This is a genomic window from Candidatus Saccharimonadaceae bacterium ML1 (assembly GCA_030253535.1).
GTDB lineage: Bacteria > Patescibacteriota > Saccharimonadia > Saccharimonadales > Saccharimonadaceae > Saccharimonas > Saccharimonas epibionticum.
Genome location: CP124550.1, coordinates 1 through 57,671 on the forward strand (window position 1 = coordinate 1; position 57,671 = coordinate 57,671).

51 protein-coding genes and 2 tRNA genes (1 of these 53 running past the window's edge) are annotated in these 57,671 nt (G+C 47.4%); 20 read left to right on the top strand and 33 right to left on the bottom strand.

The window, feature by feature from the left end; genetic code table 11:
• The 3 genes from dnaA to recF all read left to right on the top strand — a co-directional run bounded on the left by dnaA (position 1) and on the right by recF (position 3,741).
• Complete coding sequence (gene dnaA / locus SEML1_RS00005; RefSeq protein WP_376754022.1) at positions 1-1,368, top strand: chromosomal replication initiator protein DnaA; 1,368 nt, start codon at positions 1-3, stop codon at positions 1,366-1,368.
• Between the two features lie 266 nt (positions 1,369-1,634).
• Positions 1,635-2,735, top strand: a complete 1,101-nt coding sequence (gene dnaN / locus SEML1_RS00010) for a DNA polymerase III subunit beta (RefSeq protein WP_376754023.1) — start codon at positions 1,635-1,637, stop codon at positions 2,733-2,735.
• Between the two features lies 1 nt (position 2,736).
• A complete protein-coding gene (gene recF, locus SEML1_RS00015; protein WP_376754024.1) occupies positions 2,737-3,741 on the top strand; it encodes a DNA replication/repair protein RecF in 1,005 nt (334 codons plus the stop codon).
• Here the strand turns inward: recF and SEML1_RS00020 are convergent.
• From SEML1_RS00020 to SEML1_RS00065, 10 genes are all read right to left on the bottom strand, one after another.
• On the bottom strand, positions 3,738-4,487 hold the full coding sequence (locus tag SEML1_RS00020; protein WP_376754025.1) for a hypothetical protein: 750 nt from the start codon (positions 4,485-4,487) through the stop codon (positions 3,738-3,740). The genes recF and SEML1_RS00020 overlap by 4 nt on opposite strands.
• Positions 4,487-5,122, bottom strand: coding sequence for a hypothetical protein (locus SEML1_RS00025; RefSeq protein WP_376754026.1), 636 nt, complete (start codon positions 5,120-5,122; stop codon positions 4,487-4,489). Before SEML1_RS00025 ends, SEML1_RS00020 begins: the two co-directional genes overlap by 1 nt.
• Positions 5,123-5,127: 5 nt before the next feature.
• Positions 5,128-7,059, bottom strand: coding sequence for a phage tail tip lysozyme (locus SEML1_RS00030; protein WP_376754027.1), 1,932 nt, complete (start codon positions 7,057-7,059; stop codon positions 5,128-5,130).
• A complete protein-coding gene (locus tag SEML1_RS00035; protein ID WP_376754028.1) occupies positions 7,053-10,394 on the bottom strand; it encodes a hypothetical protein in 3,342 nt (1,113 codons plus the stop codon). Before SEML1_RS00035 ends, SEML1_RS00030 begins: the two co-directional genes overlap by 7 nt.
• Before the next feature lie 39 nt (positions 10,395-10,433).
• Positions 10,434-12,272 carry a VirB4-like conjugal transfer ATPase, CD1110 family gene (locus SEML1_RS00040; RefSeq protein ID WP_376754029.1) on the bottom strand — a complete coding sequence of 613 codons (1,839 nt, stop codon included), beginning with the start codon at positions 12,270-12,272 and terminating at the stop codon, positions 10,434-10,436.
• Positions 12,272-13,153, bottom strand: coding sequence for a hypothetical protein (locus SEML1_RS00045; protein WP_376754030.1), 882 nt, complete (start codon positions 13,151-13,153; stop codon positions 12,272-12,274). The genes SEML1_RS00040 and SEML1_RS00045 overlap by 1 nt, the downstream gene beginning before the upstream one ends.
• A gap of 19 nt (positions 13,154-13,172) precedes the next feature.
• Positions 13,173-14,075: a PrgI family protein gene (locus SEML1_RS00050; protein ID WP_376754031.1), complete on the bottom strand. Its 903-nt coding sequence runs from the start codon at positions 14,073-14,075 to the stop codon at positions 13,173-13,175.
• A 3-nt stretch (positions 14,076-14,078) separates the two neighbouring features.
• A complete protein-coding gene (locus SEML1_RS00055; protein ID WP_376754032.1) occupies positions 14,079-17,075 on the bottom strand; it encodes a hypothetical protein in 2,997 nt (998 codons plus the stop codon).
• A 78-nt stretch (positions 17,076-17,153) separates the two neighbouring features.
• Entirely contained in the window at positions 17,154-17,990 is an 837-nt protein-coding gene (locus SEML1_RS00060) for a hypothetical protein (RefSeq protein WP_376754033.1), read from the bottom strand.
• A gap of 167 nt (positions 17,991-18,157) precedes the next feature.
• On the bottom strand, positions 18,158-21,349 hold the full coding sequence (locus tag SEML1_RS00065) for a hypothetical protein (protein ID WP_376754034.1): 3,192 nt from the start codon (positions 21,347-21,349) through the stop codon (positions 18,158-18,160).
• 201 nt (positions 21,350-21,550) lie between these two features.
• Here SEML1_RS00065 and SEML1_RS00070 point away from each other — a divergent pair, with 201 nt between their 5' ends.
• From SEML1_RS00070 to SEML1_RS00095, 6 genes are all read left to right on the top strand, one after another.
• The gene (locus SEML1_RS00070) at positions 21,551-21,949 is read left to right on the top strand and encodes a hypothetical protein (RefSeq protein WP_376754035.1); all 399 of its coding nucleotides are present in this window, start codon (positions 21,551-21,553) and stop codon (positions 21,947-21,949) included.
• A gap of 26 nt (positions 21,950-21,975) precedes the next feature.
• Positions 21,976-22,533, top strand: coding sequence for a pilin (locus tag SEML1_RS00075; RefSeq protein ID WP_376754036.1), 558 nt, complete (start codon positions 21,976-21,978; stop codon positions 22,531-22,533).
• Positions 22,530-22,841: a hypothetical protein gene (locus SEML1_RS00080; protein WP_376754037.1), complete on the top strand. Its 312-nt coding sequence runs from the start codon at positions 22,530-22,532 to the stop codon at positions 22,839-22,841. Before SEML1_RS00075 ends, SEML1_RS00080 begins: the two co-directional genes overlap by 4 nt.
• A 5-nt stretch (positions 22,842-22,846) precedes the next feature.
• Positions 22,847-23,227: a hypothetical protein gene (locus SEML1_RS00085; RefSeq protein ID WP_376754038.1), complete on the top strand. Its 381-nt coding sequence runs from the start codon at positions 22,847-22,849 to the stop codon at positions 23,225-23,227.
• A 20-nt stretch (positions 23,228-23,247) separates the two neighbouring features.
• A complete protein-coding gene (locus tag SEML1_RS00090; RefSeq protein WP_376754039.1) occupies positions 23,248-23,631 on the top strand; it encodes a hypothetical protein in 384 nt (127 codons plus the stop codon).
• 83 nt (positions 23,632-23,714) lie between these two features.
• Positions 23,715-24,131 carry an Mbov_0395 family pilin-like conjugal transfer protein gene (locus tag SEML1_RS00095; RefSeq protein ID WP_376754040.1) on the top strand — a complete coding sequence of 139 codons (417 nt, stop codon included), beginning with the start codon at positions 23,715-23,717 and terminating at the stop codon, positions 24,129-24,131.
• 183 nt (positions 24,132-24,314) lie between these two features.
• Here the strand turns inward: SEML1_RS00095 and SEML1_RS00100 are convergent, their stop codons facing one another.
• Positions 24,315-24,815 (bottom strand): Hsp20/alpha crystallin family protein, encoded by a 501-nt coding sequence (locus SEML1_RS00100; RefSeq protein ID WP_376754041.1) that lies wholly within the window; start codon positions 24,813-24,815, stop codon positions 24,315-24,317.
• A gap of 116 nt (positions 24,816-24,931) precedes the next feature.
• Here SEML1_RS00100 and SEML1_RS00105 point away from each other — a divergent pair, with 116 nt between their 5' ends.
• From SEML1_RS00105 to SEML1_RS00115, 3 genes are all read left to right on the top strand, one after another.
• Entirely contained in the window at positions 24,932-25,606 is a 675-nt protein-coding gene (locus SEML1_RS00105; RefSeq protein WP_376754042.1) for a ComF family protein, read from the top strand.
• Positions 25,607-25,622: 16 nt separating this feature from the next.
• Positions 25,623-25,713 (top strand) — tRNA-Ser (locus SEML1_RS00110).
• Positions 25,714-25,776: 63 nt separating this feature from the next.
• Entirely contained in the window at positions 25,777-27,150 is a 1,374-nt protein-coding gene (locus SEML1_RS00115; protein ID WP_376754043.1) for a hypothetical protein, read from the top strand.
• On the opposite strand, the gene SEML1_RS00120 is transcribed toward SEML1_RS00115, so the two are convergent.
• The 11 genes from SEML1_RS00120 to SEML1_RS00170 all read right to left on the bottom strand — a co-directional run bounded on the left by SEML1_RS00120 (position 27,140) and on the right by SEML1_RS00170 (position 37,959).
• Positions 27,140-27,574, bottom strand: coding sequence for a hypothetical protein (locus tag SEML1_RS00120; protein ID WP_376754044.1), 435 nt, complete (start codon positions 27,572-27,574; stop codon positions 27,140-27,142). The genes SEML1_RS00115 and SEML1_RS00120 overlap by 11 nt on opposite strands.
• A gap of 264 nt (positions 27,575-27,838) precedes the next feature.
• Positions 27,839-28,105: a 30S ribosomal protein S15 gene (gene rpsO, locus SEML1_RS00125; protein WP_146424696.1), complete on the bottom strand. Its 267-nt coding sequence runs from the start codon at positions 28,103-28,105 to the stop codon at positions 27,839-27,841.
• Between the two features lie 71 nt (positions 28,106-28,176).
• Positions 28,177-28,587, bottom strand: a complete 411-nt coding sequence (locus SEML1_RS00130) for an MscL family protein (protein ID WP_376754045.1) — start codon at positions 28,585-28,587, stop codon at positions 28,177-28,179.
• A 53-nt stretch (positions 28,588-28,640) separates the two neighbouring features.
• Complete coding sequence (argS, locus tag SEML1_RS00135; RefSeq protein WP_376754046.1) at positions 28,641-30,281, bottom strand: arginine--tRNA ligase; 1,641 nt, start codon at positions 30,279-30,281, stop codon at positions 28,641-28,643.
• Between the two features lie 69 nt (positions 30,282-30,350).
• The gene (locus tag SEML1_RS00140; protein WP_376754047.1) at positions 30,351-30,518 is read right to left on the bottom strand and encodes a hypothetical protein; all 168 of its coding nucleotides are present in this window, start codon (positions 30,516-30,518) and stop codon (positions 30,351-30,353) included.
• A gap of 21 nt (positions 30,519-30,539) precedes the next feature.
• The gene (locus SEML1_RS00145) at positions 30,540-32,126 is read right to left on the bottom strand and encodes a CTP synthase (protein WP_376754048.1); all 1,587 of its coding nucleotides are present in this window, start codon (positions 32,124-32,126) and stop codon (positions 30,540-30,542) included.
• Positions 32,127-32,284: 158 nt separating this feature from the next.
• A complete protein-coding gene (locus tag SEML1_RS00150; RefSeq protein WP_376754049.1) occupies positions 32,285-32,479 on the bottom strand; it encodes a hypothetical protein in 195 nt (64 codons plus the stop codon).
• 34 nt (positions 32,480-32,513) lie between these two features.
• Positions 32,514-32,906, bottom strand: coding sequence for a pyridoxamine 5'-phosphate oxidase family protein (locus SEML1_RS00155; protein ID WP_376754050.1), 393 nt, complete (start codon positions 32,904-32,906; stop codon positions 32,514-32,516).
• 9 nt (positions 32,907-32,915) lie between these two features.
• Entirely contained in the window at positions 32,916-33,914 is a 999-nt protein-coding gene (locus SEML1_RS00160; protein WP_376754051.1) for a ribonucleotide-diphosphate reductase subunit beta, read from the bottom strand.
• A gap of 11 nt (positions 33,915-33,925) precedes the next feature.
• Positions 33,926-36,325 carry a ribonucleoside-diphosphate reductase subunit alpha gene (locus SEML1_RS00165; RefSeq protein WP_376754052.1) on the bottom strand — a complete coding sequence of 800 codons (2,400 nt, stop codon included), beginning with the start codon at positions 36,323-36,325 and terminating at the stop codon, positions 33,926-33,928.
• Positions 36,326-36,525: 200 nt separating this feature from the next.
• On the bottom strand, positions 36,526-37,959 hold the full coding sequence (locus SEML1_RS00170) for a spermidine synthase (RefSeq protein WP_376754053.1): 1,434 nt from the start codon (positions 37,957-37,959) through the stop codon (positions 36,526-36,528).
• A 67-nt stretch (positions 37,960-38,026) separates the two neighbouring features.
• Here SEML1_RS00170 and SEML1_RS00175 point away from each other — a divergent pair, with 67 nt between their 5' ends.
• Complete coding sequence (locus tag SEML1_RS00175; protein ID WP_376754054.1) at positions 38,027-38,779, top strand: ABC transporter ATP-binding protein; 753 nt, start codon at positions 38,027-38,029, stop codon at positions 38,777-38,779.
• A complete protein-coding gene (locus SEML1_RS00180) occupies positions 38,772-39,977 on the top strand; it encodes an ABC transporter permease (protein ID WP_376754055.1) in 1,206 nt (401 codons plus the stop codon). Before SEML1_RS00175 ends, SEML1_RS00180 begins: the two co-directional genes overlap by 8 nt.
• A 56-nt stretch (positions 39,978-40,033) precedes the next feature.
• Here SEML1_RS00180 and SEML1_RS00185 read toward each other — a convergent pair.
• A tRNA-Ser gene (locus SEML1_RS00185) sits at positions 40,034-40,121 on the bottom strand.
• A gap of 45 nt (positions 40,122-40,166) precedes the next feature.
• On the opposite strand from SEML1_RS00185, the gene SEML1_RS00190 reads away from it, so the two are divergent.
• Together SEML1_RS00190 and SEML1_RS00195 are read left to right on the top strand one after the other, a co-directional pair.
• Complete coding sequence (locus SEML1_RS00190; protein ID WP_376754056.1) at positions 40,167-40,565, top strand: HIT family protein; 399 nt, start codon at positions 40,167-40,169, stop codon at positions 40,563-40,565.
• Positions 40,558-41,013: a 23S rRNA (pseudouridine(1915)-N(3))-methyltransferase RlmH gene (locus SEML1_RS00195; protein WP_376754057.1), complete on the top strand. Its 456-nt coding sequence runs from the start codon at positions 40,558-40,560 to the stop codon at positions 41,011-41,013. Before SEML1_RS00190 ends, SEML1_RS00195 begins: the two co-directional genes overlap by 8 nt.
• 182 nt (positions 41,014-41,195) lie before the next feature.
• Here the strand turns inward: SEML1_RS00195 and SEML1_RS00200 are convergent, their stop codons facing one another.
• From SEML1_RS00200 to SEML1_RS00210, 3 genes are all read right to left on the bottom strand, one after another.
• Positions 41,196-42,179 (bottom strand): S66 family peptidase, encoded by a 984-nt coding sequence (locus SEML1_RS00200; protein WP_376754058.1) that lies wholly within the window; start codon positions 42,177-42,179, stop codon positions 41,196-41,198.
• A 1,016-nt stretch (positions 42,180-43,195) separates the two neighbouring features.
• Positions 43,196-45,499: an ABC transporter permease gene (locus SEML1_RS00205; RefSeq protein WP_376754059.1), complete on the bottom strand. Its 2,304-nt coding sequence runs from the start codon at positions 45,497-45,499 to the stop codon at positions 43,196-43,198.
• On the bottom strand, positions 45,496-46,206 hold the full coding sequence (locus SEML1_RS00210; RefSeq protein WP_376754060.1) for an ABC transporter ATP-binding protein: 711 nt from the start codon (positions 46,204-46,206) through the stop codon (positions 45,496-45,498). The genes SEML1_RS00205 and SEML1_RS00210 overlap by 4 nt, the downstream gene beginning before the upstream one ends.
• 212 nt (positions 46,207-46,418) lie before the next feature.
• Here SEML1_RS00210 and SEML1_RS00215 point away from each other — a divergent pair, with 212 nt between their 5' ends.
• Positions 46,419-46,766 (top strand): hypothetical protein, encoded by a 348-nt coding sequence (locus SEML1_RS00215; protein WP_376754061.1) that lies wholly within the window; start codon positions 46,419-46,421, stop codon positions 46,764-46,766.
• On the opposite strand, the gene SEML1_RS00220 is transcribed toward SEML1_RS00215, so the two are convergent.
• On the bottom strand, positions 46,763-49,318 hold the full coding sequence (locus SEML1_RS00220) for a valine--tRNA ligase (RefSeq protein ID WP_376754062.1): 2,556 nt from the start codon (positions 49,316-49,318) through the stop codon (positions 46,763-46,765). The two genes, SEML1_RS00215 and SEML1_RS00220, sit on opposite strands and share 4 nt — an antisense overlap.
• Positions 49,319-49,487: 169 nt before the next feature.
• Between SEML1_RS00220 and SEML1_RS00225 the strand changes: the two genes are divergently transcribed.
• Positions 49,488-50,465 carry a lipid II:glycine glycyltransferase FemX gene (locus tag SEML1_RS00225; RefSeq protein ID WP_376754063.1) on the top strand — a complete coding sequence of 326 codons (978 nt, stop codon included), beginning with the start codon at positions 49,488-49,490 and terminating at the stop codon, positions 50,463-50,465.
• Here the strand turns inward: SEML1_RS00225 and SEML1_RS00230 are convergent.
• Positions 50,462-51,052: an L-threonylcarbamoyladenylate synthase gene (locus SEML1_RS00230; RefSeq protein WP_376754064.1), complete on the bottom strand. Its 591-nt coding sequence runs from the start codon at positions 51,050-51,052 to the stop codon at positions 50,462-50,464. The genes SEML1_RS00225 and SEML1_RS00230 overlap by 4 nt on opposite strands.
• A complete protein-coding gene (gene tsaD, locus SEML1_RS00235) occupies positions 51,053-52,144 on the bottom strand; it encodes a tRNA (adenosine(37)-N6)-threonylcarbamoyltransferase complex transferase subunit TsaD (protein ID WP_376754065.1) in 1,092 nt (363 codons plus the stop codon).
• Between tsaD and SEML1_RS00240 the strand changes: the two genes are divergently transcribed.
• On the top strand, positions 52,112-53,512 hold the full coding sequence (locus SEML1_RS00240; RefSeq protein WP_376754436.1) for a UDP-N-acetylmuramoyl-L-alanyl-D-glutamate--2,6-diaminopimelate ligase: 1,401 nt from the start codon (positions 52,112-52,114) through the stop codon (positions 53,510-53,512). The two genes, tsaD and SEML1_RS00240, sit on opposite strands and share 33 nt — an antisense overlap.
• On the opposite strand, the gene SEML1_RS00245 is transcribed toward SEML1_RS00240, so the two are convergent.
• Together SEML1_RS00245 and SEML1_RS00250 are read right to left on the bottom strand one after the other, a co-directional pair.
• The gene (locus tag SEML1_RS00245) at positions 53,509-54,546 is read right to left on the bottom strand and encodes a lipid II:glycine glycyltransferase FemX (protein WP_376754066.1); all 1,038 of its coding nucleotides are present in this window, start codon (positions 54,544-54,546) and stop codon (positions 53,509-53,511) included. The two genes, SEML1_RS00240 and SEML1_RS00245, sit on opposite strands and share 4 nt — an antisense overlap.
• A gap of 113 nt (positions 54,547-54,659) precedes the next feature.
• On the bottom strand, positions 54,660-55,169 hold the full coding sequence (locus SEML1_RS00250) for a hypothetical protein (protein ID WP_376754067.1): 510 nt from the start codon (positions 55,167-55,169) through the stop codon (positions 54,660-54,662).
• Positions 55,170-55,222: 53 nt separating this feature from the next.
• Between SEML1_RS00250 and SEML1_RS00255 the strand changes: the two genes are divergently transcribed.
• A complete protein-coding gene (locus SEML1_RS00255) occupies positions 55,223-56,266 on the top strand; it encodes an SIS domain-containing protein (RefSeq protein ID WP_376754068.1) in 1,044 nt (347 codons plus the stop codon).
• 119 nt (positions 56,267-56,385) lie between these two features.
• On the opposite strand, the gene SEML1_RS00260 is transcribed toward SEML1_RS00255, so the two are convergent.
• Both SEML1_RS00260 and SEML1_RS00265 read right to left on the bottom strand, forming a co-directional pair.
• Entirely contained in the window at positions 56,386-57,612 is a 1,227-nt protein-coding gene (locus tag SEML1_RS00260; RefSeq protein WP_376754069.1) for an ABC transporter permease, read from the bottom strand.
• Positions 57,609-57,671: the 3' portion of an ABC transporter ATP-binding protein gene (locus tag SEML1_RS00265; RefSeq protein ID WP_376754070.1), read on the bottom strand. 873 nt of this gene lie beyond the right edge of the window; only the last 63 of its 936 coding nucleotides appear in the window; the start codon falls outside the window, past its right edge — the gene reads right to left on this strand; its stop codon occupies positions 57,609-57,611. Before SEML1_RS00265 ends, SEML1_RS00260 begins: the two co-directional genes overlap by 4 nt.

Consider the following 57,671-nt stretch of genomic DNA (forward strand, 5'->3'; position numbering starts at 1 on the left):
ATGAGAGACTCATTGTGGCAAAGCGTACTCGGCGAGCTAGAGCTGTCGGTGTCGCATGCAAGCTTTGAAACATGGTTTAAAGATACCGAATTGCTTGAGTACAACGACAAGGTTGTTACTATCGGCGTTATTAATGTCTTTTGTAAAACGCAGCTCGAAAAAAGGTTCAACGAACAAATCCGCGAAGTGCTTGCGCATAATAATTTAACTGCACCAACGATCCAATACGAGGTAAAGAAAGAAAAGAAGAAGATACTGAGCCGTGAAACGACACATGATACCGCGAAAGACAATCGTTTACGCGAACTCGTTGCTACGCCCTCGCCAACACGCGGCAAAGCCTCACACGCTCATGAAACGCTGAATCCGCGCTACACCTTTGAGTCGTTTGTTGTCGGCTCGTGTAACGACCTCGCCTACACCGCCTGCCAAGCGGCAGCTGCCGCCCCTGGCACAAAATATAACCCGCTCTTTATTTACGGCGGCGTCGGTTTAGGCAAAACACACCTGATTCAAGCAGTTGGCAACGAAATCATTAAAAATGACCCGAACATGAAAGTTGCCTATATTAGTACCGAGACCTTCATGAAAGAATTTTTAGAGGCAGTTCGGTTCAAGAAAGCTGGCTTTTCCGATAAATACCGCAAAATGGACGTTTTGATTGTCGACGATATTCAGTTTATCGCCGGCAGAGAAAAAACACAGGAAGAATTTTTTCATACGTTTAATACGCTCCATCAGGCGAATAGGCAAATTATTATCAGCAGCGACAAGCCGCCGCGTAGCATTCCGACGCTTACCGAGCGTTTACGCAGCCGCTTTGAATGGGGCATGGCAATTGACATTCAGATGCCTGATTTTGAAACGCGCTGCGTCATCATTGAAACAAAGGCGGCACTATCCGGTATTCAGCTGGAGCGCGGAACGATTGAATATCTGGCGCAAAATATTAAAACGAATGTACGCGAGCTTGAGGGCGCGCTCAACCAGCTGCTCGCCTACGCCGAGATGCGCGGCGTACCGCCCGACACAGCTACCGCCGAAGGATTGCTTGGCAATGTCCGCCAAAGCCGACCGCAGCACCTCACCGCCCGGCAGATTATTGACAAAACAGCGCGCCATTTCCAAATTGACAGCAAAGAAATGTGTTCAAGCAAGCGCGACAAGCATATCGTCGTGCCGCGGCAAATTGCAATGTACCTGCTGCGCAGCGAGCTGCATATGAGTTTTCCGCGCATCGCCCAAGAGCTCGGGCGCAAAGATCATACCACTGCAATTCATTCGGTCGACAAAATTGAGCGGGCGATTAAACTTGATTTCTTGATTCGCGAACAAGTCGTTGAAATTCGGGAGAAATTGTATGCGTAATACATGTGGAAAACGAGTGAATTTACAGCGAATACCTGCGAGTAAAACATGTGTTCGCATATCCCCTGTCCTGCTTCGCATGAGTGCAGCGAGAAGTGCTGCGTGGATAAATGCCCTAATTATCCACTGGATTCTTCGCATTATCCGCACCATATTTCCCCTGCACAATAATCACGAACGACCTCTAGAAATAAGCACTTTTTCCACCATTTCCACAGGGCCTACTATATATCATCACCAATTAAATATAATAAAAGGATAATATTATGGAACTTTCAGTCACACAAGAAAATTTCGCACGCGCATTGTCGATTGTTGGCCGCGTTGCAAGTAATCGAACCGGCTTACCGATTCTCGGCAATATTTTGTTACGCACTGATGGCACACGGCTATTAGTGGCAGCAACGAATCTTGAAATTGCAGCGACGTGCTATGTTGGCGCAAAAATCGTAAAGCAAGGCGACATTACCTTGCCTGCTCGTCTCGTTAGCGAATACGTTAGTAGCTTACCAAAAGGCACAATTGAATTATCAAGCAAAGGAACGTCAATGACAATCTCATCTGGTAATTATTCGTCAATTATGACGGGCGTTGACGCGACGGAGTTCCCTGAGCTGCCATCAATTGATGAAAAGCAAGCTGTTACGTACACTATTGCCGAAGCTGATTTCAAGCAAGCGATTAGTCAAACGATTATTACGACAAGTAATGATACGTCGCGGCCAGTGCTAACCGGGGTGTATTGGCACACCGATGGCGGACAGTTATATTTGGCGGGTACAGACGGGTATCGTTTAGCGCAGCGCCGCTTATTTGAAACAACAAGTGAGATTGCGGCAATCGTGCCAACAACAAGTTTACAGGAAGTGCTACGGACGATTTCAGATGCAACTGAGTCGGTTGAAGTGCTGTTTGACGATACGCAGGTGCGATTTCGTGTCGGTGAAGCAGAGATTACGAGTCGGCTGATTGAAGGTAGCTACCCGAATTACCAGCAGCTAATTCCAAAAACATCTGACGTAACTGCAACGCTTGCGAGCGGCGAATTTTCGCGCATTGTAAAGGTTGCTAGCCTATTCGCACGCGATTCCGGCGGGAGCGTTACGGTGACGATTGACAGTGAAAAGCAGCAGCTTAGTATTCATTCGATTGCGAGCGAACTCGGCGAAAATACAAGCACAGCAAGCGCCGAGGTTGCAGGCGATGGCAATATTACGCTAAATTCGCGCTACATCGCTGACGCACTCAACGTGATTGATGGCGATCCTGTCCAGTTTCGATTTAGCGGTAAGTTGTCGCCATGCGTACTAACTGCCGCCGAAGAAGCGCCGAATTACACCCATATCATTATGCCGCTTAAGAGCTAGTATGCGCATTATCCGGCTAACAGTCCAAAATATCCGCGTACACGACACGAAGACGCTTGATTTCGTAACAAATCCGACGCTGATAACGGGTGCAAATGGCAGCGGCAAAACGTCGCTCATTGAAGCAATCTATATTGCATTGCGTGGCAAATCGTTCCGTGGCAGTGACCTGGCAGTATGCCGCTACGGGACGGATTTTTACCGTATCATGCTTGAAACTGATATATTTACCTATCGTGTCCAGTACGGTACGGTCGGCGCTCGTAAGACTCGCCAGTTTATCATTGATGATAAAAAATATGCGCGCTTGCCCTATAAACTAAAGTATCCAATCGTATTATTTGAGCCAGAAGACCTACGGATTATTAACGGTTCGCCGCAGCGCCGCCGCCAGCTTGTTGATACGCTGATTCAACAATACGATCCGCATTATAGCAGCCAGCTTAGCCGGTATGAGCGCGCTTTGCAGCAGCGAAATAAGCTATTAAAAGATCCTAGCGTGACGCGCGATGTGCTATTTCCGTGGGATGTGCTGTTGAGCGATTATGGTGCGGCAATTATTGCAAAACGTCAAGCGGTTGCGGCAATATTTCACGAGCGCATCACTGCACTATACCGGCAAATTGCACATAATGACGATTCAGTGTCAATTGCATATTCGCATAACGATACAGTGACATCGCAACAACTTCTGCGTCAGTATGAGGAAAAATTCGATTACGACCGTGCAGCAGGCGCTACAAGCGCCGGGCCGCACCGGCATGATATTCATATCATCTTTAATCATGTACCGGCAATACAGGCAGCATCGCGCGGTGAATGCCGGACGATTGTACTGGCGATGAAATTCATTGAAGCAGAATATATTGAGCAGCAATCTGGTATGCCGCCAATTATACTCCTTGATGATGTGTTTGGTGAGCTTGACGAACAGCGCCAGCATGCGCTGCTTGCTGAGTTTAGGGAGAATCAGGTGGTGATGACGAGCACAGTAGATGTTCATTAAAAGCGTTCATCTGTTTCTAGTCCATCAAGGTCGCGATTTCGGTTGATGGTGTAGTTTGGCATGAGCGGCGTTTGCGTGCGGATATCAATTGTATCAGCGCGTTCAAGCACGGCTTGCGGTGCTTGTGGGCATTCATATTTGCTGATCGAAATTTGAATTGCGCAGGCGACCTGCCAATGGTTATTCTTCTTTTGTAATACGACTTTTTGCGTGTCACGGTTTAAGTCAGTCGCTGAACCTTTGAATGCGAGTGCAGCTATCGCCCAGTCGCCTTTTTCGACAACTGTTTCATTAGCGATATTGTAAATGGCGCTAATATTACGGTTATGCGCGTGAATGGCGTTATCAATATTGTTCTTTTCGCGCTTTGATAGCTCGGCGAGCCGTTTTTCTGATAATTCGTAATCTAGCGCGCGTGTCACCTTGTCTTTTAGTAAGATTCCTTGCATATTCGTGCTGACACCGTCGCCCGATGCAATTAGATAATAACTTCCTTTTGATAAATGATAGGTTTTGCCAGATTCAATTTTTTTTTCGACGACTGTTTTGGTTGGTGCGATTGTTTTTTCGCTTGGCGATTCAGTTCCCTGATATAGCACAACACTTTTATATATTGAAGCGTCGTAGGTAATTGTCAAATACTGATGTGTTGCAAAAAATGCCCAAATCACCATCAGCACAACGATGATGCTAAATCCGCCGCCGATCATAATCAATTGTTTGCGCGTGAATGGCAAATTTTCCATTATTTTTTCTCCTTTAGCGGATTTTGAAAATCTTTGTATTCAATGCGATAATCGCTTAATTTATATCCCATGCTTGTGATTCGCCGTGTGGCAATATAACGATATTGCGGCGATTCCGTTGTAATGACGACAACTGGCTCGCCGTTATCTTTTTTGTAGTGCCCGATTGAATAATACGGATCTTTGAGCGGTAAAACGCCAATGAGCGGATACTTATTGGTAACTGATTTATTATATTCAAGCGATTTTTTACCAGCAAATGCTTCAAGTTTATTATATTGGTCTTGATGTCTCTTTACCCAGTCTACTGCTTCTTTGGTTTGCGGTGAAAGTTCAGCAATAACTGTATTGTTTTTTGATATATCTTGTGTTTTTTTGTATGAGTTAAAGCCTTTTTTCTCTACTAATATATCGTATACACCAGGTTCAACATAGACGGTGCCATGACTACCTTTCGTTACTTTTTTAGTGGCGGTATTTGTGAATATAGCAGTTGCGTCGGTTGGTGCGGTGACAAGCGTAATGGCTGTTTTGTCAGCGTGCTCAAATGAGAGATATATATTGTAACCGATGCTGCACGCAACAGCAAGTACCGCAAGTATTACAGTTGTACGGATTATATACTGTTTACTCATTGTTATCATTCTCCTTTCGGCACCTTTTTTAGACCTGAGCCCCCCGAACTTGATCCTCCTGATCCTCCTTTTTTACGATACCATGTCGGTGAATTATAGCTGAACCCCTCGCCGGCGACGGCCGGTGCTTTTTCACCATATGATGCCGAGGCATATTTACTTCCGAATCCGCTTATCTCGCCGACGTATATCCAGGTATGTCCTGGCGAAAAAGCAACATCACCAGGCTGTAATTTATCATCAGTAAACGTACCACCATCTGGTTCATACGTACCATTTGCTGTACCGAGTTTTTGCCAATTTTTCAAGGCCCAGGCCTCTTGAATGCTTGTTCTACCGGCTCCTTCGGAATTTTTAGCGTTGTGGTTATAAGTTGTGTCAAAGCCGCTATCATATATAAGTGTCGTTACGAACCCGCCACAATCAACACCGTGATAACCGCCAACATAACGACCCTCTGACTCCGCTTTCCCAATAGCCGTTACATAATCTGATTTCCTATCTGTACCATGACCACCCTCTGGCCATGCGTATTTAAGGGTTAATTCTTGCAGTTTGCCGGCATCGCCATTCGCTCCCGAGCAGGCGGCAGTTGTACCCTTAGCACTTGAACTTTTTGATGATGCAAGCGATGCGTCATCTTTGTATTTATCGTAGAGGGTACGAGCATTTTTTTTACGTGTTTCAAGTGCTTGTCCTCCACTATTCTCGTATGTATCCTCATAGGCGGCTGCGGCATCTTCGGGCGTTGAGGCCGCTTGAATTGCCTTTAATGCGCGACCATATTCTCCAGTATGACCCGACCACTCATTGGTGAGAGTTAAATCCCAGACTAAGTAACGGAGTTGTGTGGTGAATTCGCTCGGGTCGGCATTAACTCCTTTTGCAAATTCGACTAACTTCGGATAACGATTTTCATTATCCCATTGAGCAATACCAGTATGGGTTCCGTTAGAAGCTTTTGGATCAAGCGATTCTCCTGATTCTTGTTGAAGGTTTCCGACGATGCCAGCAGCCTGTGCGAGTGTCAATTTTTGTCCACTTCCTACACTCATTAAGTGCCCTAGTGCAGTTTCGATATTATCGCCACGCACTGCTACGGTAGAGCCGCCAGCTGCTGGATTAGAACAACAAGTTGATGTTCCGCTAGATGATGCAGTCTCAAGACCAGATGTTGATATTGTTCCACCGGCAGATTCTGCCATTTCGTTTAAGAAACCTTGCATATTTTTTATATACGCAGCAGTATCATTCCCGTCTTCTGGGGGAGCATATCGGTGGGCGTAGGCAGACATCCCCTTATCAATTTGTTCAGAGAACACATCACGATCGTAGGTATACCAATCTCCACCACTTCCCTCTGCCTTATTTTCTGGCGCTTCACTGTCAAGACTTGCTTTGAAAGATGTCCATTTATACCAATATCGATCCCCTTCCCATACACGAGGCTGGCTTGATGTTGCTGAGCGCCCGAATAAATTGTGTCCTTCATGAATCTTTACCTGAGCACCTGACACGGTCGTGAAACCCATGCTAGACTCGACGAACGCATGGGCATACGCTAGAAAAGGACTCATATTTGCTTTTTTAGCGCTTCGAACGGCAACCGCACCCGTGCCATGGAGTGGAATATCAGCATCGGCAGTACCTTTTGGCGCGCGGTCTTTTACGAATTTTTCAATTGCAGCGGCCATTTTCGCCGCATCCAGCTTTGGATAGGTCATGCCATTTGGTTCACCTTCTCCAGGGGAGATTGTAGATAGGTCAGGATCGCCCTCGTCATCCTCATCGCACGTATTTTTATCATAAATAATAACGTCATTTAGTGATGGGTTTAATTTTATCATCTTTGCGTGCGTTATGGACGGTGTCACTAATGTCTGTAAACCTGTAAATATGATGATAAGTGCTAAGTAAATCCGTTTTTTTACTACCATGTTTTTGCCTTGTCTGGTGTCGATCGTAATGCGAGATGAAGGTGGTTGCAACTATCACTATGTGGATCATATCCCGCAGCGATAAGAGTATTATTCATAGATTCTCTTCCGCCACAAGTACTTTGACCTATACCAGCTCCTTGAGGAAGCAGCTTGTTGTCAACGATTTCTTGCAATAGCGTCAGCGCGTTTGCATCTGCACCCGTTGTAGAGACGCCATCTATCGTATAGAGGTCAACGGCTTCACCTTTGCAATGAAGACTATACTCACAATTTATGTTTCGTCCAAGTGATGATATACCTATCTTATGGCTTTTTCCAAGCGCTGCTATCACTTGTAACAGTCGTGTGTCAAGGGCGACGGGTGATGCAGCTTTACCATTTGCAGTATCCTGTACTTGCTGATGCGGATCGTTGCCATCTACATTAGCGAAAGTGATGTTTTGATTATCAATAATCTGCTTAGCTAGCTCCTGTGTAGTTCCGTTCGGTAATGAAGCGCTTGTCGATGAAGATGAGCTACTTGACCCGCTTGTGTCAGAGGGGCTAACCTGATTTATGAATGCAATAGCATCACTAAATAATTCGGCATTTTTATCTCTTTCTGAGCCTCCGACGGCACATTTATTGAAATTATAGGCATTTGTCCCTTCGTCATTCTGGAATTCGGGATCAACCTCTGTCCGTTCTGGATTATGGCACTGATCTGCATATTCTGCGAGTGCTGTTCCGGATTTAACCGAAAGTTTTGGTTCTCCTGTTTCTTCGTCGTCTCCTGAATATTCAATCATAGGATTACTCGACTCTGGCCCTATTTGCTCCATAATAGAAGCAAAGGAGTGCGTCTTCTTAAAGATAACATTCGCACTGCCCATGACTTGAGTTGATATTTTATTTTCTATAAAATACGGATTTTCAGAATTTTCTCCCATTTCTTCTTGTGTTATTGGCTCACTGGCCGCGGTTGCTATATTAGAAAATAATCTGAAAGGCATCCCTAGAGTTGCAATTATTGACGATCCAAAGTTGGTTGTATTTGCTATACCGAGTGCTTTTTGCATACCAAAGAGCGCGGAGCCAAGCGTTGAATACGGATTTTTTATATCAAATGGTGTATTTCTCGCATCGTACTTCATGTCTGCGATATAGGCATCTCTATACTCCTTTAAAGTGCTTTCGTAGGCCGTTGCGGCGCTATATGTCGCCATCGTTCCGCCCGAAGCTATCCCGTTTGTCATCTCCCAAGCCTGCATGCCAGTTCCTAGTGCATCCATATATAGAATACCATTATTAAGCGCCCCTGCGATATTTGCGCCAGATAGCGCGTGCACAATAAACGGCATAGCAAACATGCCGGATAGTCCTGCGACTAAACCGATGGCGTTCCATGGCTTTTTGAGCAGTTCTTTTGATGTAGTTTTCAATAGTTTCATTGAACTTCTACGCAAGTTTTTAAAAGCTAGCTTTTCTCCAACTCTTGCAGCCTGATCCTTTATGAACCCGCTAATTGCTTCCTTTGATAATTTTTTGATGACCTGCTCTTTGAACGTATCTTTCGCAAAATGAAAAGCTGCTTTTGCGGCTGCTTTTGCGCCACCGGTTGCTGCTGTGGATGATCCAAAAGTGAGGACGCTTAATGCAAGTTCGCCGAGCGTAAATCCTACTTGCACTCCTAAATTTGTAGCTAGCGCACAGCCGGTTTTTAGCCAGGCTCGTCCAGTGCCTGCGTTTCCTCCAAATACATCTCCTATTCCCGCATGAAAAGCGTGCATACCACTGTAGATAGTAGCAAGCAATGACCCGCCAATAGCCGTTATACTACTTGGTTCACCAGTCAGGCTACCATTAAATAACATCTGTGAAAATGATGATCGATCAAAAGATAGCCCGGTAGACGGATCGACTTTTATAAGTTTATTAAGTAGATACATAGCATCGCCACTCACATCTTCTCCCATTTTGGCTTGTTCAAATACGGAGCGTATATAAATTGCATACTTTACGATATTGTAGAGAGCGACGGTCCGCGCTATAATTGTCGCTGAATAGGCGACTTGATACACGGTACATGCTGCATCTGCAATATCAAGTGTGTCAATATAGCTAAATATCTTTTGACCAACATTTTTCGTAGCGGTCGAAATGTCGTCAACCGCACCGAGTCGAGAGGCGGCCGGGTTGCCATAATCAGTACTTCCGACAACAGACGAATTGAAAGGATCTTCTTTGGCTACGTCAATGTTTTCTTTCATAGCACCAGACACATCTTCGGCATCTGCCTTTGCTTTATCGTATTCTGACGTTGTCGATTCTCCCTCTGCCGCTCCGGTTGACGTTGACTTAGCGTCATCGCCTGATACTCCTTCGGTTGATTGCTTGACTATATTTTTGTCTTTCTCTTCAGGAGTGTCACCTTTTACGGTATCTGGATTAGTTGAATATTTGAACAGCTTTTTAACTTTTTTTGTAGCAGCACTTTTTGCAGACTTAAAATATGACCCTTTCTGAAATATCACTTTTCTACGGAGTCCTGGGTTTTGCCGCAATTCTTGTTTGAAAGATGAAGGTGTAATCTCTTTACCATCTATAACGATTTTATCGTAAACAATTTTTCCACTTTTGAGTTTTTTCCCCTCTTCTGGAAACTCAACGCCATTCTTTTTGAGCTCTTCTATTTCAGTGTCCCTGAGACCAGCAAAGGTATCGCCATCTGCGGCAACAGAACCTTTCTTAGAAAGATCAACACCGAAGAATTTAAATCCGTAATAATCCTGTAGGTATGCGCTAAGTGGCTGGAGAAGACTCTTCGCATCAAGATTGCCGAGGATTGCCATAGGCAAGCTTGACATACCGATGAACGGAACCGCCCCACCGATACCAAGGAGTGCCACCACCAACATCGCAGCACTTCGTTTTTTAATAAATGTGCTAGCTGACCTAACCCTAACCCTATTTTTCTTTTTAATAAATATGCCAGTTGACCTAATCCTAGCCCTATGAGACTTGCCGTCTTTATCTTTGGATGCCGGCGAGGTATTGTTTTTCCATCTCTCAGACGGAGTTCGTTCCCTGTCTGCTACCGATCGTTTGTCATTTTTTGTGTTATTATTTTGATTGTTATTATTTTCTTGATCGTTTAAATCATTTGCTGTATCGTTAGAATCTTGATTGTCATTGTTGTTTTGTTCATTCTCGGCGTCATTTAAGCTACTAGGACCGTTGTGGTCTATGGCGTCATTAAACTCGTTATTGTAACGATCGTCAATAGGGTTTTGATCGTTATCGGATTCATCGGGTGATGCTGGTCTGCGTATTATTATCTGATTACGTGCCATAAAGCTATTATACTCATTTTATATCTAAAAGTCTCGTGATCATGATTCCCGCTCTTGTTCTTGCTGTTGTAATAGCGCTTGTGGGTTCGTTGTAATTAACCCCTGCTCAGTCTGACTCGCAACGATTTGAATGTGAACGTGATTTTGTCCGGCAAAGAATAGTCCCTGCCCGACAGGGAAGTTAGCGAGACGCTTGCGTTCCTCTTCGGTTAGTTTAAATACGTCGCCGAGTACATCAACGGCACTTGGCGATTGCTTTAATAGTAGCTGCATACTGGAGTTTGCCACGATCGCGCGTCCCATTTTGCTGCCCATGAAGTCTTCAACATCTTGCGTAATTGTCGTTAGTCCTAAGTAATACTTACGAGCGCGCTTCGCCAGGCTGAACATAAAGTTTGCGGAATCGTCATATTTCATTAGCTGCCAGGCTTCGTCTACGATGAGCATGCGCTTTTTCTGTTGAGTGCGCACAGTATTCCATATATGACTCAAGACGATGTACATCGCTACCGGACGCAGTTCATCCTCTAGATCGCGAATATTAAACACGACCATATTGTTATTTATATCAATATTGCTCTGCTGACTAAAAATGCCAGCAAATGTTCCACTTGTGTACTTGCGGAGACGCTGCGCAAGTTGTGGACCGGTTCCGCCCATGTGAAGTAGTGTATCATATAAATCAATCATCGTTGGTGGCGTTGCGGTATGTGTTAATGGATCACTAGTAATGCCAACACGCGCGTACGTATCAATCAGCCCCTGATCAAGATCGGCTTCTTCGGACGGGCTTAAGCCGACGCCGGCGCTATTTGCTGATGCGCCGCCGAGCATCAAACGTAACAGCCCGTGCAGGGTCACGAGATTCGCGCGTAAGGCGTCGTCGGCTTCATCGCTGTCTATCACACGGGGCAAATCAAACGGATTGATACGCGTGTCGCTACTGAGGCTTAAGCGAATGTAGCTGCCGCCGACAGCATCGCTCAACTTCTGGTACTCGTTTTCCGGGTCGATGATAAGCACATCAGCGCCAATCATCATACTGCGTAAAGCTTCTAACTTGACTGTAAACGATTTGCCAGCGCCAGATTTAGCGAATACCACCATGTTAGCATTTTCAAGCGTATAACGATCGAAAATCACGAGGCCGTTATTATGCATATTTATGCCGTACAAAATACCATCTTCTTGCGTGAGGTCGGCGCTGGTGAACGGAAAACTCGTACTAATAGCGCCTGTACTCATGTTGCGGCGAATTTGCAGCTGGTCGCTCATTTGTGGTACAGTACTGTTCAGCCCCTGCTCTTGCTGGCTTGATGCAGTTTTTGTATATACGAGCATTTGGCCAAAGAATGTTTCAATTGTGTGTTGGACAAAACTTAGTTCGTCTAAGCTGTCAGCATAGATAGTTACATATAGTCCATAACGGAAAAATCGCTCTGAGCCAACTTGCAGTTCATCGCGTAGCTCTTCGGCATCAACAAGCGCCGCTTCTTTTGCCGGGTCGCGCGTGCGACCCTTTTCGGCATTAAGCGCCATATCAGCCTCAAGCTGTGTCACTTTTTTGCGCAAATTATTCAGTACGATTGTCGTATCAACGGGGTAGATGAACATACTAATATCAATCACTTGATCAATATTAATTAATTCAGACAGCCAGCCAGTAAATAATTTTCGCGGATAACCATATACATAAACAGTACGCCCATACTTAGTACCTATGCGAAAATAGCTAGAATGAATCTCTAGACTGCTTGGTGCGATTAGATCACGCAGTGTTGTCATTCCTTTTAGAAATGCCTGTTCAACTTCAGACTGCTCTCGCGCTCGTTGTTGCGCAGCTATATCAATCGGATCTGTTCTTTTCTTTGCCATCATTAAAACTGAACTCCCTGTACTGACTCCGACTTGTCGCCTTTGCGCACATAAAGCGATGCTACATTATTAAAATCGCCAAGTGGCTCGCGTACAGCAGTATCAGGATTGTATATATTGTAATAAAGTTCGCCAAGCTGTTTTGTGTTGAGACGGGATGTCTGAACGCCTACGCGTATTAACCCGCTGACAACGGAGTCGACGCGGTTTTTTATCTCCTCTTTTGCTTTTTTGTACGTTTCTTTGTCGATTTTTGTGACAGGGTCTTTTTTCTTACCAAAAATTGAACTAAAAAATCCTTTACTTTGATCAAGTATTTCGCTGATATCACCTGTTGGATAGTATGGTATAACGACGAAAAAACTTTTATCCATAATATTTGCTTCCTGTGAGAGCATATCAATGAAATTGATATAATCTTCCATCAATACGCCAAGTAGCATATTATCTTCATCGCGACGCAAAAGTGTTAATTTATCAATATACGGTCCAATATCAACCTGCTGCGATCGTATAAATACTTGAATTGGAAAATACAATGCATTCAAGAAGTCTTGATAACTTAGCTCTACTCCATCGCGCTCTCGCGAGCTCATGAGGTCAAAGTTAATTGACTTACATGCCACAACTGCACGAAAAGTTCCATCATTCATAATAACCATGCTGTCTCGTAGTTCTGATAAAAGTAAACTATTCTGCGTTGAATTTTGTTTGACTGCTGGTTTTTTATTTTTATCGTCTAGCGGCTGCTGTGACGGCGGATTTTGTTGCGAAGTTGTCGGATTTGCGGCGAGGGGTATCTGTTGTGAGTTATACAACAAATCTGCGACAGGATTAGGGGACGCCGGTTGCTGTAACGGATTAGCCTGATTATTTGGCGGCATGCCCACTCCTCTCTATTGCTTAGTGTAACGAGATAAATACCTCGCCGTCGATATCTTTCTTGTCTTGAATTCGCTTTGCTTCGTGCTGAATTGTTTGAATCGACAAATTGCTATTGTTTGCAAGGCTAATTATATCATTTGATACTGGATTTACGCTAGTGTTTTCAGCGTCAGCTAATACTGGTGTATTTGCGTTGTACTGATCGGTAAGTGGTTGCAAAGTTGATTGATGGATTGTCGGATACGGATTATAGTATGGTATATTGGTGTTATTTTGTCGAGAAACATCTATACTTGGAGTGCTTGAAGGTGTTTCGGTTGCTTGCTGCATTTGTTGTACCATGCGCTCGCGTCGCGCGGCGTCGGCGTTCGAAATCATCGTATCAAAATTATGTGCAATATCACCATTGTCGTCGAGTACATCTTCGGTTTGTTGCGCGACGTAGTACTGGTCGGGCATCATAGACGTGTCGGTAGTAGGTGTCTGTGGCTGCGCGGCGTGGCGTATTGACCACCCGCCCGTATCTGCGATATCCGCCAGATATGCGAATCGTTGCTCTGCTTCAATTTGCGACAGTTCCTTACTGCGTTTTACTTCTATTTCTTCGGGTGCTACGATCTCTATGAGTGAGCTAATACCGTCTGGGCTCCAGATGCGGTTACGAGGTTTGAGGTGAAATGATACGATGGCTGCCAAATATATCTCCATAGGCTGATCTTTACGCAGCGGCAGAGCTAAAGCACCGAAAAGCAATATGACCGGTAGGGGCAATATTGCGAGCGGTATAAAGACTTGTGCTAGTCCCCATGCGATAGCTGAAGCGCCTGCGACGACGATAAGGTAAATAAACTGCCGAAAGCTAAATGGTCCGATTAGCTTGTCGTCCGCTTCAACATCCTGCGCAACCTTATACTCCGCCATCCGCTACCGTCCTCGTCCAGATCCTCCAGATCCTCGCGGTGTAAAGCCTCGTGATGGTGGTGTGGAGGCTGAAGATCCTCCTCCTGACGCCGCTGGCGGTGCTGCTGGCGGTGGCGGTGTGGACGATGACGGCATCGTAACTGTTAGATTTGCAAGACCTTGTATGGCTTCGCTATTCTTTCCGAGACCCCTACTAAGCTTTTCGTCTCCAACGACTTTCTCTGCCGTGTCTTTGAGTTTTTGTTGAGCTTCCGGATCGTTGCTTGTTACCTTTCGGGCATACTCAAGCTCTTGCCGTGAGGCTGCAGCCATCCGTTGCGGCGAATAAACATTTTGTTTAATTTGCCCTGTTGCCATTTCGTCGTACTTATGAATACCACTTTTTGAACCGTCTGCTTTTGTTACCGTTGGGCCTTCGCCCTTTGTCTTTGAATCTTCCGCCGAACGCATCTCGGCAATTTCGCCCGCCGTCATCCAGGCTGGCCGGCTGTCCGATGCGCTCATGGCGTCCGCAAAGACATTGCGCGTGCTTTGATCTGCTTCTGCTACACTATCCCAGCCTGCTGCTGCTGCTTCATGGTCGCCGCGATCAAGCGCTGCGCTCGCAGCAGCAGCCTGTGCATATTTGTCTTTGCCGTTTATGCCGCCAACACTTTCGCCGCTCGCTAGCTTGGCGAGTGCCGCTGAATCAAGATTTGCTTGCTCAATTTGCGCCTTTGCTGCCTCAACTTTGTCGATATTGAGTTTTTTCACCTGCTCAGCCGCCTGCTGTCCAGCTGCTTGCCGTGCACCCTTAAACGGTCCGTGTTTGCCTTGGTTGAATTTATTAAACCCCCTTGAGGCAGCGTTAGCGAGGAAGTTGCGTTTTCCGCCTTGGTACTGTCCGGCAAATATTTGCGCTTGTTTTTGTTTCCGGTTAAGATCCCACGCCTGTTTGTACCGTCCTAGGGCTGATCTTTCCTTTACTGCCTTACCAGCTCTTTTATTTGCTGCCTGCGAAAGTCCGGTGAGTTTTCCTCCAAGAGTTCCTGCGGCCTCCATAGATTTCTGCAGCAGGCTTGGCACGATGAAGAACGGTATTGATGCAACCGCGAGGGCTGTCATCTGGAGCAGCCAGTCTTCCTTGCCGGCAGCATTTGCGATAATTTTCGCTGCTAGGCGGCTGCCGCCGAATACGACAGCAACTGTTGGGAATAACATAAGGAGTGACAAGAAAGTCTTTTGCCACTTCTTAAACCACTGCTCGGTATTTGGCAGCAGATAAGCAACGAATGCGACCGGCGATATCGCGATAAGGATAACGATAAGCGCTTTGCGTGCAACCAAGATAAGTACGATCATAAGGAGCGCAAGTAATGACGACATAAGCGCTGGTCCCAGAAATGCGAGTGCAATTCCAGCAGCCGCTGCTAGCACGACGCCGGCGATTGCGACCCACGTGAGGATTGTTCCCGCAGTTTGGATCTCGCTGACATTATCGTCTCCGCTCCCGACAGCGAAACCATCAAAGAAGCCTGCTAAGCTATATCCAAGCATGTTGCTTAAGTCTACAGCAAGCTGGCAGAATATAAACGATACATTTACAAGCAAAGCGGCGATAAAGAGCCGCGGCAGCATACGCTTGATCCCGTAGTTGCTAAGACCGGCTTGGGTAATCTGCGAATAGACAATGATAAGGAACGCGATAACGAATGCAACGTTTGCAACATCCCGAAAACCGCTCCATGCAGCCTTTAGGTCGTCTGACTGCACGATATCTTTATCCGTCTCAAGAAATGTGGAGGATATGAACTTATAGGCGAAGTCGTTGATAGATGATAAAAAGTTTATAACAGGACAAACGATCCAGCCGACGCCTTCTTCAATTTTACATTCTTTTGTTTGTTTTTCTTCCTCAGACTCCTCAGACTTTGATGGCTCTTCCACCTCTTCAAGTTCCCCTCCTTTTGGAGGTTTGACGCCATTTATCATGTTGAGAATTTCCTCTTTGGTTTTTCCGACCTTTTTCGCATAGCAGTCAGCAAAGGCATCTTTTTTCTGTTCATCAGTCCCTGCATTTTTTGACTCCTCAATGCATGCAGTTATTTCATCGTAATGTTCACGTTTTTGTATACATTCGTCTCGTTTTGTTGTATCATTCGGATATTGACCAGCGCATAAAGCAGCTAGATAAGATTGAGCAAGCTCATCAGTAGCCTTACTAGTAGCTTCCTCAACAGCCTTGTTGGCATATTCTGTTATTTTTTTGGTTGTATCAAACCTTGTGGTAGTAGTTTGACATATCATACGCTTATAATCGCTATCGCCGTAGTCTGTTACATAGAAATAAGCACCTACCGACCAATAGCCCTCTCGCGCCCCTATATAGGCAATATGCTTAACTGCTGCTCCATCTTTTACTTTGTCGTACGTAGTATATCTTACATCTGTAGAACTTGTTTCATATTCTGGTGCAGAATCATAGGGATTCTCGTCATTAACACTGCATCCTTGCACAAACGTCCAGTACCAAAGAGAATAAAGCTCTGTGTAGCTTAGGTATCCACCATCAGGCTCGTCTGTAAGTCCCTTCGCTCTCAAAGCATCCCATATCGCCCCACCCGATTTTCCGTCTTTATTAACGTAATAGTTCCTTTCCTCCACGTAGCCTGCATCAAGAAGCAGGTCTTTTAATGAGCCATACCCCCACAAAGGAAGCGCTTCTTGTATCATAGTGTCGCATTGCTTCTTTCCGTTGCCGGGAATGTAATTACCAACGAGTACCTGTTTATTACCGTTTTTATTTACGTCAATGCTATTATAATTATCTACAGCACTCTTCTGGATACTTGTCTGACCATGGAAACACCGCATTGATGCCTTAAAGTATAACCATGCTTTGATATGATTATCCACCTCACCTGCGCTAACAGGTGTCGCCTTAAATGCGGATAATATGATAGACGACATAAGCAGTAGCGCAAAAAAATAACGAAAGAACAAATGTTTTTTATGCACCATACAATTAGTATAATACACGACTATAAAACCCGCTAGTATCTAGTGATAATTCTGCAAAATTAAAATCAAACTAAAGTTTTATTTGGTGTCGTCTAGTCTATAGTAAGAAAGACCCGACCCGTCATTTTGCCATTTGTTGTAGGCACCTGATCGATCTGCAATAAGATCCTCGTTTCCTTCACTATCTCTTATGATCGTAAAGCTGAGCATAATATCATCTTGAAGCTCAGAGTCAATCAATTCGACATTGGATGCAATTGCTACAAACCCCAGAGTATGAACACCGGTTGCTTTCTCTTTATAATTTTTTATATCAGTAGACGCTATCACCTTATAGCGCTCGTCTAGAGGCTTCTGTTCGGCTAAACTTGTTGCAATACGATTATTGATGCCACTATCATTTGCGATTATGTCTTCTGCTATGTGTCTCGCAATAGCAGGGTCCTGTCTGTAGAGATTCCACACTGGTCTATATCGCATCCTATTGTACCAATCCACTAATTCGTCCACATCATTATGTGAATTATCTCCAGTATTATATTTTGGTATTGGCTCAGTAAATCCATTCAATGCAAACCATTCTCTTGCCACCGCTCTTTTTTGTTTAAGTGTCTTATTATCCCAGTCTTCAAATTTTGTTTTATCTAATATGTAGTTAGGATTTTGCTCTAGCCTAGATATTACTCCGTTTTGTGTCGGTGTTGGTTCGCTGGTTGATGTCCAGGTGGATTGAGCGGTTGGGGTCGTTTCTGGCGTTTGAGTTGGATCTGGTGTGGTAGGTCTGATTTCTGGAGGGCGGCTCGCAGTTGCTTTCTTTCCGCAGGCAGCCAACGCGGCGAGCCCGCCGAGCATCCCGATGCCGGCCAATAGGTCGCGCCGCGATGTTTCATGTTGTGTCAGTTCGTGGTTTATCATAAAGCTTCAATCCTCCTTCTGTAGGATTAGTGGTTTATGTTAAATTACCGTACACCTCTGTACTTGAGACGTAGTATACTCTTTTTTATAAATAAGTCAAGAGTTTGACGGTATATATAGTGGTTGTGGTTAGTTAGCGGGCGCTATATATGGGTGTGTGGTGTGCGCTACCTTTTTGGCTTGTGCTCTGGCGCGGTGCGGTAGTCGACGGTTCGCCCCTGCTGGTTTGGATCGGCAATACCGCGGCTGGCGAGGTCGTCGAACATACGTTCGGTGTTGGCGTAGAGCTTGTCGTACTTATCTTTCCAGTACGCTGCCTCTTCGTCGTACCCGTCGCGTTGCCTGAAGTCGGTGATCTTTGGCTCGGAGAGTACATGGCGTTCAAAGTCTGTTAGCTCGTCTTGCGACACGGCGTCAGCGCCGGTGAACCAGCGCGGATCGTCTGGGGCGCGGTCTATCGCCTCTACGACGGCGTCTTTCATGTTTGCCATGATGGTTGGGCTGGCTTTCAAGTTGGCGACGAGCCGTTCATACTTAGCGGGCGATTTGTGCGCTAATATACGCAGGCCGTGCATTTGGTTGACGATATTCATGCTCGAAAATGCATTTGCCGATAAGTTGCCCCATGTGCTGACGCTATTTGATATATCGGTGAACGTCTTTACGTTGCCGGCATAATCCGGATGGGCGTCGTCTGTACCATAGGCAGCGTTGGTGAAGTAGAATTCTAGGTCTTTGCCGAGTTTCGGAATGTTGCCATTTTGTGCGAGCACGAGTTCTTTGTAACCGTTTAGGTCGTCCCGAGTGATTTCGCCGGCTGCGAGGCGTTCATCCATGATTGTCACCATTTTGCGCAGATTCGTTGCGCCTGGGCCGCCGCGCTTGCCCATGATACTGGTGTAGGCCACGCGCTCCGAGTCGGTTTGGGCATTTTGGAACAGCGTGAAGAGTGCTTGCGGGTTTGATGATACCTCGTAGTTGAGGGTCGCTTCAATGTTTTTGGCGTCGTCTATGATGAATTTCGAACGTTCAGTTTTCGCCTGCGCTACCACGGAGCGCTCGCCTACTACGCCCTTAATGCCGCCGGCGTATTCCACGATAGTTTTTGTCGGACCGCCTGGTACGTCGGATATGCGGACGAGGTTCTCATCTAAAGCCTTGGCTTTGTTTTCGACGATTTGACGTTCGGCTTGCGCTTTGGCTGTCGCGATGACAGATGCTTCCAAGCTATCCGATTTAATGTCGCGCGCGATTTGCAGAATATGCGTTTGCGTGGCGGGTGCTGCGCCACGTAGATTGATGACATGTTCGCTATCGGCGCCTTGTGCGACGATTTCGGTTTGCATTTTTTCCAGCCGTTGTTTTGCTTTATCGGCCTTTATTTCGCTTGATTTTGTCTCAAGCGTGGCTTGCATGATTTGCCGATCCGAACCAGCCGCACCGTGATCCCAGGCGGCTTGCTGATTGTGCTCAATGCGCGTTTTGTTCGCTTCGACTAACCGGCGGGCGCGGTCTACTTGCGACCCGAGCACGCTGTCGTTAAATTCGTTGGTAACGCGGGTTTTGTCGATATCGGCATAGTGTTGGCGGGCGGTGAGATCGTGGTTGGCACGGTCGAAAGCGTTGTCAAGTTCGGTCTTGTGAATTGCTGCCGAGCGTGTGCGTCGTTCTAGGTCCTGTCCGTGGCGGGTAGCATAAAATGCATTGTCGATTTCGGACTTTCGTGCTGTTTCATTACCTTCAATACTATGCGCCGAACTGCTGCCAAAAGTTTCGTTGTCCCAAGCGGTAGCATTATTTGTCGCCATTGATTCGTAGGCGGCGGTGAGCGTTTGCTGGCGCGTTTTTTTGCGATGCTGGCGGCGAATCGCGTTGTTCATATGGCTGTTTGGGTTTAATTTGCTGGTATGCGCCTTATTTAGTCCATCTGCAGTGCGTTCGGCGGCTTTTTTCAGCTTCGTCGAGCGACGCGTCAAGAAATTGTTGGTTAAGCGCCCATTCTTTTTGTCGATCAGTGGTACGCCGGCGCGGTTTTTGGCTGCCTGGTATTTGGCGCGGTCTTGCGCCCAGTTCCGTGTACGGTCTACCAGCCCGCGGCTTGGGTCGTTTACGATACCGCCAATTTTGCCGAGGACGTTGCCACTGATACGTATCAAGAATGGTGTAATAGCAATTGGTGCAACTTGTACCGTTAACCCGATGATAATTTGGATCGGCGAATCGCCTGCATTTACTATGATAGCGTAGCCAGCCAGCTGCGCAGCGCCAAATACGAATGATATAATAGGGAACATCAGCAACATTGTCAGGAATAGATCTTTCCACTTGTCAAAGTATTTGTTTGTGCTTGGTAGAATGTATGCGACAAACGCAAGAGGTGCAACGAGAATGCAAAGCGTAATAAGCGCTTGCCGCGCTGCGAGAATAACCAGTGCGACAAAAGCGGCCAGCAACACACCTACAAGTGCCGGAATTAGCATTGTCAGCGATGCCGCGATACCGCCATTTGCGATAATGACCGTACCTAAGAGTCCGCCACCCGCCAAAACAACACCAGTTAGCTTACTCCATCCTAGATCGGTGCCGATTTTGTCGTACCCCGACAAACCTTCGCGCACAGAAGTGAATATGTGCTGTATATTGAGTCCGAGTAAGTTTGATATATCAACTGCTAAACTTGCGATCCAATACGAACTATTAACGAGTATTGCTGCAATGATAAGTCGCGGCAGCATCACCTTAAGTCCGTAGTTGCTGAGACCAAAATTTGTTACTTGAGAGTATACGATGATTAAGAATGCAATGATGAAGCATATATTAGCGATGTCGCGTACTTTTTCCCATATCTCATAGATAGGATTATCTGTCGTATTCGTTTGTAGTGCGCGTACTGTTAAAAGATTTGATAAAACATTCATAAGGCTGTCCATGCGATCTGCTAAAAATACCATGAGCGGGCACACAAACCAGCCAACCTGCATAAGTGTGCACTCACCGACGACGTTGATATCTCCTGTTTCGATTGAGACGTTCTTTATTTCTGACTGAGATGAAGGATCATACACGCCATCCTTGAGAGAATACGTGACGACTTTTCCCGATGTAGCCTTTGACGCATCGTCATCCGTCAGGATTAAATGTAAATTATTGTCTTTGTCAACGAATTGATAGCCATCAAATGCGCCCGAGCTAACGATCGGTAAATCTTTCGTTTTTTTATCTGTTTTGAAGCTATCTTTGTCAATACGGCGGTAATCGTCACCTTCATAGCGTACAGTGCTAGCATCTTTGGCTCGTGTTGCATCGGCAGCATAAGCGGTTTGAGTAAACGTGGCGACAACGACAAATATAGCCATCATCGTAGATGTGGCTAACAACGAAAAGCGGCGCCAGGGTATGTTCCCTCGCGTGAAGTGTCTCCACAAATCCCACATACCGCCTTTATGGTAACATTTCTATACTAAAAAGTCAATTATTATAAAATTAATAATGAAAAATACAAAATAAGTTGCACATTGGGGGTTTTCTGGGTAAACTAAAGTATAGGAGCTATAAAGAAAATGAAACATGGATTTGCTATTATAGCGATGGTAATTGTCAGTACTGTTGGTTTTGTTAGTTTTGCAACGCCTGTGTTTGCGGAGGACAAGGGTCTTGAATGTGCGGTCTTACCAAAAGAGATTTGCGATGCTGCAAAGACTGATAGTAAAGGTGGCGTATCAGGCACAGGAGTTTGGAAATTGCTTATTTGGGTATTAAATATTATGGTAGCACTTGTTGGGTTGGTGGCAATTGGGGCGATAATATTTGCGGGTATTTTGTACTCTAGTTCTCAGGGTAATAGCGAACAGATTGCAAAAGCAAAAAAAATGATACTCAACACAGTTATTGGTGTAATAGCATTTGGTTTCATGTATTTAGGTCTTAATTGGCTTATTCCAGGCGGAGTGTTCAACTGATGAAGCGGATCTTGAGGTGCAGTATTATGTTGGTGGCTATTGTGTTTGTTAATGTACCTTCAGTTTGTTTGGCTGTAGAAATGAAAGGAGCAACAGGGGGAACAACAGGAGCAGCAACAGGAGCAACAGGAGCAACAGGAGCAACAGGAGCAACAGGGGGAACAGGATCGGCTGCCGGAGGCTCTGGCGGATCGACTTTTGGTTCTAAAGCGGTGACACCGGGGGGGGATCCGTGCGATCAAAGTATTTTTGGAATTCCTCCATGGTATCACGGGATGATGAATAGTGGCAGTAGCGGTTGTGAGTTTACGCCCATTACGTATTCTGATGGTGGTAAGGATAAAACTGATTTCGTAAAGACGGGAGCAAAAGTTATCTCAAACGTTATTCAGGCGGGACTAGTGATAGTTGCATATGTCACTATCGGGTTTCTTATTCGGGGTGGTTTCGGATATCTGACGAGCACTGGTTCGCCTGATGGCATGGCTGTTGCTAAAAAAACAATAACTAACGCGCTTATTGGTATGATAATTTCGCTACTAGCAGCGTCAATAGTAAATGCGATTGGAGAAGCAATAAAGTGACGATTATTGAGTTTTTCACATTAGCTGCAGCTAAGATCGACACCTCTGGCGGTAGTAATACAACCTCTGTTGCTATCTCAAGTGACGCGAAAGATATTTCGCTTACGAATATATTGATGACAGTGTATTTGTGGGCGGGTATGATCGCTATTGTCGTTGTTGTTATTGCAGGTTTTCTATTTACGCTATCGCAAGATGATCCACAACGAGTCGCGCGGGCAAAAAATGCTCTATTGGGCGGCGTCGTTGGACTAGTGGTTATATTTGTGGCGTATGCGATCACTACAATAATTTTGGAAGCATTTTAATAGTGATGAAAAAGTTGTATATGGCGGCTATGGCGACGGTGGGAATCGCAGCAGCGGTTACTTTTCCGGTGCATGCGATAAATTTAACAGATTGTTCGCAACTCGGGCTTGATGGGAGTAGCCCAGGCTGTTCTATTGCGTCTGAGCACAACTTGTCAAAAGATACGAGTGATAGCACAGTAGGAGCGGTTATTCGTGTTGCGCTTGGTGCGCTTGCGGCTATTTCGATAGTCGTTATTATCGCTGGTGGCTTTCAGTTTGTAGTTTCTCGAGGAGACCCTGCACAAGTCAAGAAGGCGCGTCAAACAATTTTGTACGCTGTTGTCGGTCTTGTTTTGGCAGTGTCTGCTTCAGTGATTGTGCCGTATATTATCAATAGTTTATAAAATTAAAGGAGAAAGTTTATATGAAATTACGACAAAAGATAGTGGCTATAACTGTTGCTATCATTAGTGTAACTACATTATGCCTATCGCCTGCTGTGTATGCGGAATGTTCATCCGCTAAAGATTGTATTAGGCAGGGCGCAGATGGCGTTGGTTCAACGGGTTCATCTAGTAGTTCGGTAAGTGATATTGCGGCAACGATTTCAAATATTATGCTTTTTGTTCTTGGCGCGGTTGCTGTCATTATGATTGTCGTTGGTGGTATCCGCTATGCGACATCAAACGGCGACCAGAGCGCAGTAAAGGGGGCAAAAGACACAATTTTGTACGCTGTTGTTGGTCTCATAGTGGCGCTCATAGCATATGCGATTGTTAACTTCGTTATTAATCAGTTTGTAGGATAGCTTAGCTATATTAACATAATTATCAGAATATGGTATATAATATAAGATAAAGCAACTCGTACGAAGAAAGGAATAACGATTGTATGAAATTGAACATTACAAAAGAGCGTATCGTTGGTTTGCTGGCAGTTCCAGTTTTAGCATTAACGGTGGGTTCAGCGCCGGCGTTTGCAGCTAGCTTATCTATATCAGGCGGTGCAAACTCTGCGAGGGGCAACGACCAGTCGGGATGTCTATTTGGTAATGAACCTGGTTGTGAGGGTACCGATCAGACCCCTATTTTTAAGACGATTACGAATGTGCTTCTCTTTATCATTGGAGCGATATCGGTTATCATGTTGATTATCGGTGGTATCCGCTATACGACATCAAACGGCGACCAGCAGGCTGTGCAAAATGCGAAAAATACAATTCTATACGCTGTTGTTGGATTGGTGATAGCAATTCTTGCGTTTGCGGCGATTAACTTCGTGATTAGTAGCTTTGTAAATCGCGAATAATTATTCTGGTTATCTATTATAAAAATCCTCGGTTTTTACTCCCGAGGGTTTTTCGCGTTCTCGTAAGATTAATTGGTGATAGTTTGCTCTTTCCTCACTGTATCTACTGAGGCTGCATTCAAAACACCTCCAACACATTTATCAAAGGTATTTTTTTGAGTTTTATAGCTAAAAATAAATAGTCTACTGGATTGCGATCTTTTTAGCCTGTTCTTGCTTAACCTTAGCAAAACTAATAGTAAGTACGCCGTCTTTTAATACCGCTGAAACCTCGTCTTCTTTTACAGCGACGGGCAAGGCTAGCGTGCGGCTAAATTCACCCCAGTAGCATTCTTGAATGTGCCAGCGTGATACGGTCGTATCGTCTCCGCTCGACAGGGTTCCGCTGATTGTCAGAATACCATCTGAAATGCTGACATCAAGGTCTTCCTTGTTGACGCCAGCAGTGCGCGCTTTTATGATAAGATTTTCGTCGGTTTCATATACATCAACGGCTAACTGTCCTGGAAAATCTTCTTCTTGGTCGTCCCACGCGGTATTTGTATCGTTTGCAGCTGGTGCTGGCGTGGTTGCTGCGGCCTGCGGTGTAGCAACTGGCTCTGCTAAATCCATACTGTCATCATTCAAAAATGCTGCGGCCAGTTCGTCCTCGATCAGTAGATCATCGTTTTGTTTACGTGCCATGACATCCTCCACTTAAACTTTCATTTCATTGGCTTGTTGACAAATTATATAACTACATTATAGCTAACGGTTGCGGTATAATCAACTATATAGCAACGGTAAACGTAAAAATTACAATGAAGACGTCGTTACTTGATATATTCGCTCCCCACTACTGTTGTTCTTGCGGTATGATCGGTGCAATTTTATGTGATAATTGTAAAAATAACATCATAGATAATCGATATAGCGGCTGCATCGCGTGCGGAAAACCAGTGGCGCGGCATGGACTGTGCCGTCGTTGCCGTACTCCATTTGCGCGGGCGTGGTGTATTGGCGAGCGCGCCAATGTGCTTAAGGTACTCATCAATCAATATAAATTTGAACGCGCCCGTGCAGCGAAACACGCGATAGTTGATCTGTTTGACGCTGTATTGCCGCCGCTGCCGGACGACGTAACGGTCGTGCCTGTGCCGACGATATCATCGCATATTCGCCAGCGCGGGTATGATCATATGGCGCTCGTGGCGCGCGGGTTCGCGCGCCGCCGTCAGCTCTCCTACCGTGCGGTTATTCAGCGCGCTTCAAACACTGTTCAGCATGGTGTAACGCGCGCAGTGCGCTTGCACCAGGCAAGGCAAGCGTTTGAATGCGGTGATGTGCCACCTGGTATATATCTGCTGGTTGACGATGTTTACACGACGGGTGCAACTGTGCGCTACGCAGCTGATGTGTTGCTGCGCGCCGGTGCAACAGAGGTATGGATTGCGGTCGTTTCGCGCCAGCCGTTTTCTCGCACGGCAAATGTTTGATATAATGAATTGGCACGGAGAGGTGACCGAGTGGTTGAAGGTACCGGTCTTGAAAACCGGCGTGGGCTAATAACTCACCGTGGGTTCGAATCCCACCCTCTCCGCCAAGCAAGAGTAACCAATGTTAATCAGTGTTACTCGTTTTTTATATCATGAATCACCATAAAAAAATGACAAAATTCCCCTGGTGGCTGCGCCTTTATATCCTACCGGCGTGGTTTATGTATGGAACGGCGTTCGCACTATTCTTCGTGTGCGGGCTCGGAATCATTGACCCGGATTTTGGCTGGCATTTGGCGTCAGGACGGTATTATTGGGCGCACGGTATCCCTACGCATGATATTTTTACGTTTTCGGCGCAGCATTTTCTGTGGATTAATCATGAATGGCTCAGCGATATGGTGCTTGCGGCGATGTATCATCTTGGCGGTCATGTGCTCGTAGCACTGCTCTATGCTGCGATATGGACGCTAGCGTTTTGGCTAGTGGCGCGGCGGTGCCGGTTGTCGATAATTGTGCTCGTTGGGGCTATTGCGTGTTTGCCGTTTGCGGGCGTACGCGCGATTACATGGACAGTGCTGTGTGCCGCGGTATTATATGAATTATTCCGAGCATCGCGACGTACGCACTGGCTTATTCCCTTTTTGATGCTCGTGTGGGCGAATCTGCACGGCGGGTTCATTATCGGGCTTGCGTACATTGCATATCGGCTCATTGCGCGTCCATCGTGGCGGTTGGCAGTGATTACAGCTGTGAGTGTATTTGCGACGACGGTAACGCCCTACGGAGCGGCGATTTACGTTGAAATCATACGCACGCTTGGTGATCGTTCTCTGTATGGGAGAATTAGTGAATGGCAGTCGCTGGCGTTTAGCATTGAAGTCGCGCTGCTAGCAGCGGTATGGGCGACGTGCCGTTATTTTTATACGCGTTCGGTATGGCGAACGGCGTTTGCTTTCCCGATGTTTTTGATCATCGGAACAGTGATGAGCGTGCGTAATGTGCCTATTCTTGTTATTTTTGCGGTTGCAGATATCGCGCACATGATGGTGGCAGTACCATTGCCGTGGGTGCGTATTCGTGAGCGGTTGCAAGCGATTCGTCCGTTGATGATAGCGCTCGCGCTTATCGTCGTTAGCTTTGGAGGTTATTTGCTTTGGCGTGATTTCATGCTCGTGCGTGTGGCGGCGGAATCGCGGTATCCGCGTGAAATTGCGCAGTCGTTGCAAACTGGCGTATGTAGTCATGGTAATTTATACAATGATTATAATATCGGCGGTTATCTGATATGGCGCGCGCCGCGGCAAAAAGTGTATATTGACGGGCGAATGCCGAGCTGGCAATACGGCGGTGTGAAAATAATGGATAATTACTATCGTGTCGTGCGCGACGCGTCGTTTCGCCAACGCGAATTTGCACGGTTTCATATTGTCTGCGCCGCGATTCCGGCGGATACAGCGTTTGCGAAAGAATTGCGCCAAAGCGGCTGGAAGCCGGTTATTGCCAACTCAGCCGAGTTTACGCTACTGAAGGCTAGCGAGTAGATGCGCCGTACGGACCGGTAGCGCCGCCTCCGGTGCCGCCAGTTAGGTTTGTTGCGCTTGGTATGAAGCTACCGATGACGAAATTAACCGCCGCGTACGCCAAAATTGCTACGACAATGCCGACAAGCGCGTATAAAATCGTGTTCTTGGCATCTTGCACTTTTGATGCGTCGCCGCCCGAAACGACATAGCGTAGACCGCCAATGATCAGCATGATAACAGCGACAGCACCGATTATAAACAATAAAATACTGCTAATTTGCGCGAATACGCCAGTATCGCCAAACAAATTTGCCGGCTGGTCTGAGCCGCGCGCAGAGAGCGCGCCATTGGCGATACCGCCAATGGCTGTTGTATGTGCAGCGTTTATAATACTCACTACCCCAGTAGCAATTAGACCAAAAACAGTACGGATATACTTCATGATATGTGATCTCCTCGACGGTTTATAGACATACCTATACATAGTATACTATAAACTTAATACAATATCGTGCAGTGCGATCAAGCTTGACCGGCTATCTTTTGTAGATTTCTTACTCTAGCGACATGCATTTTGTTGACTGTTACATACTCTATCTACGCCATTAAAACATATTTATTATGCTGATAAACTCAAGAACCTCGATAGTAATATAAAAACTCCCTAGTTCGCTCTTTCACTAGGGAGTTTTGCAGCTTGCGTAAATTATTTGCGCAAGCCTAAGGTTTCAAGCGTCGCCTTGTATGCGTCAAAGTTCGTATGTTCAAGGTACTTCAGCAGGCGCTTGCGCTTACCTACCATCTGAATCAATCCACGGCGCGCCATATGGTCGTGCTTGTTGGATTTTAGGTGTTCAGTCACCTCTTTGATACGAGCCGTCAAAATCGAGATCTGCGCCTGCGGGCTGCCGACATCGTTTTTGTTGACCTGAGTCAAAGCAATCGCTTTCGCTTTGTTATCCTTTGATATCATAGGTTTTGATTATATCAGGCTTCCAGCGCTGCGTCAATGTAGCACTGGATCGTTGATATAGACGGTTGTGATTATTCTTTTGCCTTATCTAATTTATCCAAATGCAACAAGTGGACGATAAGGTAAACGACCAGTGCTGTCGCGAGCAGCGTGATAAGCGAGCTAACAAACGCCCCGTAGAGAAATACACCTTGCCGATTACCAAACTTCACAGTGAACGAGGCGGCTTGCAATCCTGCCTGCGAACCGACGATTAGCTGCACGAGCGGATCAATAAACGCTTGTACGAGTTTTTTCACCGTGTCGCCAGCAGCTGCGCCGATCGCCAAACCGACCGCTAGCCCGACTACACCCTGCTCGCGGATAAACGTTGCAAACCCTGCTAGATGACTCTTTTTTATGACATCAGCCGCTTTTAGTTCTGTCTCTTCAACTATTTTCTTTGCTGTCGGTTTTTTTGCTGATTTTTTGGCTGCTGCCATAGCCGATCTCCTTTTGCCATAATTTAACTAAACGCACCACACATATATCAATACTACATCTCGTCTGGCGCGCTGATACCAAGAATTGCCAATCCGGCTTTCAAAATATCAGCATAGAGAGCAACGATAGCGATGCGATGCGCTTCTTTGTCGCTGCCAATCACCTGATGATGTTCGTAGTAGCGGTTAAATTCCTGCGCTAACTCAAAGAGATAGGTGCAAATATGATGCGGTTCCAGCCCCTGCGCCGCCTGCTCAACAATCTCGCGATATTCGCTAAGCTTGCGGATAAGCGCACGGTCTTCATCGTATATCGCCTGCGGAAATACTGGCGTTTGCGCGCTCTTTTCAAGAACGCGCCGCGCCCGAGCGTGAGCGTACTGCAGATAGCTTCCGGTATTACCCGTCAAGCTCACCGCGTCGTTGATGTCAAAAATCACATCGCCGCCAATTTTTACTTTCAGGAATTGGTAGCGCAGCGCGCCCGCCACGATTTCCTCGGAAGCGTTGCCGCCGTGCGCCGCGATCGCCTTGGCAAATTCGTTGAACAACCACTCAATTGTCACCACTTCGCCAGTGCGCGAGCTCATTTTGCCGGTGCTCAATTTCACCAAACCAGTGGCGTAGTTGAATAATTTGCCCTTGAGTTCAGGGATGGCTAATTCACTGGCAGCAATCACCCCGCGAAAATACGCCGCTTGCTCCTCGCCATTAACCGTCACCGACAGGTCGAGGTTCGGGAAATCCTGGTGTTTCAGTTGAATCAAGCCCATGTCGTGCGCGCCGTACAAACCATTGCCGTGCGAACCGATGAAAATGTTGTCGAACGAGCCGTATTTGCTGCCCTCGAAAATGTAGGCGCCGTCGGATTTTTTGAATACTCCGGGCGTTTTTTCGATTATCAGCGCCTTGCCCAGCTCTTCGGTTTCGCTCTCGGCGTAGCGCCGCTCAATCGGCACATTGCCCAGCCGCGCCACGTTGGCATCGATTTCGTCATAGCTCCACTGCTTGCAGGTTTCGTAAACTTGCTTATAAATCGGATCATCCAAAATGAACGATTGCTTGGCTAATTCATCAATTTCCGCCCGCGCTGCTGGCGATTCTTTGGCAGCCTTCGAACCCTCGACGTACATGCGGCTCATAAATTCGTTGCGCTTTTCCGGCGGAATTTCGTCTAGTTTCGCTGGGTCACGATTGATCGCCCGCAAAATCGCCCACATACTTTTGCCAACGTGGGTGCCGACATCGCCGTGATAACTGACTCGGTGCACCGCCGCGCCGCTGACCGCCAGCAGGTTCGCCATGGTGTCCGCCAGCGTCGAATTGAGGGCGTGCCCGATGTGCATGGCCTTGAACGGATTCGGGCAATTGGTCTCAATCACCGCCACCTGTCCCTGGCGCCGTGTAGCTGGCCGCGCCCGCAGCGACTCCAGTAGCGCTCTGTCGCTGAGTCTAATATTGATAAATCCCGGCCCTGCCACCGCGACATCAGCAATATTCTCATTTTCGCGCAGCTTTCCGGCGATTGTTTCGGCGATATCACGCGGATTTTTACCAAGCGGCTTAGCAAGCTGCAGTGCAACATTTGTTGCCAAATCGCCAAATTTCGGGTCGGGACGGCTGCATTCAACAGGAATATCTTGATTAAACTGTTTTTTGATTATTTTCGCAATACATGGCAGTATATCATTCATGTGTTCTATTATAACAGATACAAAAAGCGCTCGGGAACGAATCACGAACGCTCTCTTTGGCGGCGGTAACTACCCGAGTACTTCGCCGTCTTCGTAGTCTGCCGGACGATACACCGACACTGGCATGACGCCACGCGAGTTGCGATCACGCAAAATAGCACGCAACATAAGGGTGTCTTCCCGAGACATCATATCGTCGACAGACCTGACTTCTGGTGTTTGTTTTTCTTCTGCCATGGTTTTATATTAGCATAAGCATTATTTTTTGTCAATAGCAGCACGAATAAGCCCTGTAAATAGCGGGTGCGGGCGCATTGGGCGCGAACGAAATTCCGGATGCGCTTGCGTAGCGACAAAGAAATCGCATGCCGGCGCTTCGACAAACTCTACGAGCGAGCCATCAGGAGACATACCACTGACAACGACGCCGCCCGCTTTAATTTGCGGCAAATAGTACTGATTCACTTCGTAGCGATGACGATGGCGTTCAGTCGCATGATCATTCTGATACAGTTCTGCAACTTTTGACCGCGCCGTAAATACTGCTGGATAATTGCCAAGCCGCAACGTACCGCCTGTCGACTCCTTACCTTCTTGCCCGGGCATGATATAGACGACGTCGTGTGTCGTTGCGGGATCAAATTCCGTGCTATGCGCATCCGCTAGCCCTGCGCGCCGCGCTGCCGCGATCACTGCTGTCTGCAGCCCTAAGCAAATCCCTAAATATGGCGTATTGTTTTCAAGCGCATAGGTTGCTGCTGCAATCTTGCCATCAACGCCGCGCACACCAAAGCCCCCCGGCACGAGCAATGCATCAACATTTGCGAAATCGCGTTTCGTCGCCGTCTCGGCATTAATCCATTTAATTGTCAGCCCGACATTTTCCGCCCAAGCAGCAGCGCGCAATGCTTCCGTCACTGATAAATACGTATCTTCGTTATCCATATATTTTGCAACGAGCCCGACAATCACGCTTTCGCGGTGTGTTTTGTTTTGCCGCAACGCTAAATCTGCCCACGCGTCCAACTGCGGCGGCGCTACATTACAGGTAAATGTATTAAGAATTGTCATGAGCGAACTTTCGGCAATACGCGCTGGAATTTTGAATACACTGTCCACGTTTGGCAACATCAGCACGCCCGCTTCGTCGACACCGCCAAATAATGCGATTTTACGCGCGATTGAAGCTGGCGCTGGCTTGTCGCTGCGCACAATTACAATTTCCGGCACGATACCGAAGCCGCGCAAATCATTCAGGGCATTTTGCGCCGGTTTACTCTTAAACTCCTTGCTTGTACCGATAAACGGTACATACACAACGTGCGCATATAAGCAGCGTTTTTTGCCGACTTTGTGGGCAAATTCGCGGATTGCTTCAATGAAACTCAGACCCTCGTAGTCGCCTACGGTGCCGCCAATCTCAACGATATGAACGTCGCTGCCTTTAGCGGCTGTTATAATCGCCTGTTGGATCGCACCGGTTAAGTGCGGAATCAATTGCACGGTTTTGCCGCCGAACTTGCCGGCGCGCTCGTCGGCGATCAGATTTGATAATAAGCGCCCCGCCAATGTTGCATTCTGCTGCGTTAATTCAATATCAAGAAATCGTTCGTAGTGCCCCAAATCAAGATCGGTTTCAGCGCCATCTTTGGTAACAAAACACTCGCCGTGCTCCGCCGGATTCAAAAGACCCGCATCGACATTGAGATACGGGTCGCACTTTTGAATCGAAACCGACAAGCCCTTGGCTTTGAGTACTGCACCGATGCTCGCCGCGGTAATTCCCTTTCCTACCCCCGAAAGAACGCCGCCGGTAACGAAAATAAATTTTATCTGTTTATCCATGTGATCTGTTATCTCCATGGAATTTCATTATAGCACGATTCTTGCCCGCGGCGCTACATATAGCGTCGTAAAAATTATCATAGACACTAAATAACAAAAATTACCCTTGTCAATTATCGCAAAAGGCAATTTTTGATTACGCCAAAATCAAACGCTGCTTATTGGCAGCCAATGCACATCGTCAGATCAGCCGGATCAACGGGCGCGGTAATTTCCCCTGCGGTTTTTGCTTTTGCGTCAGCCTCTGTCTGCGCTTGCTGTACCATTTGTTCAATTGCTTTCAGCTTATCTTCAAGCGATGCGTTATCGTCTGATAACACACGTTTTACCGACGCTGTATCGTCGTCTGCCATACTATCCCCCTTTTATACTATCTGCTTACGTTTATCATACAGTACTAGGTGCGGTTGATTCAATCAAAATGCGACCATCGCACGTTGTAGAATATGCTACTTTGCGCGCGACAGCGTAGACGGATGCGCCTGGTAATTTTGGCGAATCGCCAAGTTTTTTGCGGAAGGCGTGCGTCAGCGCCAGCGCTTCATCGCCCGACGCGACGCGCGCAATACCGTCAATACGCAAGGCGATCGTCGGGCTCTTCCACATCGTAAATGATACGTGCGGATCGCGACTGATATTCTGCGAGTGGACCGCCGTTTCAGGCGATAGCCAAACCAGCTGCGTATCAGTGAGTACAAAGTGGAGCGGTGTTGCGCGCGGCGAGCCGTCGGCGTTTGTCGTCGCTAAACAGCCAACCCGCACCGAGTCAAAATTATTCATAATGTGCCCCTATTTCACCGAATTAACTTCGTAGCTTGTGTTTGTACTTTCAAAGAAATTCACTAATTCTAACGTGTCATTTGCCGCCGCCATCCATTTAGCGGGATTTGATACATGGTATTCTTTTTCAAACCCAAGTTCTTCCAACCGCCGGTCGGTCATGAATTTGACGTATTGATTAACGTAATCCGCGTTTAAGCCTAAAATTCCCTGCGGCAGCATATCCTTATTATATGCTTCCTCAAGTTCAACGGCTTTTAGAATCAACCCGCGAATTTCCTCGGCAAACTCTGGGTCTTGCAGATCTTCATTCTCTTCCAGAATAGTGAGCAGCAAATTAATGCCAAACGTTAAATGTAGGTTTTCGTCGCGCGTAATCCAATCCAATAAGCTGCCGACATTACGCAATAGATTACGCCGCCGAAAGCTCATGCCGACCATGAAGCCTGAGTAAAACCAAATACCTTCCAGTACAATATTGTATGCTACAAGATTACGAACAAAGTCTTTCTTGCCTTCGGTCGTAGTGACATCAAGCTTATCGTTAAGCATGCGCCCGACATACTTCAGCTGAAAGTCAGATTTATCTTTCAGGCTTTGCTTGCCGCGCCCGGCTGCGTAAATCTCTTCGCGATTAAATGGAAACGTCTCAATGATATATTCAAATGTCATGAAGTGATTTGCCTCTTCCCACATCTGCTTCGAAAGATAACAATGCGCTTCAGCGGCATTGACATATGGGTAGATTCCAAAAGCGAGGCTTTTATTAATAAGCAGCTCGTTTGGATTGAGATAGCTAATAACAGTTTTGAGCGCATGCTTTTCCTCGTCTGTCATTTTCTCAAAGTCAGTTAAATCCTGTACAAGCTGTACCTCATTTGGGAACCACGTATTCGCTACTGCTTGATTGTATAGATCATACGCCCACTGGTAGCGCACCGGTTTCAGTTGTAATCCGTCGCGCAAGCCTGAGCCTAAAATTCCCTTTGGTTGTGTTGATACTGTCATAGTTTCTCCTCTTATTTTTTCCGTGCAAAGCCGAATCCAACTTTGCGCTGATTTTCTTTCTGAATTTTCTCTGCCTTGTTTGCAGCAACAGTAGTCTGTTCTGATTGATGACGCGGTTTTACATGCAAGTAGTATGTCGTCTTAAGGCCACGGCGCCAGGCTTCACGGTAGATCTTTTCATACTCATCAATATCGCGCGTTTCCAAATACATGTTGCGGCTAATTGCTTGGTCAACCCATTTTTGCGCCCGTGCCGCTACCTCAATAAACGCGTACGGCGACAGTTGAAAGCTCGTTTTGTAAACATCACGCACTGCTTGCGGAATTTGTTCCATACCCTGAATGTCGCCTTGATTGATGAGTAATTCGTCTTTTAGCTCATCCCATAGCTTTAGCTCTTTTAGTTTTGCTACTAAGTTGTGATTAACCTCAAGGAATTTACCGTTCAACGTGCTGCGGCTAAAAATTTGGCTAAACTGCGGATCAAGTCCCGGCGTTGTGCCGGCCACATGCGATATGTTTGCGGTCGGCGCAATTGCCATAAGCGTCGCATTGCGCATACCTTTCTTTACTTTAGCGCGCAATGTTTCCCAATCTAAACGCTGCTTAGTTGAGATATTCACCGTTTGTTGGCGGCTCTTGCTAAGCGCTGCAATCGTATCAATCGGTAATAACCCTCTACTCCAGCCGCTGCCTTTGAAATTCGGATAACTGCCGCGCTCCTTTGCTAGGTTTGCCGATTCGTCGATTGCGTAGTAACTGATAAACTCGCTCAGCTGATCAATCAGCTCGTACGCCGTATCCGATTCATATCTGATCTCAAGCTTCTCAAGAATATCCGCAAATCCCATATAGCCAAGTCCAACCGCACGATTTTGCGTGTTTGAGTGCATCGCTTCTTCAACCGGCGTGCTGGTAATATCAACAAGGTTATCCAGTTGGCGCACCGCCGAGCGGGTCGCCTGCTCAAGCCGATCCCAAGCCCAAGTTTTATCGCGCTGCAAAAACGCCGATAGGTTCAAGCTAATGAGGTTGCATACCGCAATATTTTTACTGTCTTGCGGCAGCGTAATTTCAGTGCAGAGGTTGCTCAAATGAATTGTACCAGAATTATTATTGAGCGCCCGCACGTTGATCGCGTCTTTCCAAGTGAGCCACGGGTGGCTTGTTGCCTGCAAGCTCATCAGAATCTGGCGGTATTGCTGCCGCGCCGATAGTTTCTTGAATGTGCGTAATTTACCGGCCTCCGCTAACTTAATGTACTCGCGATAGCGTTTACTAAACGCTGCGCCGTATAGTTCAGTTAAATCACTCGTCTCCGCTGGGTCAAACAAATACCAATCCTGATCACTTTCGGCGCGCTTCATGAACTCGTCTGATAAAAATACCGCTGTGTTTGCGAAACGCGTACGCAGATACGGGTCTCCTGAGTTTTGGCGCAGGTCTATAAATTGCGGAAAATTAAGATGCCAGTTCTCCATATAGAGTGCCGCCGCCCCAGCCTTCTTGCCCTTGCGGCTAACGGCAAATAGCGCCGTGTCGATCATTTTCATGAACGGAATCGGACCGGTCGATTCGGTGTTTGTAGTCTTCACCGGACTGCCGGCAGCACGCAACTTACTCATGCTAATGCCGATACCGCCTGTACCTTTAGCAATCCACATGGTATCGTGAATGCTTTTTGCGATCGATTCCATATCGTCCTCAACGTCAATGACGAAACAATTACTTAACTGCGGGAATGTACCGCCAGCGTTGACACGCGTACTGCCGCCCGGGCTGTATTCCAGGTTGCTCATGTGGCGGTAGAAACGAATCGCTGTCTCGGTCGGGTTTGGCTCGTTGAAGCTTAGCCCCATCGCGATGCGCATGTTCGTGAACTGCGGTACCTCAAGCGGCGAGCCGTCGTTTTTACGCAGTGCGTAGCGGTTTTTGTTCGTGATGACGCCGAGATACTTGCTCAAGCGGTCGCGTGTTGGATCAAGCGCTGCTGCCAATACGCTTAAATCAAACACGTTTGCATCCGCCATACGTATATCAAGCAACCCGTCTTTTACCGCTTGCTTGATATATTTTGGAAACTCGCGCGCATGCAGCGCTTTCAGCTCATCGTCCGTTTCGTAGTCGCCGAGCAGTGTTTTGTACATTGTTTTTAGTAGCAGCCGCGCCGCAATTGTATCAAAGTCTGGATCGTCTTTAACGTTTTGCAGCGCCGTCTGGATTACCGCTTCATTTAATTGCTCTGTCGTCATGCCGTCAAAAAGCGTCAGCCGCAATTCGCTCGCAACTTGCACAACTTTCGAGATTTGGTCCGGCAAACCCTCGCTCGCCTTCATGAGTGCGAGATTGATCTTGTTCGCGTCAAACGGTTCTTTGCTGCCGTCGCGCTTAATGATTGTAATATCGCTCATATTCCCCCGTTTATTATTGATGCCTATTAGAGCGCAAAAAACTAACCCCGCCTTTGTTCTGGCAAAATAAGCTGTCGTACTAATCATTTGCGCACATGTTTATTTGCTCGACTGCTATATATGTAGCGTCTGCCTATAAACTATAGACACTATATATGGATATTGCAAGCATTTTGCTTATGTATTTTTTACCACGCAAACTAACGTACTGCCCTGCGGCATGCTTCATATAGCCTGTCGTTTGGAATGAAATTATCGGTGTAAAGCGTGCCGCCAAGCGGCTGCAGCGGAGACATTGCTGCAGGCATCGTCCGCGGTTTTTTGCTGTACGCGATAACATAATTGCCGCGCGATAAATCACGGTGCTGCGCTGCGTACCACGCATGCGGCCAGGTGCGACGGTACACGGCATCAAACGCCGCAAACAGCTCGCGGCACGGCGTATTATTCAGCCCGGCAATAAGGTTTGCCACCACGAGCCCATCTTCGTGCGCGATTCGCGCCAATTCGCCGCCATACTCTGCCGTCAATAGCGAGTACGGAATTTCACTACCGTTATATACGTCGATTAATACGACATCGTAACGCTGATTCGTCCGTTGGATGTACGTGCGCGCGTCATTAAAAATTAGCTTCACGTTTGGCAGCGACTGATAGCCGAAATACTGCTGCGATATATTTTCTAGCCCCGGGTCAATTTCTACCACGTCAATTTGCGTGTTCGGCAATTGCCGCGCTATGTACTCTGCCATTGTAAATGCGCCGCCGCCAAGCAGCAGCACCGTGCGCGGTTTAGCGGCGATCGTCGTTTCAACCATACGCCGCGTATACCAAAACGGTAAGTCCTTTGCGCCGTCAAGATATATGCCAGACTGCACGCCGGTTGGCCCAGTCACGAGACCGCGGATTTGCCTGCCATTATTTGTGTAGTTAACGATGGAATAATGCGCGCTTGGAGTCTCTACCGACACGTCGCCGCGCTTCGGCGCGCACAATCCGCTCAATGTTGCGATAATTACCACTCCGACCATCAGCGCCCGCAGCCGCCACTGCCACCGCGGCATAAACAACCAGCTCGTCGCTAACAAGATGCCTGCTACCAGTGCCAACGTCTCGTTTAGTCCGATCGCGCCGAGCAGCACAAATCCAGTAACAAACGTTCCGGCGATACCGCCTACCGCATCAAGCGCACTCAAATTTGCCACCGACCGTCCCGCCGTGTCAAGCGATGATACATTCAATTTTGCTAAGTAGGGTGATGCTGCGCCAAGCACGAAACTTGCCGGTGCAAACAACACCAGCGCCGCAATAACCGCTTGTATACGTGGCTCGTCTAGAGCCGTCGTCAGCCAGCGCAGCACATTGTTTGCGTTCAACATCGTCGCCACCACCAGCGCCGCAGCAATTATTAGCAGCAGTCCAACGTCTTGCGGCGCATGCCGATAGTCCGCGACACGCCCGCCCAGCCAGCAACCTGCACTCAGTGCAATGATAATCACGCCGATCACGCCCGTCCATACGTATGTCGAACTACCAACCGACGGCGCAAGCAGCCGCGCTGCCACCAACTCATACGCCATTAGCGCAAAGCCGCCGACGCACGCTGCCGCGCCTAACCTCCACGATGATTTCATATCTTCTATCATATCGCATTTCGTTCGCCTATTGCTACAGATAGTTGTCGCATATTACAATATGCACATGAACGAAGCAATTGTAGCAGTCGACCATTTCAAGATGAAATTCGGCGACGTTGAAGTAATAAAAGATCTAAGTTTTACGGTGAATCGTGGCGAAACATTCGGGTTTCTCGGCAGCAACGGATCGGGCAAAACGACGACAATCCGCGCATTACTTGGCATCTATGCGCCGACAGGAGGCACACTGTTAGTAAACGGCAAGCCATACAGCGTGTCGGGCGGTGTAAAGCTCGGTTATCTGCCAGAAGAGCGTGGGCTGTATAAAAAAGAAACCGTCATTGACATAATGGTGTACTTTGGCCGGCTGAAAGGATTCAGTAAAAACGAAGCGCGAGCGCGCTCAATGGCATTCTTGCAACGCGTAAATCTGGCAGACAAAGCGACAACCCGTCTTGACAAATTATCAGGCGGACAACAACAAAAAGTACAGCTCGGTATTACCATTATGAATGACCCTGAACTGCTCATCTTGGATGAACCAACAAAAGGTTTTGACCCGGTAAACCGCCGGTTACTCATGGAAATCATTGAGGAGCACCAGGCTAAAGGTGCGACTGTCATCATGATCACGCACCAAATGGAAGAAGTTGAACGCTTATGCGACCGCGTTATTCTGCTGAAAGACGGCGTAGCGCGCGCTTACGGAACGGTTGCGGCAATACGCAAACAGTTTGGCGGCAAATCGCTTGACGATATTTTCCTAAGCGTATACGGCAACGAAAATGATCAAGAACAGGAGGCGCGCCATGCATAATTTATCGACCGTTATAACCTTTGAAGTCATTCGCGTACTCAAAAAGAAATCGTTTTGGGCGATGGTGTTCGGCTTCCCGATTATGATCGGTGCGGTATTCGGTATCGTGTTTTTGTCGAATAACGCCACACGAGATGCCGCCGACAAGCTGAAAGAGCAAACGTTCAGTATCGCCATCACCGATGATTCTCATTTACTAAGCCCGCAGATAGTAAGCACATTTCATGCCAAAATGGTGACTAAAGAGGCTGGTGTCGCCGCAGTCAAAAATGGTACAGTTGACGCCTATTTTTACTACCCCGCTGATGTGAGTGCTCGCCATATAGAAGTCTACGGTAAGAATGTCGGCTTATTTGAGAACGGACGATACAGCTCGGTAGCGCTAGCGCTACTTAGCCAGTCAGTGCAAAACACCGTATCGCCACAGATTCGCACTGTTTTACAAAATGCAGCAGCTAGCGACACAACTATTTACCGCGACGGTCGTGCTTACGACCCATTCAAGGAAATGATCCTGCCAGGTATATTCCTTGTGCTGTTTTATGTGCTGATGTCATTCTTCGCCGGACAAGCGCTCACGAGCACGACCGAAGAAAAAGAGAATCGCGTGATTGAGATGATCCTCACAACGATTGAAGCGCGCACACTAATTATCGGCAAAATCATTTCGCTCATTATCCTCATGCTAATTCAGGGTGTTCTCGTAGCGGCGCCCGTGCTAATCGGCTACCTGCTGTTCCGCAATCAGCTCAATCTGCCGAATATTGATTTGTCGGGTTTGCCCGTCGATTGGGCGCGAATTGGAGTCGCTGCGGTAATTTTTGCTCTCAGTTTTGCATTTTTCACCGGCGTGCTCGTACTAATTGGCGCTACTATGCCGACCGCACGCGAGGCAAATCAATTTATGGGATTCGTAATGATCGCACTATATGGACCACTCTATGCTGTGTCGCTGTTTATCTCAATGCCAGATGCACCGATCGTACGGTTTTTGAGCCTCTTTCCGCTAACCTCGCCGATCCCCCTGCTCATGCGTAACGCCGCCGGCAACCTACAGCCATGGGAAATTGCTGCAGGCGCACTCATTTTACTTGCCTCATCAATATTTGTACTAATACTCGCCGTACGCGTATTCCGCTTCGGTGCACTTGAGTACAGCCGTAAGGTGTCGCTTAAAGAAATGTTCGCGCGGCGGTAAGCGGGTTAACTTAGGCTGTAAAAAATAATACGCGAGCAAGCCTCGCGTAATTTTCATGGCGGAGAGGGAGGGATTCGAACCCTCGATGAGTTGCCCCATACCGCTTTTCGAGAGCGACCAGTTCAACCACTCCTGCACCTCTCCATGTTGCCTACGTATTATACCAGATGCACGGTGTATAATATAGGTATGGAAGATTCGATTTTTACTAAAATTATCAAAGGCGAACTACCTTGCCACAAAATCTACGAAGACGACAGAACGATTGCATTTCTTGATATTCATCCGCAAGTTGAGGGGCATACGCTCGTCATTCCAAAAAAACAAGTTGATAGTTTATGGGACTTAGACGACGACACGTACACTCACCTCTGGAACGTTGCAAAGCGTCTTGCTAGACACATTGAACGCCTCAAGATTCGCCCGCGCGTTGCCTCGGTCGTGATGGGGTATGGCGTGCCGCATGCGCACATCCATCTAATTCCGATCGGCAGCGAAGCGGAATTAAAGCAGCCGCAAGATACTGAATCGCCAGTTGATCATGATGCGCTTGCGGCTATGGCAGAAAAACTGCGAACTAATGCTTAAAATCATTGCTATCGGTAAAAAACACGAGCCCTGGGTTGCTACCGGCATAGAGCGTTATCAAAAACGCTTGCAGCGCCCGTGGAATATCGCGTGGGAATTGTTACCGCATAGTCCATTCGATAGCAACAACGCTCGCCGTGATGAGTCTGAACGTATATTGTCTCGCTGTGGCGCAGACGAGTTCATTGTCGTCCTTGACGAACGTGGGAAACTGCTTAACTCCCCTGCCCTGTCGCGGTCTCTTAGCCAAGCATTCACAAGCAACCGCACACCTACCTTTGTTATCGGCGGCGCATATGGCGTTACCGATGCATTACGTTCTCGTGCTAATCTAGTATGGTCGCTTAGTCCACTGGTATTTCCCCACCAGCTAGTGCGACTTATTCTTGTCGAGCAATTATACCGTGCACAGGAAATCGCCCAAGGTGGAAAGTACCACCACGAATAGCTATCTTTTTCAAATATCTCGTTCCTCGCAGCAACGCTATCAAGTAATATGCCACCTCTCAAACAAAAAACTATCCAACACCACAACACCGGTGCGTACTCAGATGAACACCTCTCGTGCTCATATTATCAAGCGCGGGAATTGCGATACGGTAATATAACAAACGCGTGATTATGCTGCTTTTAGTGTAGCACTAGCTTGCACTCATTATACGCCTCAACGCTAGCCCATCCACCGATCTTATAACTAAATTTCGGGTCAGTATGACCGAAATCCAGGTTAGAGACTATCGGGATATCCGGGTTGATTTTCTTGCAACAGACCATAGCTATCAAGCTATCGTCTGTTGCTATTGACTCACGCTGAAAACGACCAAACAAAATGGCTTTTACCTGGCGAAAATACGGCTGCTGAATTAGTGATTGTAGATTGCGCTCGAAAGTTTCCGGAATAGAATCGTAGCTGTCGTCCTCTAGACACAAAATAATATCGCCCTTGATATGCGGAAAATACTCTGTACCATTGAGCAAATTCAAACTGCACAAATTGCCGCCCAACAGTGTACCGCTCGCCTGTCCAGCTTGGATTATTCTCGGATTACCATTCGTAATTTTAGAGCGCGGAGATTTCTCATCATAGTCCCAAGCATAATCATAAAACACTTTCGATGCTCGAACTCTGTACGTTTCAGACTGACCAGCGAACAAACAGCGTCTGAAATACTCCAATGAATAATCAGCCTTTGGTGGTAAACCGAAGCAATAAAAATTCGGCGTGGCAAAAGTCGCCAAGCCGGTCTTTGCCAAAATCGCATGATTCAGTACTGTAATGTCCGAAAAACCTGCAAAAATTTTCGGATTGGCACGAATAATATCCCAGTTGATTCGCCCAAGCAGCTGGTTGGAATTAAACCCGCCAATCGCCGCTAGAACTCCTTTGACATTCGGGTCAAGAAAGGCTGCGTGCAAATCCTCAACTTTTTCTGCGTCCGTTGGGCAACCGCGCTGCGAACGCGAAAACGCGTATTGACCAAACGAAATTTTCAGACCAAGCGACTCCAACGCCGCCCGCGCCCGCGCAAGTACTGCATCATCAATGTCACGAGCCGAACGCGCCGGTGCAATAACTCGTATTTCATCCCCTGTATTTATTTTTTCTGGTAGCATATTATCCTTTCAAAATTTTACAATCAAAATACCTCCCGCGTAGGAGGTATATAACAACATCAACACACCTCCTACGTCAGAGATGGGGATGATGATGGATGTTAATAAATGATATCATGTATATGAATTGTTATCTTATTAAAAGGTGAGCGGGTAGCCTCAAACACCACAAATAGTATCATTGACCGCCTGACGGCGACGCATCTCGACACCAAAGATCTTGCTCGTTTCGAGCGGAATTGCATAAGTCAAAGCTGGCCCTTTCCTAACGACCACTCCTGGTTGTTAATGTGTTCAAGCCTTAGCGGCAAGGTAACTGTACGTCACAGGGCATATAGTACTCTCTATCTCTTGATTCGTCAACATTTTATGTTTGGTTCATTAGACTAAGATTTAGCTTTCCTCTACCCTATCCACCATGCTAAATAGCGGATAGGATAGATATCTAAACCCATACCCATATTCAGAGATTAAAACGTGGCATATTGTGAAGTTGTTGGCTATTCTATGAGAGTATGACAGCTATTCAGATAACCTCACGCTATACTCTAGTCTAAATTGCGTATGACACTGTACTGAATACTCAAGAGTTGTACCACCAAGTATTGTAAAACTGTCTCACCGCTATACCTTAGTTAGGTAGAGATCAATGAAAGTTACTGTGAGCTACAGACTACTTTGAACCGCACAGAGTACGTGGTGTGGGCGGTGGTGTTCATAGACGTATGATAGATATATTCGTAGACACGTAGAGTTCTTGGTTGGGAAGGTAGCATGTATTTAGGCTTGTAAAGCACGGCAGCAAGAGTAAGGATGGCAAGGTGTTATATATCAATATAGTATTGCAGCGCCAAAGTACGCCTCGCAAAACTATGTGGGGTCGGTCACAAAGACCGTAAAAGACTACTTCAGGCTAGAATTGCTTCAATCTTCACCTCAAAGTAGTGTAGATTCAGGTAATAAAATGCTAATTTAAGTTTCTCCTTGGTTGCATAGGGTATTGTGGAATCTGCTAGCTACTCAACGCGCATGCCTTCTTTCGTTATCCGAGCTAAAATAGGTATCGTGATAAGTGATAAACTGACACACAAGAGATTGGCGGCAAATAACGCAACCCAGAAGTGGGTGCCGGGAAATGTAAAAGTGAGCTGGTTGTTGTGGAATGCGTCTATCGTCAATAACAGGAAATAACATGAGAAAATACCAAGTGAAACCGCTACAACCGATAACATTGTGAGCGGTATGGCGATTTCCGCCGCTAACGAACAGATTAAGTTTGATAAGTTTGCGCCGAGGATGCGAAGCTGAATAAAGGTTCTTTTGCGTTCATAAATGTTTCCTACGACGCTGACAAATATACTTAGTCCGCCAGTGGCGATGACAACGGCGAGTATGGCTACAATTAGTTTGCTTAGGTTCTTGATTTGTGCAGCTGGATTCATTGTATCGAAGCGACTATACCCAACGGTAACGACAGCCCCAGTTTTGCGTCGATAAGAGCTTGCTATATTCTCGGCTAACTCAATTATCTGGGCGTATGCGGCTTGATTCTTTGCAATGATAACGTAACTACTCGTGGAAATTTCTCCGTTAACAGTATTAGCATTAACGATTCGCGTTTGCGCGCGCATCGTACCTGAACTATCTACAGTGATTTGTTGTACGGTAATGATCGGTTTTCCGGAAAAGCTATCGGGACACAGCACCTGAGTGCGTCGCTGTAATTGCTGGCACGAGTCGTAGTAGTTTCCCTGTAGAGTGTTCTCTTCATCTCCTTTTGCTTGAAAATACTTTTGAATATACATTTGAGTCGCTAAATCTGCGAGTGCGGTATTATTTTCTAATTTGCTGATAAGTGCTTCGTCAATCTCTTTTGAAGACTCGGTGATTTTTATCTGCAAAGGACGTTGTGATTTATCAATAGGCAACAAGCTGACAATAGGTACTGTTTCACTTCGTTTCTCGCCTGAATGTTGCACTATTGCGAGAAGCGTCACAAGCAACGACCCGACGAAAAGAGCAATAGCAATTCCGCTGACGCTACGAAATGTATTTCTTGATGTCAGGCGTAGCCTATATGTGGCCAGTATGCCGCTTGCTTGCTGTGAAATTTTTTCCATAGCAAAAGATAATAAGTAGGTTAGATAAGGACCGCACATTACTATGCCTATGATAATTAGCAGTAAAAGCGAAGCGATAACGATACTCCCAGTTGCTGTATTGTCTGCATACCAGGATTTGCCGTATCCAGACAGAAGGTAGAGGCCACCAATTCCTGCTATGAGCGGAATCGCTGAGAGCATTGAAGGATGTTTTTTCACGCCATTACTTCGCGACACTATGAGCGGCGACAATTTTATTCGCCGCACAACTTGGAGATTTGATAAGAGAATGCATGCTACTATCAAAACTCCGATAATGCTGTAGATAGGCTGGGGGAGATTCAGATCGCTCATCCAGAACGCGTTTCCATTCAAAGATATCTGAGATAATATAGGTATCCCAAATTGCGTAAACAACAGCAGTCCTAGCGCAGTACCGACTAGACCCAGCGGCAAAGCTTCTAAAGTGATTATTAATCCTATTTGATGCGTCGTTGCACCCACGAGACTGAGTGTCGCATATTTCCTTTCGCGCTGGGTTGTATCAATGCGAGCCACTTCGGTAACGAGGACGAGAATAGGTGTAATGAGTATTACACCGATCGCTATGATAATCGTATAGAACAGCTGGTTTTGTGAATTATTTTTCGTTTTTTGGTTAGCTCGAATTTTGTCGATGTCGCTTGCACTAATAGCACCTAATCGTGCTTGCGGATTTTTCAGCGCAGCATCAGAGATGCGAAATAATAGCATAAGAGAATCTGGCGATGGCGCAAGCGACTCTGGAAATTTACTTTTAATAGTGAGTCCCTGATATCGCTCTTTTAGGAGCTGATGTTCATCAATGAGCCTCTTAAGCGCTGGAGTCACCCATATCTCGTTATCTGTAGGCATTTTGTTAAATCCTACTGGTAATTTATTGGTCTGGTGAGCTGTTCGTACGCCAATTTCTTTGATTGAAAGTGTACGAAACCTTGTGTCATATGAAGAGATGTATGTCAAGTCATGCGATCTTGCTTGTTCTGTTGTTGGTTTCGATCCGGTGGCTAACAGTGCCGAGAGAAAATCGTCCTTTTCCTGGCGTAATAGCCATCCTTGCCCTAGGGAGACTACGGTCGTGAGAACGAGAGTTGCCAGAATAACTGATAGTATCGTGGTGATAATGCGAAATTTTGATTGTCTGCCTGATAGCTTTAATAAAACTAAAAGATTGTTCATGGTGAAGTACGTGTTACACTTGATTCTATTAAGCCGTCTTTTAATAGTATATGCCTATCTGCATAGACTGCTACTTCTTCTGAGTGCGTGACAATAATAACAGTCTTACGATATTTGCTTGCTAACCAGACGAATAACTCCATAACCTTTTTCGCATTTACTGAATCCAAAGATCCTGTTGGTTCGTCTGCGAAAATTACTTCAGGATTTATCGCCATAGCTCGCGCAATTGCCGTTCGCTGCATCTCTCCGCCAGAGAGCGTGTGCGGCAAAGCAGAAATGACGTTCTGAACACCGACGAGAGAAGCCCATTCGTCCGCGGTCTTATACGCTTGCTTTTTTCTTACGCCTCGTAGCAACAGCGGTAGGGCGATATTGTCGCGGACCGGAAGTTCGGAAATTAGTTCGCCGAATTGAAAAATAAAACCAAAACTTGTCTTGCGTAATGCAATAAGACTGTTTGCGCTATAATGCGCAAGATTCTTGCCGTTGAAAAATACTTCGCCTTTGTCAGCTGCAAGGATTCCCGCCATACAATACAGCAATGTTGATTTTCCCGAGCCACTTGGCCCCATTACAGATAGAATATCCCCTGCGCGCACATCAAGATTGATTCCCCGAAGAACCTCTCTAGAGCCAAAGTTTTTATGAAGTCCACGAACTTTGATAACGCAACACGAAGTAGTGTCTGTTTTATTTGACTGCATAATACTTAGGTAAAATTATATCATGTTCAACTAAAGCGCACTTTTCTTTACTATTTTGTGTTATTTAATAGCGCTATTTTACCTGGTAAATTTAGGTCAAGCAAACCAACGCTGCTTCTAGTAATAAAACTTATATGGGCTATATTATTGACTTTTAATAAAGTTTATGCTAAATTAAGTAGCACGATACTACTAAACACAAACAATAGACAATGACATATTTTGACTACCTAGCCCGAATATTCATCGCCACACTGAGCCTGTGTATCACTAGCGGCGTTGCAGTGCACGATAGCCATGTTGAGCACGTGATTGAAACGGCGAAGCAGGCAAAGATAAGCAAGCTAACCTCGCTGGATGTGAAAGCGATTAGCGAGGCGCGTACGCCGCATACGCATTCCGACCACGATGCGAGCAATTCAATGTTGTCGCATAGCTTCACGTACCAGTCGCCGAGCATGGCGCCGGATCGCCGCCACCACCACAAGCGTATTCTTGCCGTTCTTGAAGAAGGCGGACGCCACGCGTTTGATAACGCTAATTTACCAATCCTTGACTAACTGCGCGCAATAACTTGCAACTCAGTTTGCAAGCGTTTCACAAGCGCCCGCTCTTCCGCCAATTGGCGGCGTGATTCTTCCACTAGATGAGCCGGCGCTTTCGCTATGTAGTTTTCATTTGCCAAACGCGTTTCAAGCGTTTTCACCTGTTGGCGCACGTTCGCTAAACGCTTTTCGAGATTTGTTTGATGCTCGTACAGCGTGTTGTCGTCTAGGTCAAGCCAGGCGTCGCGTCCGCTTGCTGCTAAGCGCAATCCCCTTGCCTGGTCAACATGCTTAACTGATTTCACGCGCGCAAGCTTTTGAATTAACTCAGCATTATCTGCTACGAGCGAGTCGTCCATATACAGCATGCCATACCGCTTATTGCCCGGCAGCTCGCTCATCACATAGCGTGCTTCGCTTACCAAATCTTTCAGCCGGCCGAATTGCCCAGCAGCGATATCATCGTATTCGGCGGGTTTCATCCACGCTTCGCCCGCCAGGATCGTGTCATGCCACGGCAGTGCTTGCCAAATTGTCTCAGTTACGAACGGCGCAAATGGGTGCGATAAACGCAGAATAGTGTCAAGAACATACGCGTTCATGCTGATATTCTGCTCAACTTTGCTCACTTCGACGAACCAATCGGCAACATCATCCCATACGACGTGATAAATCGTTTCAGCAGCTTCAGCGAAATGATAGGTTTCAAGTTGTTTTTCAACCTGCTGCGCCGCTTCATCAAGCCGGCTCAAAATCCAGTGATCCGCCAGCGACTGCGGAACCGGCTCGGCTGCAGGTGTTTCGTCTGCAACAGATGCTTCAATATAGCGCGCAACATTCCACAACTTATTGCAGAAATTACGCGCCGCGATAACTTTACCAGTGTTAAAGGCTTGCGGCTGCGCAGCAGAGCGACTCGAAATCACACCCATACGCAGCGCGTCAGAGCCATACTCTGATACGTATTCCATCGGGTTGATAACATTACCCTTGCTTTTGCTCATCTTCACGCCCTTTTCGTCAAGCACAAGCCCGTGCAAGTACACGTGGCGGAACGGTACCTTATCGGTGCGATACAGACCCATCATAATCATGCGCGCCACCCAGACGAACAAAATATCGCCCGCCGTCTCCATGACCGCCGTTGGATAAAAGCGGCTTAAATCGCCTTTTGCTAGGTAGTCGGTGATGATATACGGCCATTGGTTGCTGCTAAACCACGTGTCAAGCGTGTCTTCTTCGCGGCGATATGTTGTACCATCTACAACAATATGTTTCTGATCGACACGGCGATCAAAGCGCCAATCATCTAGATTATCCTGCGATTGAAACATCGGGATTGGAATTCCCCACGGAATTTGGCGGCTAATGTTCCAATCCTTGATATCTTTCAGATAATTAACGACAACCGCGCCTTTATTTTCTGGCGTAAAAGTAACATCGCCGTTTTGGATTGCCGCGATTGCCCGATCGGCCAACCCGCGCATTTTCACGAACCACTGCTCTTTGACGAGCGGCTCAATCACTGTGCCGCACTTATAACAGTGCCCGACTTGGTGCTCAATATTTTCTTCGCCGCGCCGCAGCTCGTCAATATCAAGCGCTGTTAGTACGCGTTTACGCGCCTCTTCAACGGTTAGTCCTTTAAACTGCGCCGGTACGTTTACCATGGTGCCGTCAAAATTAATTACTTGCACTGTCTTGAGATTATGGCGCTGCCCAATCTCAAAGTCGTTCGGGTCATGCGCCGGCGTAATCTTCACCGCGCCCGTCCCGTAAGTACGGTCGACGTATTCGTCGGCGATGATCGGAATTTCGCGATGTACGATTGGCAACTGTACTTTGCTGCCAATTAGATCTTTATAGCGCTCATCATCCGGATGAACTGCCACTGCCACATCGCCTAATAATGTTTCGGGGCGTGTTGTCGCGATGATAATCTCCCCTACCCTGTCAATGAGCGGATAAGCAATTTTCCAAAGCTTGCTCTTTTCGTTTTTATAGACAACTTCGTAATCTGAAAAACTCGTCTGGTGTTTAGTGCAATAATTCACAATGCGCTCGCCGCGATAGATAAGTCCATCGCGCCACATCGCTTCAAACGTGTCGTATACCGTATCAATCACCTTCTCATCCAGCGTAAACACTAAATGATCCCAGTCGGCGCTCACACCAATCGCGCGCAGCTGCAATTCCATGTCGCCGCGCCGCGCCGCCACAAAATCCCATACTTGAGCGTACAAATCTTCGCGGTCGAAATTAAACCGTGTCTTCCCTTGCTTTTCGAGCTCGCGTTCGTACACTACCCACGTCTCAAAGCCCGCATGATCTGCCCCAGGAATATACACAGCATCATAGCCGCGCATTCGGTGATAACGTACTAAAATATCCTGGATCGCCGACCCGAGCGCGTGCCCAACGTGCAAATTGCCATTCGCATTTGGCGGCGGCATGACGATCGCATACGGCTCGCCCTCGCCTTTGGGCGCAAAAACACCCGATTTCTCCCACATCGCATAGATTGTTGGTTCGTAGTCATTCGGTGTATAAGCTTTTGCTAAATTCATATCGGCTCTTCTTATTCATTAGGTTATTCACGTGAAAACTAAAAATCAAAAAGATAACCCAGGAATCGCTCAGCATAAGCGCCCTCACCTCTGTTATCCTTGCACCTTTTATTTTCTCACGTGTTTGTATTCCTTTTCATTATACCATAACTCCGTGTATACTGAGTGTATGTTACAAGGGAATGAATGCACCGAATCAACGGTGTGGAACGAAGTAATATACGATTTAGGCGGACACCCGCTTCAGCTGTGGGGGTGGGGAGAGGTAAAATCGGCGCACAACTGGCACGCGCACCGCGTATTGTTTACCGATCAGCAGGGTGGAGTTGCCGGTGCCGCACAGATTTTAGAGAGAATACTACCAAAGCCTTTTCGCCGCCTCTGTTATGTGCCGCGCGGTCCAGTCTGTAGGGAAGGGGATACCGCAGCAGTATACGAGGCGCTCGCAGCGTACGCGTCGCAGCATTTACCCGGCACGCTGCTAACCGTCGAACCTGATACAGAGTTAGCTCCAACGGCAGCGGGGTGGCAGCGATCGTCAAATACTATTCTCATACCAAAAACGTTAATTTTAGACTTGCACCACAGCGAAGAGGAGTTGCTTGCTGCAATGGCGAAAAAAACACGCCAGTATATCCGTAAATCAGAACGGGCAGGTATCACGTTGCGCCGTGTCAAAGCGATGGACGATATCGAAAAATTACTCGAAATTTATCATCAGACAGCAGAACGTGCTGGTTTTGCTCTTCATGACGATCAATATTACCGTGACGTCCACATCAACCTGGGCGACTCGTCGCTTATCTTTGCCGCCTACGAAGGCAGTGAGCCGATCGCATTCGTCTGGCTCGCTGCCAGTCAGGAAACTTCTTTTGAGTTATATGGCGGCATGAACGAGCGCGGGCAGGCGCTACGAGCAAACTACGCGCTGAAGTGGTTTGCTATCCGCAAGTGCAAAGAGTGGGGGATTAGTCGTTACGACATGAACGGGCTGCTTAATGACGGTATTAGTAATTTCAAACGCGGTTTTGCTAATCATGAGGATATGCTCGCTGGTACGTACGACTATCCGCTCAGTCCGCTTTATGGCGTCTGGACAAGATTGCTGCCAGCCGCTAAAAAAATAATCCGATATATCAAACACTAAGCACCAGCAAGCGACTGCACTGGCACAGCACCTTCACGCAGTACTGTTATAACTCCATGAGCATCCACCGTGATAATCGTTGAAGGCGGGCGGTTACTCAAATCGCCGCCGTCAACGTAAAAATCAACGGAATCGCCAAAAATATGCTGCGCCGCCGAGATTGTTGCCGCTGTCTTTTCACCGTGTTTATTCGCGCTTGTCGTCATGAGCGGACCGGTCTTTTGTAGCAGCGACCGTAGCGCCTTATCCTCCGGTATCCTGACCGCAAGACTACTGCGTTCCTCGCGCAAGAATTCAGGAACATGTTGCGCCGCAACCACCACGCTCAGAGGTGCCGGCCACAAATGTGAAACATGCCGCAAGGCTGTCTCATCAAGTCCAAGTGCGATCAAATCATCAACCGACGATGCGATGACCGTACCGGCATGCGACTGGCGCGGCTTCGCCGCATAGAGGCGCTTAACCGGCTCGGGGGCAATAACCGACACCAAGCCATACACCGTATCGGTTGGCAATATGCCAATTGCGCCACCGTGCAGCAATGCAGCTAATTTCTTGTCAGCAACAGAGGTAAATAGTTGTGCCATTTACAACACCTTTGCAACATTCCAGGCTGTATTTACCATGGATAAGCTCGGAATAACATCAAGGGTATACGGATCAGCAGGTGTGCCGTATTGAGCATGAAAAAACCCGAGCGTAGCAATCATCGCTGCATTATCCGTGCAAAACTGCATCGGCGCATATTCAATCGCAATCGGCAGACGAACCGATAGCTGGCGCCGCAATTCTTGATTCGCCGCCACGCCGCCAGCAATCACGACTGACCGCGGTGCAAAGTCGCTATATGCACGTAATGTGCGCTCTACTAATGTCTCGACCGCCACGCGCTGAAAGCTCGCCGCGAAATCTGCCCGCTGAACATCATTTATGAGCTTTGGCAGCTCGTGCGATGGAAATGTGAAGTCTTTGCCTACCGCATGCTGCACTGCCCGTAGAACGGCTGTTTTAAGCCCAGAGAACGAAAAATCATACGGATTATCAAGCTTTGCCTTTGGCAAATGATATTTTTCGGAGTCGCCATGCTCAGCAGCTGCGGCAATTGACGGACCGCCGGGGTAGGGGAGTCCAAGGATTTTCGCGACCTTATCAAAGGCTTCGCCAACGGCGTCGTCTTGCGTTTGCCCGAGCAATTCATAATCGCCGTGGCCGTGGAACAGCACCAGCTGCGTATGTCCGCCCGATACAATAAGCGCAAGCAGGGGGAATTCCGGTTGCTTTGACGGTAGCTGTAGCGCCGAGCTACTGCTTTCGGTAATAAAATTCGCATACACGTGCGCCTCGACATGGTGAATAGTGTAGAGCGGCTTATTGCGTAAAATTGCGAGCGTCCGCGCGGCAAGCGTACCGACCAGCAACGAACCAACCAAACCGGGCGCGTAGGTGGCGGCAATCGCATCAATATCATCCCAACTACACTGTGCCCGCGTTAGCGCCTCGCGAATCACCGGATTTATCACCTCAATATGGCTGCGTGCGGCTATTTCTGGCACAACACCGCCGTACTGCGCGTGAATATCAATTTGCGAATTTACCACGCTTGACAATACGCGAAATCCATCCTCAACGACCGCCGCCGCTGTCTCATCGCAACTCGACTCAATTCCCAAAATTTTCATCAACTTTATTATACCACCCAGGGAGCACGCCTAGATACTAGCCGGTTTGCCGCAAAAAGTGGTACGATAGAATATATGAAGCAGCTGTTAGTGAGAGGCGTGCGAGCAATACTGCCTGTTCGTTTGGTGCATCAGCTAGAGGAGCGATACCGCAAAATGCGCGTTCGGCTGGTGCGTATGCGATATGGCAATCCAGCGAAACATCTTCGCGTCATCGCTGTAACTGGCACGAACGGCAAAACAACGACAGTTAATTACCTGAACGAAATTCTCAAAGAGGCTGGCTACACAACAGCGATGTTTAGCACCGCAACAATTGAGATTGCCGGGCAAACAAGACGCAACGACTTAAATGCCACTGTCGCGAGCACAGCAATAATGCAGCGATTCTTCCGCCGTGCCAAGAAAGCGCATGTTGATTTTGTAGTGATGGAATTTCCGAGCCATGCGATTCACCAGCATAAACTTGAAGGCGTGCCGGTCGAGATGGCAATTATGACCAATCTAACGCAAGATCATTTAGATTACCATAAAACGATGGAGGCATACGCCGAGGTAAAAAGCCGCCTGTTTGCGCAAAATCCAAAATATATCGTCCTGAACCGCGACGATGAATGGTTTGAGTATTTTAACAAGTTTCCCGCGCAAGCGCAGAAAATTACTTACGGCGAACATGCCGACGCCGAAGCGCATATTGACCGCGTAAAATTGTACCGCAAGGGAACAGAGGCATCCATCACAATCGACCATCAGACTAAGCTGGAGCTTGCCACAAATTTGCCGGGCAAATTTAATGTATATAACATGACTGCTGCGGTGTGCGCCGCGTATTTACTTGGCGTACCGCTGAAGGATATTGTTGAGGGTGCCGCGAATCTTGAAAGCGTGCCGGGGCGATTTGAGCGCGTCAACACTAACACGCCGTATGATGTGATCGTTGATTATGCGCATACGCCAGACGGACTTGAGAAAATCCTCACTGCTGTCAAAGCAATCACAAAAAACCGCGTGCTGCTCGTTTTCGGCGCGACGGGCGACCGCGATAAAGAAAAGCGCCCGATTATGGGCGAAATCGCTGCGCGCCTTGCTAACCGTATCTTTTTGACCGACGAAGAAAGCTATAATGAAGACCCGGCGGCAATTCGTAAAATGGTTTACGACGGTATAGAACGCGTAAGAAGCGGCGCAGTAAAAACAACTGAAATCCCCGACCGGCGCGATGCAATCGCAAAAGCGCTTCGCCTTGCCGCGAAAGGCGATACGGTACTTATCACCGGCATGGGGCACGAAGTCTACCGCATTATCAACGGCGAGCGCGTCCCGTGGAATGACGCCGAGGTCGTGAAAGAATTACTGAAGAAAGCCTAGTACCATGCCTGGTGTTTCAGGCGATAATATATAGCGCGCACGAGTTTTTCAACGAAACGCTGCCATAACTTCGCCCGCCATGGGCACACCGGCAATAAATATGTACCGGCATAATCGGTGGCATGGTCGTTGAATCCCGCTTTGAATTGTCCAACGCCGTATAGCGGGTGGTTTTTATCTTTGATGTACGCTGAATGCGGCGCGCCGCAGAGGTCGTAGTCGGTGATGCCGCGCTTTTTCAGTTCGCGAATCGTTTCGAGAATCAAAAGGGCAGGAATGCCACGCGTGGTTTTACGGCGCGTGCTGCCAGCGTCTTTGCGGCTAGCTTTGTGCCCGAGCGTCATAACGAAATCTGCCGACGCGAGCTGTCCGTCATCGTAGGCAAATATGATAAATCCATGCCCGCTCTCGCAGTACTCGCTCCAAAACTTCCGGTAGTATTCGTAGGGGCGAATCACGAAACGCCCGTTTGCTGTTTCGGCAAATAATTCATAAAACGTCCGGTACGTCGATTCCTCTGCTGGCATAACACGGCAGCGCACCTCGCCCTTGCGTGCTTGGCGAATATTATAGCGAACTTTACTATTGAAACGTGCTTCGATAACCGCTAATTCTGGGCGGATATCAAGCCAAATCGTCGACATTGTCGGCTGTACATCGGCGGAACGCTGCAAGCCCGCTTGTAGCAGCGCTTGGCGTGTTTCCGGCGTGTCGATGAGTTGCGGCTCGCATTTCACCGCAAACACGCCTTGTGCGTGCGCAAACGCTTGTAAATCATGCAAAATCATTGCCGTATCCTCAGCGTTCGCAGCACCTACACCTTGCGGACAATACCACAACTTGCCGAAACCGGCCACATGCTTTTCGAGTGCTAACAGTGCTGCGCGATCTGTCACGATATACCGCGGTGTCCACCCGCGCTGCTGTTTGATGTGCGCAAAGGCTGCCAACTGAAAAAAATCACCGCCGTTTGGATTCTTGCTCACTAATTCGTCCCACTGGCTAATTTCAGCGGGCGCCGCGAAATGTATCATAGGTAAATTATAGCAAACCTGTTCGAAATCGTCGCTGCTCTCAAAGAAATAGTTTAACTCAGTAACCAAATACACATTATCAACGTATACTTGGAATGCTGTACGTTTATAGCCTAACTTTGCGGGTTTGAAAGATAGTCAATTTCTTTAATAATGTCGAGTAATGCTTGGGCGCGCCGTCCTTCGTCGGGGATCGCTTTGGCGGCTTCGTGTGCGGGTGCGATGAGCGAACGGTCATCAGTAGAACGAATTAGCAGGAGATACGTATCGAATTTTTCGTCGGGAGCGATATTGAGCTTATCAACAAGCGGGCGCAGCTCAGTGATGGCGTCTTTCTTGACAGCGTTAAGCGAGGCGTCGCCTGATGAAGCAGGTGCTGCCGGGGCTTTTGCTGAAGCCGCGGCCTTAGCAGGAACACTTGCTGGCGCAGTATCATCTGCCGGCGCTGGCGGCATCGGCGGCGGCGTTGGAGGTAGGGCGGCTTGCGGCTGCGCGGCAGCGGCATCATCGTTTACGCCGGCCAATACCTTTGCGAGCTCTTGGTCGTCACTGATTGGTTGTGTCGTTTGCGGTTTTATATTCATTCCCACCTCATTACTATCATTCTTGTTATGCTTTCTCATATACTGTATCATAGATAAAGAATGTATCGCAAGTGGAAAAGGTGGTTTTAATAATGCTTGATGACGCACAGATTTTGAAACAACGTGACCGTTTAGGGGCGCTTGATGTTGCGGCAGAGCTGCATGCGCAAATTTCTCGCGAGATTCCAGTAGTAAACGAAGATCACGACGGGCGGGAATTGCGCCACGTGATTGTTGCCGGCATGGGCGGCTCGGCGCTTGCTGCCGACGCCGCAAAAGTACTGCTGCGCGATACGCTGCCAATTCCGCTTGAAGTCGTGAAAGATTATGCGTTGCCTGCCTACGCTGCCAAGCATACATTAGTAATTGCGAGCAGCCACTCTGGTAATACTGAAGAAACCGTGTCGTGCCTGCGCCAGGCAATCAAGCGCGGCTGCCAAATCGCCGTTATCGCGACGGGCGGGGAAGTCGTGCGCATCGCCGAGCAACACCAGATCGCGTTTGCGCACATTCCGAACGATACGCAGCCGCGTATGGGTATGTTGTATAATTTACGCGGATTATTCACGTTACTGCACAATTTTAATCTATTATCAAGCTCGTGGCTCAAGCAACTTGACGATGCCGAGCCGTGGATCGCGCGCGAAAGTGCTCTCTGGTGCAAAGACATTCCGACCAAACGCAATTACGCTAAGCAGCTAGCTCTTATCGCCGTCGGTAAAACGCCAGTATTCTATGCGGGCAGCTTGATGGCGCCAGTTGCCTATAAGTGGAAAATTAGCTGGAACGAAAATGCAAAAAACGTGGCATTTTGGAATTATTTTCCGGAGTTTAGCCACAATGAATTCATCGGCTGGACAAGCCACCCGGTTGAGAAGCCGTTTGCGGTATTTGACTTGATTAGCAATCTGGAAAATCCGCGGATTCTCAAGCGGTTTGCGCTAAGCGATAAAATGCTATCAGGTAAACGCCCCAAGTCTACCGTCGTGCCGCTGCAAGGCGAGACTATTCTTGAGCAGATGCTATGGGGGAGCGTCCTTGCCGATTTCGTTAGTATTTACGTTGGAATCTTGAATAATGTCGACCCGACGCGCGTTGATTTGATTGAGAAATTCAAAAAAGCACTAGCAGAGTAGAAATAACTGAAGATTTGCCGCGAAGGTTGCGCGTAGAGTCTAGCAACTATTAAACAGCAAAATAGGAACGGCAATTACGACCGCTCCTGCTACTTGAAATATAATAAAACAAACCGCTTCTAATGATATTGCCGCAGCGACTCAATTGTATCCTTGCGCGCCGCTTTAACTGCTGGATACGTGCCAAACACGACGCCGACGCCGATTGTCATCAGCACTGCCATCAGCGCTGTCTGCAATGTAAATGCCGGCGAGAAATATAGGAATGTACTAGCGATAAACGCAAGAATATAGCCGCCAACATAGCCGATAGCGCCGCCAAGAATACTAATCATCAGCGATTCCACCATGAATTGCCCGATGATATTGCGATGGCTTGCGCCGACCGCTTTGCGAATGCCGATTTCACGCGTACGCTCAGCTACGCCGACAAGCATAATATTCATAATACCGATGCCGCCAACGACAAGCGAGATTGCAGCAATCGCCGCCATCGTTGCAATGAGCGCCGTAAAGAGCTGATTCGTCGGGCGGCCAATTTCCGGTCCGGTGAGTACCGAAAAGTCTTCTTCGCCTAGATGCAATTTACTTAACTTATCTTTTAGTTCTGCCACAACACTATCGCTTGACTTCGCATCGTCGACTAATACGTCAATTTGCTGGATTTGCGTGCTGCCTTTTAGCAGCTGTTTACCCTGATCGTATGAAACAATTACTGCATTACTATAGTCAATGTTGTTGTAATTGACCGCGCTTGTTTTTTGTTTCATCACGCCAATCACCGTAAAACGCTGCCCATGCATAGTAAAGACCTGCCCGACAGAGCTGTCGGTATTGAATAGTTTAATCGACAGCTGGTCGCCTATTACCGCTGTTGTATCTTTCGTCTCTTCGCCTAAAAACTGTCCAGCGGTAATATCGGCATCAGCTATTTTTGCAAATCCAGGCGTTGTTGCAAGCACAACGTTATTTTTTGCCATTTGTCCTTTCGCTGTAATTGTTGCGTTCAGCGTCATTAGCGGCGCAACGGACTGCACGTGCTGCGTTTTTGCCACTGCGTCAACGTCGGCGTCGGTTAGGGTGCTTGCGCCAAACATCTGCTGAGACATAGCGCTCAAAAGCATATTCGGATCGCGCGATTGCATACCCGGGCGCACCACGACGAGGCGGCCGTTGTAATGCGATATTTGCTTATCAAACATGCGCGTGACGCCGTCGCTGATCGCCAAAATACATGTCACGCTTGCGACGCCGATCGCGATACCAAGCGTCGTTAAAACGGTGCGCGCCCGCGTTCGGCGTAAAGTGCGGTACGCGCCGCTGATATGTTCGGAAAGTAAACTCATGATTCTGCCTTCTTTCGTTCGGTTTGGTCTGATGGTTGACCGGAAGATGATGCTTCGGC

Excerpts from the sequence above, each read along its gene's own strand:
- dnaA (WP_376754022.1), top strand. The coding sequence starts at position 1 with ATGAGAGACTCATTGTGGCAAAGCGTACTCGGCGAGCTAGAGCTGTCG.
- dnaN (WP_376754023.1), top strand. The coding sequence starts at position 1,635 with ATGGAACTTTCAGTCACACAAGAAAATTTCGCACGCGCATTGTCGATT.
- recF (WP_376754024.1), top strand. The coding sequence starts at position 2,737 with ATGCGCATTATCCGGCTAACAGTCCAAAATATCCGCGTACACGACACG.
- SEML1_RS00020 (WP_376754025.1), bottom strand. The coding sequence starts at position 4,487 with ATGGAAAATTTGCCATTCACGCGCAAACAATTGATTATGATCGGCGGC.
- SEML1_RS00025 (WP_376754026.1), bottom strand. The coding sequence starts at position 5,122 with ATGAGTAAACAGTATATAATCCGTACAACTGTAATACTTGCGGTACTT.
- SEML1_RS00030 (WP_376754027.1), bottom strand. The coding sequence starts at position 7,059 with ATGGTAGTAAAAAAACGGATTTACTTAGCACTTATCATCATATTTACA.
- SEML1_RS00035 (WP_376754028.1), bottom strand. The coding sequence starts at position 10,394 with ATGGCACGTAATCAGATAATAATACGCAGACCAGCATCACCCGATGAA.
- SEML1_RS00040 (WP_376754029.1), bottom strand. The coding sequence starts at position 12,272 with ATGATGGCAAAGAAAAGAACAGATCCGATTGATATAGCTGCGCAACAA.
- SEML1_RS00045 (WP_376754030.1), bottom strand. The coding sequence starts at position 13,153 with ATGCCGCCAAATAATCAGGCTAATCCGTTACAGCAACCGGCGTCCCCT.
- SEML1_RS00050 (WP_376754031.1), bottom strand. The coding sequence starts at position 14,075 with ATGGCGGAGTATAAGGTTGCGCAGGATGTTGAAGCGGACGACAAGCTA.
- SEML1_RS00055 (WP_376754032.1), bottom strand. The coding sequence starts at position 17,075 with ATGGTGCATAAAAAACATTTGTTCTTTCGTTATTTTTTTGCGCTACTG.
- SEML1_RS00060 (WP_376754033.1), bottom strand. The coding sequence starts at position 17,990 with ATGATAAACCACGAACTGACACAACATGAAACATCGCGGCGCGACCTA.
- SEML1_RS00065 (WP_376754034.1), bottom strand. The coding sequence starts at position 21,349 with ATGATGGCTATATTTGTCGTTGTCGCCACGTTTACTCAAACCGCTTAT.
- SEML1_RS00070 (WP_376754035.1), top strand. The coding sequence starts at position 21,551 with ATGAAACATGGATTTGCTATTATAGCGATGGTAATTGTCAGTACTGTT.
- SEML1_RS00075 (WP_376754036.1), top strand. The coding sequence starts at position 21,976 with ATGTTGGTGGCTATTGTGTTTGTTAATGTACCTTCAGTTTGTTTGGCT.
- SEML1_RS00085 (WP_376754038.1), top strand. The coding sequence starts at position 22,847 with ATGAAAAAGTTGTATATGGCGGCTATGGCGACGGTGGGAATCGCAGCA.
- SEML1_RS00090 (WP_376754039.1), top strand. The coding sequence starts at position 23,248 with ATGAAATTACGACAAAAGATAGTGGCTATAACTGTTGCTATCATTAGT.
- SEML1_RS00095 (WP_376754040.1), top strand. The coding sequence starts at position 23,715 with ATGAAATTGAACATTACAAAAGAGCGTATCGTTGGTTTGCTGGCAGTT.
- SEML1_RS00100 (WP_376754041.1), bottom strand. The coding sequence starts at position 24,815 with ATGGCACGTAAACAAAACGATGATCTACTGATCGAGGACGAACTGGCC.
- SEML1_RS00105 (WP_376754042.1), top strand. The coding sequence starts at position 24,932 with ATGAAGACGTCGTTACTTGATATATTCGCTCCCCACTACTGTTGTTCT.
- SEML1_RS00115 (WP_376754043.1), top strand. The coding sequence starts at position 25,777 with ATGACAAAATTCCCCTGGTGGCTGCGCCTTTATATCCTACCGGCGTGG.
- SEML1_RS00120 (WP_376754044.1), bottom strand. The coding sequence starts at position 27,574 with ATGAAGTATATCCGTACTGTTTTTGGTCTAATTGCTACTGGGGTAGTG.
- rpsO (WP_146424696.1), bottom strand. The coding sequence starts at position 28,105 with ATGATATCAAAGGATAACAAAGCGAAAGCGATTGCTTTGACTCAGGTC.
- SEML1_RS00130 (WP_376754045.1), bottom strand. The coding sequence starts at position 28,587 with ATGGCAGCAGCCAAAAAATCAGCAAAAAAACCGACAGCAAAGAAAATA.
- argS (WP_376754046.1), bottom strand. The coding sequence starts at position 30,281 with ATGAATGATATACTGCCATGTATTGCGAAAATAATCAAAAAACAGTTT.
- SEML1_RS00140 (WP_376754047.1), bottom strand. The coding sequence starts at position 30,518 with ATGGCAGAAGAAAAACAAACACCAGAAGTCAGGTCTGTCGACGATATG.
- SEML1_RS00145 (WP_376754048.1), bottom strand. The coding sequence starts at position 32,126 with ATGGATAAACAGATAAAATTTATTTTCGTTACCGGCGGCGTTCTTTCG.
- SEML1_RS00150 (WP_376754049.1), bottom strand. The coding sequence starts at position 32,479 with ATGGCAGACGACGATACAGCGTCGGTAAAACGTGTGTTATCAGACGAT.
- SEML1_RS00155 (WP_376754050.1), bottom strand. The coding sequence starts at position 32,906 with ATGAATAATTTTGACTCGGTGCGGGTTGGCTGTTTAGCGACGACAAAC.
- SEML1_RS00160 (WP_376754051.1), bottom strand. The coding sequence starts at position 33,914 with ATGACAGTATCAACACAACCAAAGGGAATTTTAGGCTCAGGCTTGCGC.
- SEML1_RS00165 (WP_376754052.1), bottom strand. The coding sequence starts at position 36,325 with ATGAGCGATATTACAATCATTAAGCGCGACGGCAGCAAAGAACCGTTT.
- SEML1_RS00170 (WP_376754053.1), bottom strand. The coding sequence starts at position 37,959 with ATGAAATCATCGTGGAGGTTAGGCGCGGCAGCGTGCGTCGGCGGCTTT.
- SEML1_RS00175 (WP_376754054.1), top strand. The coding sequence starts at position 38,027 with ATGAACGAAGCAATTGTAGCAGTCGACCATTTCAAGATGAAATTCGGC.
- SEML1_RS00180 (WP_376754055.1), top strand. The coding sequence starts at position 38,772 with ATGCATAATTTATCGACCGTTATAACCTTTGAAGTCATTCGCGTACTC.
- SEML1_RS00190 (WP_376754056.1), top strand. The coding sequence starts at position 40,167 with ATGGAAGATTCGATTTTTACTAAAATTATCAAAGGCGAACTACCTTGC.
- SEML1_RS00195 (WP_376754057.1), top strand. The coding sequence starts at position 40,558 with ATGCTTAAAATCATTGCTATCGGTAAAAAACACGAGCCCTGGGTTGCT.
- SEML1_RS00200 (WP_376754058.1), bottom strand. The coding sequence starts at position 42,179 with ATGCTACCAGAAAAAATAAATACAGGGGATGAAATACGAGTTATTGCA.
- SEML1_RS00205 (WP_376754059.1), bottom strand. The coding sequence starts at position 45,499 with ATGAACAATCTTTTAGTTTTATTAAAGCTATCAGGCAGACAATCAAAA.
- SEML1_RS00210 (WP_376754060.1), bottom strand. The coding sequence starts at position 46,206 with ATGCAGTCAAATAAAACAGACACTACTTCGTGTTGCGTTATCAAAGTT.
- SEML1_RS00215 (WP_376754061.1), top strand. The coding sequence starts at position 46,419 with ATGACATATTTTGACTACCTAGCCCGAATATTCATCGCCACACTGAGC.
- SEML1_RS00220 (WP_376754062.1), bottom strand. The coding sequence starts at position 49,318 with ATGAATTTAGCAAAAGCTTATACACCGAATGACTACGAACCAACAATC.
- SEML1_RS00225 (WP_376754063.1), top strand. The coding sequence starts at position 49,488 with ATGTTACAAGGGAATGAATGCACCGAATCAACGGTGTGGAACGAAGTA.
- SEML1_RS00230 (WP_376754064.1), bottom strand. The coding sequence starts at position 51,052 with ATGGCACAACTATTTACCTCTGTTGCTGACAAGAAATTAGCTGCATTG.
- tsaD (WP_376754065.1), bottom strand. The coding sequence starts at position 52,144 with ATGAAAATTTTGGGAATTGAGTCGAGTTGCGATGAGACAGCGGCGGCG.
- SEML1_RS00245 (WP_376754066.1), bottom strand. The coding sequence starts at position 54,546 with ATGATACATTTCGCGGCGCCCGCTGAAATTAGCCAGTGGGACGAATTA.
- SEML1_RS00250 (WP_376754067.1), bottom strand. The coding sequence starts at position 55,169 with ATGAGAAAGCATAACAAGAATGATAGTAATGAGGTGGGAATGAATATA.
- SEML1_RS00255 (WP_376754068.1), top strand. The coding sequence starts at position 55,223 with ATGCTTGATGACGCACAGATTTTGAAACAACGTGACCGTTTAGGGGCG.
- SEML1_RS00260 (WP_376754069.1), bottom strand. The coding sequence starts at position 57,612 with ATGAGTTTACTTTCCGAACATATCAGCGGCGCGTACCGCACTTTACGC.